Origin of the sequence: Streptomyces telluris, assembly GCF_024519335.1 — a bacterium.
GTDB classification, from domain to species: domain Bacteria; phylum Actinomycetota; class Actinomycetes; order Streptomycetales; family Streptomycetaceae; genus Streptomyces; species Streptomyces telluris.
The window spans coordinates 1-57671 of record NZ_JANIID010000039.1 but is presented as its reverse complement, the minus strand read 5'-3'; the positions used below and the strand labels follow the sequence as shown (position 1 = coordinate 57671).

General features: G+C 74.7%; 46 protein-coding genes (1 of these 46 running past the window's edge). 19 read left to right on the top strand and 27 right to left on the bottom strand.

The genetic code is table 11. The features are described 5' to 3' along the window. A protein-coding gene (locus tag NQU55_RS31135) for a cryptochrome/photolyase family protein (protein ID WP_256791566.1) crosses the window boundary here: on the top strand, positions 1-1218 show its 3' portion. The gene continues 183 nt to the left of window position 1, outside the view; the window shows 1218 of its 1401 coding nt (coding positions 184-1401); its start codon lies off the left edge, out of view; the stop codon is at positions 1216-1218. A gap of 34 nt (positions 1219-1252) precedes the next feature. Here NQU55_RS31135 and NQU55_RS31130 read toward each other — a convergent pair whose 3' ends face one another. Further along, the gene (locus tag NQU55_RS31130; protein ID WP_168093213.1) at positions 1253-1558 is read right to left on the bottom strand and encodes a 4a-hydroxytetrahydrobiopterin dehydratase; all 306 of its coding nucleotides are present in this window, start codon (positions 1556-1558) and stop codon (positions 1253-1255) included. Between the two features lie 305 nt (positions 1559-1863). On the opposite strand from NQU55_RS31130, the gene NQU55_RS31125 reads away from it, so the two are divergent. Both NQU55_RS31125 and NQU55_RS31120 read left to right on the top strand, forming a co-directional pair. Next, positions 1864-3663 carry a hydroxysqualene dehydroxylase gene (locus NQU55_RS31125; RefSeq protein WP_168093214.1) on the top strand — a complete coding sequence of 600 codons (1800 nt, stop codon included), beginning with the start codon at positions 1864-1866 and terminating at the stop codon, positions 3661-3663. A gap of 59 nt (positions 3664-3722) precedes the next feature. Continuing rightward, a complete protein-coding gene (locus NQU55_RS31120; protein ID WP_168093215.1) occupies positions 3723-4523 on the top strand; it encodes a helix-turn-helix transcriptional regulator in 801 nt (266 codons plus the stop codon). Between the two features lie 171 nt (positions 4524-4694). On the opposite strand, the gene NQU55_RS31115 is transcribed toward NQU55_RS31120, so the two are convergent. From NQU55_RS31115 to NQU55_RS31100, 4 genes are all read right to left on the bottom strand, one after another. Beyond that, entirely contained in the window at positions 4695-5225 is a 531-nt protein-coding gene (locus NQU55_RS31115) for a hypothetical protein (RefSeq protein WP_168093216.1), read from the bottom strand. Positions 5226-5363: 138 nt separating this feature from the next. Next, a complete protein-coding gene (locus NQU55_RS31110; RefSeq protein ID WP_168093217.1) occupies positions 5364-5714 on the bottom strand; it encodes a VOC family protein in 351 nt (116 codons plus the stop codon). 42 nt (positions 5715-5756) lie between these two features. Then, positions 5757-6569, bottom strand: a complete 813-nt coding sequence (locus NQU55_RS31105; protein WP_168093218.1) for a methyltransferase domain-containing protein — start codon at positions 6567-6569, stop codon at positions 5757-5759. A 50-nt stretch (positions 6570-6619) separates the two neighbouring features. Then, entirely contained in the window at positions 6620-8137 is a 1518-nt protein-coding gene (locus NQU55_RS31100; protein WP_168093219.1) for a bifunctional phosphatase PAP2/diacylglycerol kinase family protein, read from the bottom strand. Between the two features lie 138 nt (positions 8138-8275). On the opposite strand from NQU55_RS31100, the gene NQU55_RS31095 reads away from it, so the two are divergent. Both NQU55_RS31095 and NQU55_RS31090 read left to right on the top strand, forming a co-directional pair. Further along, the gene (locus NQU55_RS31095) at positions 8276-8848 is read left to right on the top strand and encodes a TIGR03086 family metal-binding protein (protein ID WP_168093220.1); all 573 of its coding nucleotides are present in this window, start codon (positions 8276-8278) and stop codon (positions 8846-8848) included. 97 nt (positions 8849-8945) lie between these two features. After that, on the top strand, positions 8946-9479 hold the full coding sequence (locus NQU55_RS31090) for a GNAT family N-acetyltransferase (protein ID WP_168093221.1): 534 nt from the start codon (positions 8946-8948) through the stop codon (positions 9477-9479). Here the strand turns inward: NQU55_RS31090 and NQU55_RS31085 are convergent. Together NQU55_RS31085 and NQU55_RS31080 are read right to left on the bottom strand one after the other, a co-directional pair. After that, positions 9460-10581 carry an MBL fold metallo-hydrolase gene (locus tag NQU55_RS31085; protein ID WP_168093222.1) on the bottom strand — a complete coding sequence of 374 codons (1122 nt, stop codon included), beginning with the start codon at positions 10579-10581 and terminating at the stop codon, positions 9460-9462. The genes NQU55_RS31090 and NQU55_RS31085 overlap by 20 nt on opposite strands. A gap of 88 nt (positions 10582-10669) precedes the next feature. Continuing rightward, positions 10670-11878, bottom strand: coding sequence for an aminotransferase class I/II-fold pyridoxal phosphate-dependent enzyme (locus NQU55_RS31080; RefSeq protein ID WP_168093223.1), 1209 nt, complete (start codon positions 11876-11878; stop codon positions 10670-10672). A gap of 370 nt (positions 11879-12248) precedes the next feature. On the opposite strand from NQU55_RS31080, the gene NQU55_RS31075 reads away from it, so the two are divergent. Next, a complete protein-coding gene (locus tag NQU55_RS31075; RefSeq protein WP_256791565.1) occupies positions 12249-13664 on the top strand; it encodes an amino acid permease in 1416 nt (471 codons plus the stop codon). Here NQU55_RS31075 and NQU55_RS31070 read toward each other — a convergent pair. From NQU55_RS31070 to NQU55_RS31050, 5 genes are all read right to left on the bottom strand, one after another. After that, positions 13654-14415 carry an SDR family NAD(P)-dependent oxidoreductase gene (locus NQU55_RS31070; RefSeq protein ID WP_168091072.1) on the bottom strand — a complete coding sequence of 254 codons (762 nt, stop codon included), beginning with the start codon at positions 14413-14415 and terminating at the stop codon, positions 13654-13656. The two genes, NQU55_RS31075 and NQU55_RS31070, sit on opposite strands and share 11 nt — an antisense overlap. Positions 14416-14539: 124 nt before the next feature. After that, on the bottom strand, positions 14540-15121 hold the full coding sequence (locus NQU55_RS31065) for a TetR/AcrR family transcriptional regulator (RefSeq protein WP_168091071.1): 582 nt from the start codon (positions 15119-15121) through the stop codon (positions 14540-14542). Between the two features lie 106 nt (positions 15122-15227). Further along, a complete protein-coding gene (locus NQU55_RS31060; protein ID WP_168091070.1) occupies positions 15228-17243 on the bottom strand; it encodes a DUF5107 domain-containing protein in 2016 nt (671 codons plus the stop codon). 51 nt (positions 17244-17294) lie between these two features. Further along, entirely contained in the window at positions 17295-17864 is a 570-nt protein-coding gene (locus NQU55_RS31055; RefSeq protein WP_168091069.1) for a GNAT family N-acetyltransferase, read from the bottom strand. 45 nt (positions 17865-17909) lie between these two features. After that, the gene (locus NQU55_RS31050; protein WP_168091068.1) at positions 17910-19439 is read right to left on the bottom strand and encodes a hypothetical protein; all 1530 of its coding nucleotides are present in this window, start codon (positions 19437-19439) and stop codon (positions 17910-17912) included. A gap of 361 nt (positions 19440-19800) precedes the next feature. Between NQU55_RS31050 and NQU55_RS31045 the strand changes: the two genes are divergently transcribed. Continuing rightward, entirely contained in the window at positions 19801-20199 is a 399-nt protein-coding gene (locus NQU55_RS31045; RefSeq protein ID WP_168091067.1) for a hypothetical protein, read from the top strand. Between the two features lie 63 nt (positions 20200-20262). Here the strand turns inward: NQU55_RS31045 and NQU55_RS31040 are convergent, their stop codons facing one another. The 12 genes from NQU55_RS31040 to NQU55_RS30985 form a co-directional block, all read right to left on the bottom strand. Then, positions 20263-22410, bottom strand: coding sequence for a CHAT domain-containing WD40 repeat protein (locus NQU55_RS31040; protein WP_168091066.1), 2148 nt, complete (start codon positions 22408-22410; stop codon positions 20263-20265). A gap of 52 nt (positions 22411-22462) precedes the next feature. Continuing rightward, the gene (locus NQU55_RS31035; RefSeq protein WP_168091065.1) at positions 22463-23188 is read right to left on the bottom strand and encodes a hypothetical protein; all 726 of its coding nucleotides are present in this window, start codon (positions 23186-23188) and stop codon (positions 22463-22465) included. Between the two features lie 264 nt (positions 23189-23452). Then, positions 23453-24214: a 4'-phosphopantetheinyl transferase family protein gene (locus NQU55_RS31030; RefSeq protein WP_168091064.1), complete on the bottom strand. Its 762-nt coding sequence runs from the start codon at positions 24212-24214 to the stop codon at positions 23453-23455. Next, positions 24214-28311, bottom strand: coding sequence for a non-ribosomal peptide synthetase (locus NQU55_RS31025; RefSeq protein WP_372504850.1), 4098 nt, complete (start codon positions 28309-28311; stop codon positions 24214-24216). The genes NQU55_RS31030 and NQU55_RS31025 overlap by 1 nt, the downstream gene beginning before the upstream one ends. Further along, complete coding sequence (locus tag NQU55_RS31020; RefSeq protein WP_058042512.1) at positions 28308-28538, bottom strand: phosphopantetheine-binding protein; 231 nt, start codon at positions 28536-28538, stop codon at positions 28308-28310. Before NQU55_RS31020 ends, NQU55_RS31025 begins: the two co-directional genes overlap by 4 nt. 5 nt (positions 28539-28543) lie before the next feature. Then, positions 28544-29176, bottom strand: coding sequence for an isochorismatase family protein (locus NQU55_RS31015; RefSeq protein WP_168091063.1), 633 nt, complete (start codon positions 29174-29176; stop codon positions 28544-28546). Between the two features lie 26 nt (positions 29177-29202). Beyond that, positions 29203-30873, bottom strand: coding sequence for a (2,3-dihydroxybenzoyl)adenylate synthase (locus NQU55_RS31010; RefSeq protein WP_168091062.1), 1671 nt, complete (start codon positions 30871-30873; stop codon positions 29203-29205). After that, complete coding sequence (gene dhbC, locus NQU55_RS31005; RefSeq protein WP_168091061.1) at positions 30870-32090, bottom strand: isochorismate synthase DhbC; 1221 nt, start codon at positions 32088-32090, stop codon at positions 30870-30872. The genes NQU55_RS31010 and dhbC overlap by 4 nt, the downstream gene beginning before the upstream one ends. 251 nt (positions 32091-32341) lie before the next feature. Further along, entirely contained in the window at positions 32342-33121 is a 780-nt protein-coding gene (locus tag NQU55_RS31000; protein WP_168091060.1) for a 2,3-dihydro-2,3-dihydroxybenzoate dehydrogenase, read from the bottom strand. 224 nt (positions 33122-33345) lie between these two features. Next, positions 33346-35334: a S9 family peptidase gene (locus NQU55_RS30995; protein ID WP_168091059.1), complete on the bottom strand. Its 1989-nt coding sequence runs from the start codon at positions 35332-35334 to the stop codon at positions 33346-33348. 125 nt (positions 35335-35459) lie between these two features. Continuing rightward, entirely contained in the window at positions 35460-36875 is a 1416-nt protein-coding gene (locus NQU55_RS30990; protein ID WP_168091058.1) for a M20/M25/M40 family metallo-hydrolase, read from the bottom strand. Beyond that, complete coding sequence (locus NQU55_RS30985) at positions 36868-37704, bottom strand: M55 family metallopeptidase (RefSeq protein ID WP_168091075.1); 837 nt, start codon at positions 37702-37704, stop codon at positions 36868-36870. The genes NQU55_RS30990 and NQU55_RS30985 overlap by 8 nt, the downstream gene beginning before the upstream one ends. Before the next feature lie 427 nt (positions 37705-38131). Between NQU55_RS30985 and NQU55_RS30980 the strand changes: the two genes are divergently transcribed. The 7 genes from NQU55_RS30980 to NQU55_RS30945 are packed head-to-tail and all read left to right on the top strand — an operon-like array spanning position 38132 to position 45040. Then, on the top strand, positions 38132-38926 hold the full coding sequence (locus NQU55_RS30980) for an alpha/beta fold hydrolase (protein WP_168091057.1): 795 nt from the start codon (positions 38132-38134) through the stop codon (positions 38924-38926). Further along, positions 38923-40596, top strand: coding sequence for an amino acid adenylation domain-containing protein (locus tag NQU55_RS30975; RefSeq protein WP_168091056.1), 1674 nt, complete (start codon positions 38923-38925; stop codon positions 40594-40596). Before NQU55_RS30980 ends, NQU55_RS30975 begins: the two co-directional genes overlap by 4 nt. Further along, positions 40593-40856 carry an acyl carrier protein gene (locus tag NQU55_RS30965; RefSeq protein WP_168091055.1) on the top strand — a complete coding sequence of 88 codons (264 nt, stop codon included), beginning with the start codon at positions 40593-40595 and terminating at the stop codon, positions 40854-40856. The genes NQU55_RS30975 and NQU55_RS30965 overlap by 4 nt, the downstream gene beginning before the upstream one ends. After that, positions 40853-42040, top strand: a complete 1188-nt coding sequence (locus tag NQU55_RS30960; RefSeq protein ID WP_256791562.1) for an acyl-CoA dehydrogenase family protein — start codon at positions 40853-40855, stop codon at positions 42038-42040. Before NQU55_RS30965 ends, NQU55_RS30960 begins: the two co-directional genes overlap by 4 nt. A gap of 53 nt (positions 42041-42093) precedes the next feature. Beyond that, on the top strand, positions 42094-43299 hold the full coding sequence (locus NQU55_RS30955; protein ID WP_168091054.1) for an acyl-CoA dehydrogenase family protein: 1206 nt from the start codon (positions 42094-42096) through the stop codon (positions 43297-43299). Next, positions 43296-44534 (top strand): MFS transporter, encoded by a 1239-nt coding sequence (locus tag NQU55_RS30950; RefSeq protein WP_168091053.1) that lies wholly within the window; start codon positions 43296-43298, stop codon positions 44532-44534. The genes NQU55_RS30955 and NQU55_RS30950 overlap by 4 nt, the downstream gene beginning before the upstream one ends. Further along, entirely contained in the window at positions 44531-45040 is a 510-nt protein-coding gene (locus tag NQU55_RS30945; protein WP_168091052.1) for a flavin reductase family protein, read from the top strand. Before NQU55_RS30950 ends, NQU55_RS30945 begins: the two co-directional genes overlap by 4 nt. 829 nt (positions 45041-45869) lie before the next feature. On the opposite strand, the gene NQU55_RS30940 is transcribed toward NQU55_RS30945, so the two are convergent. Both NQU55_RS30940 and NQU55_RS30935 read right to left on the bottom strand, forming a co-directional pair. Continuing rightward, positions 45870-48185 (bottom strand): MFS transporter, encoded by a 2316-nt coding sequence (locus NQU55_RS30940; RefSeq protein ID WP_168091051.1) that lies wholly within the window; start codon positions 48183-48185, stop codon positions 45870-45872. 223 nt (positions 48186-48408) lie between these two features. Continuing rightward, positions 48409-48852 (bottom strand): SRPBCC family protein, encoded by a 444-nt coding sequence (locus tag NQU55_RS30935; protein WP_168091050.1) that lies wholly within the window; start codon positions 48850-48852, stop codon positions 48409-48411. Between the two features lie 174 nt (positions 48853-49026). Between NQU55_RS30935 and NQU55_RS30930 the strand changes: the two genes are divergently transcribed. Beyond that, positions 49027-50061, top strand: coding sequence for an Rv2578c family radical SAM protein (locus NQU55_RS30930; RefSeq protein WP_168091049.1), 1035 nt, complete (start codon positions 49027-49029; stop codon positions 50059-50061). Between the two features lie 40 nt (positions 50062-50101). Here the strand turns inward: NQU55_RS30930 and NQU55_RS30925 are convergent, their stop codons facing one another. Continuing rightward, positions 50102-50731: a HEAT repeat domain-containing protein gene (locus tag NQU55_RS30925; protein WP_256791561.1), complete on the bottom strand. Its 630-nt coding sequence runs from the start codon at positions 50729-50731 to the stop codon at positions 50102-50104. 369 nt (positions 50732-51100) lie between these two features. On the opposite strand from NQU55_RS30925, the gene NQU55_RS30920 reads away from it, so the two are divergent. From NQU55_RS30920 to NQU55_RS30905, 4 genes are all read left to right on the top strand, one after another. Further along, positions 51101-52921 (top strand): 3-hydroxyacyl-CoA dehydrogenase family protein, encoded by a 1821-nt coding sequence (locus tag NQU55_RS30920; protein ID WP_256791560.1) that lies wholly within the window; start codon positions 51101-51103, stop codon positions 52919-52921. Between the two features lie 100 nt (positions 52922-53021). Beyond that, on the top strand, positions 53022-53861 hold the full coding sequence (locus NQU55_RS30915; protein ID WP_168091139.1) for a TetR family transcriptional regulator: 840 nt from the start codon (positions 53022-53024) through the stop codon (positions 53859-53861). 387 nt (positions 53862-54248) lie between these two features. Continuing rightward, entirely contained in the window at positions 54249-55586 is a 1338-nt protein-coding gene (gene ccrA / locus NQU55_RS30910; RefSeq protein WP_168091140.1) for a crotonyl-CoA carboxylase/reductase, read from the top strand. Positions 55587-55596: 10 nt separating this feature from the next. After that, entirely contained in the window at positions 55597-57609 is a 2013-nt protein-coding gene (locus NQU55_RS30905; RefSeq protein ID WP_168091141.1) for an ethylmalonyl-CoA mutase, read from the top strand. Positions 57610-57671 lie beyond the last annotated feature (62 nt).

Below are 57671 nucleotides of genomic sequence, written 5' to 3'. Positions count from 1 at the left end.
GGACTGCGGGCCCGCGGCGGGCGGCTCGTGGTGCGCAGCGGCGAGGTCGTGGCGGAGACCTGCGCGCTGGCCGCCGCCACCGGCGCGGGCGAGGTGCACGTCGCCGCGGGCGTGAGCGCGTACGCCCTGCGCCGCGAGGAGCGGCTGCGATCGGCTCTGGAGGCGGACGGGCGGCAGCTGCGGGTGCACGACGCGGTGGTCACGGCGGTGCCGCCCGGTGCCGTTCTGCCCGCCGGCAAGGACCACTACGCGGTGTTCACCCCGTACTTCCGCCGCTGGTCGGCCGAGCCGCTGCGGCCGGTGCTGCCCGCCCCGCGCTCGGTCCGCCTTCCCGGGACGGAGTCGGAGCCGGAGTCGGAGCCGGAACCGGAGTCGGAGCCGCTGCCCGCGGCGGCCGCCCTGGCCCGGGGCACGGCGTCGCCCGGGCTGGCCCGCGGCGGAGAGGCCGAGGGGCGCCGCCGGCTCGCCGCCTGGCGGCGCGGCGGGCTCGCGCGCTACGCCGACCGCCACGACGACCTCGCGGGGGACGCGACCTCACGCCTGTCCCCCCATCTCCACTTCGGCAGCCTCTCGCCGGTGGAGCTCGTCGCGTCGGCCCGGGAGCGCGCCGCCGGGGGCTGCGCGGGCGCCGAGGCGTTCGTACGGCAGCTGGCCTGGCGGGATTTCCACCATCAGATGCTGGCCGCCCGGCCGGAGGCGGCCCGCCGCGACTACCGGTCCCGGCACGACCGCTGGCGCGAGGCGCCCGCGGAGCTCGCCGCGTGGCGGTCGGGCCTGACCGGCTATCCGCTCGTCGACGCGGCGATGCGGCAGCTCGCCCACGAGGGCTGGATGCACAACCGGGCCCGGCTGATCGCCGCGAGCTTCCTGACGAAGACCCTCTACCTGGACTGGCGCGACGGCGCCCGGCACTTCCTGGACCTGCTCGTGGACGGCGACGTGGCCGACAACCAGCTCAACTGGCAGTGGGTGGCGGGCACCGGCAGCGACACCCGCCCCCACCGGGTCCTCAACCCGCTGGCCCAGGCCGACCGCTTCGATCCCGACGGCGCCTACGTGCGGCGCTGGGTGCCCGAGCTGGCCGGCGTGCCCGGCCGGGCCGTCCACCGGCCGTGGCGGCTGCCGGCCCGGGAGCGGGAGCGCCTGGACTACCCGGAGCCGGTCGTCTCCCTGGAGGAGGGCCTGGCCCGGTTCCGGCGGGCGCGCGGGCTCACCTGAACGGGGGTCGGCGCACGCCGGGGCCGGGGCGCGGTCAGCGCCCGCCGTGTCCCGGGGCGACGGCCTCGATACGGCGGGCCAGCTCGACGTCCAGGCCGGTGACCTTGCCGCCCGCGCTGTGCGTGTTCACGCTCAGCGACACGGTGTTGTAGCCCAGGGTCGCATCCGAGTGGTGTCCCAGCTCCTCCTGGATCTGCGCGATGTGGATCACCATGGCGGCGGCCTGGAAGTGCCCGTCGAAGCGGTAGGTGCGGCTGATGCGTTCGCCGTCCGTGGTCCAGCCGGGCAGCTCCTGGAGGCGCTCCTCGACGTCCTTCTGCGAGAGCGGTTCGACGGCCATGACTGTCCCTTCGTGGGGGTGGGTGCCGTGGGGTGTGCCGTGGCGGGTTCAGGTGCGGGTTCAGGTGCGGGCTCAGTGGCGGGTTCCGTGGCGGGCTCAGTGGCGGGTTCCGTAGTGGTTGCCGTGGTTGCCCGGGGTGTGCCCGCGCCGGGGGCCGGTGACTCAAGCGTCCCACGGGGCAGGGGTGCTTTCGCGCCAATGTGCGCCGCGGCGCACGGTGAGTCGGACGCGTACTACCGGGTACGACGTGCCGCTCCTATGCTCCTGCGCCGGACGTGACGCGCCACCGGCGGCAGGAGCTGGGCATGGACGGTACGGGCAGCACACGCAGGAACTTCATCGGCGGAGCGGCGGCCGTCGCGGCGACGGCCGGCACGGCCGCGCTCGGCGGGCGGGCGGAAGCGGCCCCGCGCGCCAGACCGGCCGGGGCGGGCGGCGGCAGATCCGGCGCCGGCCCGAGCGTCGCGGTCCTCGGCGGCGGCGTCGCGGGGCTCACGGCCGCGCACGAACTCGCCGAGCGCGGCTTCCAGGTGACCGTGTACGAGAAGAAGGCGCCCGGCGGCAAGGCCCGCAGCATGGACGTGCCCGGCAGCGCGCGGGGCGGCCGCAAGGCCCTGCCCGGCGAGCACGGCTTCCGCTTCTTCCCCGGCTTCTACCAGAACCTGCCGGACACCATGCGCCGCATCCCCTTCCCCGGCAACCCCAACGGCTGCCACGACAACATCGTGGCCTCGACCGAGGTGATGCTGGCCCGCACCGGCCACGAGGACATCCGGCTGCCGTTCCGCACGGTCGGCAAGCCGCCGCCGCTGCTCACCCCGGACGCCCTGCGCCGCGCGCTGGCCGGCTTCCTCGACGCCTTCGGCAACATCCCCGTCCACGAGACGGTCTACTTCGCGAGCAGGCTGCTCGTCTGGCTCACCAGCTGCGACGCGCGGCGGACGGGTGCGTGGGAGCGGGTGCCGTGGTGGGAGTTCATCCGCGCCGCGAAGATGTCCCCGAACTACCAGCGGCTGCTGGCCATCGGCATCACCCGCAACATCGTGGCCACCAAGGCCGAGGTGGCCAGCACCAAGACGGTGTCGACGTGCATCGAGGCGTTCCTCTTCAACGCCCTGGGGCGGGGCGCGGACGGCGAGCCGGACCGGGTGCTCAACGCCCCGACCAACGAGGCGTGGATCGACCCGTGGGTCGCCCACCTCCGCTCCCTGGGCGTGACGTTCCGGATCGGCTGGGCCGTACGGGACCTGCGGATCGCGCGCGGCCGGATCACCGAGGCGGTCGTACAGGACGCCTCCGGCGCCAAGCAGTCCGTGACCGCCGACCACTTCGTCTCGGCGATGCCCGTCGAGCACGCCCGCACCACCTGGAACGCCCAGGTGCGGGCGGCCGACCCGCAGCTCGCGCGCTGCGACAAGCTGCAGACGGACTGGATGACGGGCATCCAGTTCTATCTGACGGAGCCCACGCCCGTCCTGCACGGCCACGTCAACCACATCGACTCCCCCTGGTCGATCACCTCCGTCGGGCAGGCGCAGTACTGGTCGGGGCGTGACTTCCGCGCCGACTACGGGGACGGTGCGGTCGCGGACTGCCTGTCGGTGGACGTCTCCGAGTGGGACAAGCCCGGCATCCTCTACGGCAAGACCGCCAAGCAGTGCACGCGCGAGGAGGTCGCGCGCGAGGTGTGGGCGCAGATGAAGGCCGGGCTCAACGACACCGGGCGCACGGTCCTGAGCGACGCGAAGATCCACTCCTGGTTCCTGGACCCGGCCGTGGAGATCGGCGGCCCCCGCCCGGTCAACGACGAACAGCTCCTCGTCCACCCCGCCGGCACCTGGTACAACCGCCCCTCGGCGCGCACGGCGATCCCCAACCTCTTCCTGTGCGGGGACTACGTGGCCACCGACATCGACCTCGCGACCATGGAGGGCGCGAACGCCGCGGCGCGGGCCGCGGTCAACGCCCTGCTGGACGAGACGGGTTCGCGGGCGGCGCGGTGCACCATCACCCCGCTCTACCGGGCCCCGGAGCTCGAACTGTTCAAGACCGAGGACGCGATCCGCTACCGGATGGGGCTGCCCAACGCGCTCGACCTGGGGTGACCGGCCGGGTGACCCCACCGGGGTGAAACGCCCCGGGGACGGCGCGTTACGGTCGGGGCATGACGACTGTCGTGGACGTCCCCGGGGTGGGTCCGCTGCTGCGGGAGTGGCGGGAGCGGCGCCGGATCAGCCAGCTGGAGCTCGCCCTGCGCGCCGACTCCTCCGCCCGGCACATCAGCTTCATCGAGACCGGCCGCTCCCGGCCCAGCCAGGAGATGGTCCTGCGCCTCGCGGACCACCTCGACGTGCCCGTCCGGGAGCGCAACACCCTTCTCGTCGCCGCGGGTTACGCCCCGGCCTATCCGGAGCGGCCGCTGGACGACCCGGCCATGGGCGGGCTGCGCGAGGGCCTGGAACGGCTGCTGACGAGCTACGAGCCGTTCCCGGCGCTCGTGGTCAACGGCACGTACGAGGTACTGGCCGCCAACCGGGGCATCGCGGCGCTCCTGGACGGCGTCGCCCCCTCCCTCCTCGTGCCCCCGCTGAACGCCATGCGCCTGACCATGCACCCCGCGGGCCTGGCGCCCCGCATCCGCAACTACCACGAGTGGCGCGCGCACCTGCTGCACCAGATGGAGCGCCGGCTGGCCCTGATGCGCTCCCCCGCCCTGCGCGCCCTCCACGACGAGGTCAGCGCCTACCCCGTCCCCGACTCCGGCCGGGAGCGGGCCCGGCAGGAGGGCGAAGTCCCCTTCGCCCTCCCCATGGTGCTCGACCACGCGGGCCGCACCCTGTCCTTCGTGTCGACCATCGCGACGTTCAACACGCCGATGGACGTGACGGTCTCGGAACTGGCGGTAGAAACGTTCCTGCCGGCAGACCCGGAGACCGCGCGCCTCCTGACCACCCTGCTGCCGTGACCGGCCGCGGCTCGAACCCGGAAAACCGCTCCCGGGCCGCCGCGATCGGGCGTCGAGAGGACCCCCGCCCCTCCCGGACCGGAGTGCGCCGGCCCGGGAGGACGTGCCCCTCACGATGCCGGGTGCGGCGGGGGAAGCGCGATTACTTGCGAGGTAAGGGGGCGCTCCCGCCTACTCCTCTTTAAGGCCCAGCGACTCCTCGATCATCAAGGCGACAGCCGCGTGCCATCGGATGGGATCGGGCCACGCCGGATCCGTCATCGCGCGCAGGTACCCTTCGGCTTCGTTCGTTTCGAGCTCGCTCAACGAGAGGATCGCTTTCTGGCAGAGCCAGTAAGCCGGGGCGTCCGAGCCGATCGAACGCTCCACCAGCCTGAAGATGCTGCCGGCTGCACCGGCCGCTCGGATCTCTCCGAGGATGTCCACCACGTCCTCGTTGTTCAGTTCGGCGATCTCCGCATCGAGGAGGTCGCACAGGACATCGCCGAGGCCGGGCGCCTGCAGCGGAGCGGCCAAGTTGGCGAGCCTCTCCACTCTGCGCCAATCCTGAGCAGCCGCCGACTCCCGGATCCAGCCGGCGATCGCGTCGCCGACACCGGGAACCTCGGCTTCGATGCCTCTGGCGCGCTCCACCGTGATGAAGCCCTTGATCATGGAATCCACCAGATCGACGAGGCGTTCACCCCCGCCGGGTCGCATCACCGATCCGCCACCCTTCGGGACTCGACACTTCTCGGAATTCCGCCCTTCGTCGCGGCTCTGTGCGCAAGGGGCCGGCCACTGTACTGCGGGTGGCTCCGTGGATGCCACCCGCAAGAGCACAGCCGCGAGGCGTCCCGTTCAGCCCTGTTTGCGGTCGACGTATTCGAAGACCGAGCCGTCCGGGTGGCGGGCCACCAGGTTGCGGCCGATCGGGGTGGGTACCGGGCCGGCGATGATCTGGGCGCCTACCGACTCCAGGTCGCCCAGGGCCTCCTCGACGTCCGTCACCGCGATCGTGGCGGTGATCTTGCGCAGGATGGACAGCTCCTTCTCCGGTCCGCTCATGAGGAAGAAGCAGCCGACCGCGGCCACCGCGACGCCGCCGCGGTGGAAGCGCAGCGCTTCGGCACCGGTCAGGCGTTCGTAGACACCGATTGCGTGGTCCAGATCATCGACGCACACCCGTAGCGAGGTCCCCAGAATGTTCATGGGAGCAAGGCTAGTTGGCCGCACGGCACGGTGCGGGGCGGTTCAGGCGCGGCACAGGAGTTCGCTGTTCAGTACGGCGAACCAGGCGTCCTCGTGGCGGCCCCATTCCCGCCAGGCGGCGGCCGTGCGGTCGAGGCGGGCCCGGTCGGCGTGTCCGCCGTCGACGGCGAGCCGGGCGTACGCGGAGGCGGTCGTGCGGTCCGCCCACAGTTCGCTCCACCAGGAGCGTTCCTCTTCGGTGGCGTAGCACCAGGCGCTCGCCGTGGCCGTCACGTCGGTGAAGCCCGCCTGCCGGGCCCAGGACAGCAGGCGGCGCCCGGCGTCGGGCTCGCCGCCGGCGGCGCGGGCGACGCGCCGGTAGAGGTCCCGCCAGTCGTCCAGGCCGGGGACGGCGGGGTACCAGGTCATGGCGGAGTAGTCCGCGTCGCGGACGGCGACGAGCCCGCCGGGGCGGCAGACGCGGCGCATCTCGCGCAGCGCGCGCACGGGGTCGCCGACGTGCTGGAGCACCTGGTGGGCGTGGACGACGTCGAAGGACCCGTCGGGGAAGTCCAGGGCCAGGACGTCGCCGGTCGTGAAGGCGGCGTTGGTCAGCCCGCGGGCGGCGGCCGTCGCGCGGGCCGCGCCGAGCACCTCCTCGGCGGCGTCCAGGCCGGTGACCCGGCCCTGCGGGACCAGGGCGGCCAGGTCGGCGGTGATGGTGCCCGGTCCGCAGCCGACGTCGAGGATCTCCAGGTGCGGTTCCAGCTCCGGCAGCAGGTACGCGGCGGAGTTGGCGGCCGTGCGCCAGGTGTGCGAGCGCAGGACCGACTCGTGGTGGCCATGGGTGTACACGGTGGTTTCGTCATCAGCCATGACGGCACCGTAGACAGTCGTCTCGGATTGCGAGAGTGGCGTCTCATATTTCAGACGCCGCGTCCCCTGAGGTCCCATTCCGTCGGCAGGCGGTACACCACCAGCGCCTCGTTCTCCTTCCGCAACGTCAACTCCGCCGGCGCGGGCGCGATTTCACCGTCGTACGCCAGGTGCGTCCCCCGCCGGATGCCGCTGATCCGCAGGCTGCGCACCCGGGCCGTCCTGAGCACCGGCGAGTGCTTCAGGCTGCCGCCCAGCGCCGCGGCGAGCAGGCGCGTACGGGCCAGGGGGCCGCCCGAGACCGTGCGGACGTCCAGCACGCCGTCCGCCAGGTCGTGCCGCCGCACCGGCGCCAGACCCAGCCCGCGGTAGGTGCAGTTGCCCGCGAACAGCATCCACAGCCGGCGCCGCCTGCCGTCCACCTCCAGCCGGAGCGGCCGCGCCGTGCGCAGCACGTGCACCGCCGCCAGCACGCCCGCGGGCCAGGCCCCGGTGCGCGGCGCCCAGCGCTCGCGCACGCGCACCAGCTCCGGGTACGCGCCGATGCTGAAGGTGTTGAGGAACCAGCCCGCCTCCTCGCCGTCGCCCGCGCACATCCGCACCATGTCGACCGCGACGGCCTCCCCGGCCTCCACGGCCCGGCAGGCGTCGGCGAGGGACTCGATGCCCAGGTCGTAGGCGAAGTGGTTGTACGTGCCGCCGGGCAGGACCGCGAGCGGCAGCCGGTGGCGCCGGGCCACGGCCGCCGCCGCGTTGACGGTGCCGTCGCCGCCGAACACGCCGAGGGCGCCGTCCAGTTCCCGGGCCCGGAGCGCCGCCGACTCCAGCGCCTTCCCGAGGTCCCCTTCCCCGTCCCCGCCGTCCTGGCCATACCCGGTGACCTCCGCGAGCGGCAGCGCCGAGCGCACCTCCTGCACCGGATCCGTGCGCACCCCCGCCGCCCGCTGCCCGGACCCGGCGTTGACGACCACCACCAGCCCCTCGCCGCGCGGCAGGGCCGGGGCGTCCGCCCGCGGCCGGGCCGGGGGTGCCAGCTGGGCGCGGGTGGGCGCGATGCCGCGCACGGCGAACGCGGCACCCGCGCCCAGCGCCGCCCCCGCCAGCACGTCACCCGGATAGTGGACACCGGTGTAGACGCGGGAGAAGCACACCGAGGCCGCCACCGGCGCGAGGGCCAGCCCCCACGCCGGGTTCTCCAGCGCGACGCCCGTCGTGAAGGCGACCGCCGACGCCGAGTGCCCCGAGGGGAACGACGTCGTGAAGGGCTGCCGGGACAGCTGCCGGACGAGCGGCACCGCGTCCAGCACCGGGCGCAGCCGCCGCACCGACCGCTTGCCCACCGTGTTCACGGTCGCCGAGGCGACGGCCAGCGACGCCACCCCGCGCAGGGCGGCGCGGCGCGCGGGCCGCCCGCCTGCCAGGGCCGCGCCCGCCGCCACGCCGAACCACAGCAGCCCGTGGTCGGCGCTGCGCGACAGGCGGGGCAGGACGCGGTCGCCGCCGGGCCAGTGCCGGGCCGCCACCGCGAGGAACGCCGCCCGGTCCCAGGAACTCACGATCTTCCGCATGGCCCACGTGTACCCCGCCGGCGGGGTCCGACGCCGCCGGACCCACCGCTCGGGCCCACCGCTCGGACCCGCCACCCGGACGCACGGTCCGGCCCCGCCGGGCGGGCGCCCGGGGCGCCGCGCGCCGACAATGGGCCCATGACCGATGCGACGCTGCTCAAGCGGCACCACGAAGCGCTCGCGCTGTTCACCGAGCGCGTGCACGCCGTCCGCCCCGGCCAGTGGGACGAACCGACGCCCTGCACCGAGTGGTCCGTGCGCGACCTCGTCAACCATCTGGCCGTGGAGCAGCTGTGGGTGCCGCCGCTGCTGGAGGGCCGGTCCATCGACGATGTCGGTGACGCGCTGGACGGCGATCAGCTGGGGGACGACCCGGTGGCCGTCTGGGACGCGGCCGCGGACGCCGCGCGCGAGGCGTTCGCGGCGCCCGGGGCCCTGGAGCGGACGGTGGAGCTGTCCTCCGGGCCGTCCGACACCCGCGGGTACTGCTCGCAGATGACGGCGGACGCGGTCGTGCACGCGTGGGACCTGGCCCGGGCGATCGGCGCGGACGAGCATCTGCCCGGGCCGCTGGTGGAGCTCACGCGGCGCGAAGTGGAGCCGTACATCGACAGCCTGGCGGGTACGGGCCTGTTCGCCGAGCCGGTGGAGCCGCCGGCCGGCGCCGACGCGCAGACCGTGCTGCTCGCGCAGCTCGGGCGCCGGGTCTGAGGACGTCCCCTCTCCCGGGCCGCCGGCGGCTCTTCGGACCCGGACGGCCGACCGGCAGGGTCCGGGTAATCGGCACCGCGCTGGGCAGGATGCCGCCATGGCCTCCCCACTCACGCTCCTCACGCCCCGCCTCACCCTGCGCCGCTGGCGCACGGACGACATCGAGCCGATGGCCGCCGTCAACGCCGACCCCGAAGTGATGCGCTGGACGGGCGACGGCTCGGTGCACGACCGGGAACGGACCGCGGCCGCCGTCGCGGCGTGGGAACAGGGGTGGGAGGAGCACGGCGTGGGCCTCTTCGCCGTCGAAGTGCGCCGGTCGCGGCGGCTGGCCGGCTTCGCGGGCCTGTCCGTGCCCGCCGAACTGCCCGAGCTGCGCCCGGCCGTGGAGATCGGCTGGCGGCTCGGCCGCCCGTTCTGGGACGACGGCCTGGCGACCGAGGCGGCGCGCGCCGTCCTGGACTTCGCGTTCCGCGACCGCGGGCTCGCCCGGGTCGTCGGCGTGCACCGCACCGGCCACGAGGCCCCCGCGGCGGTCATGCGCAAGCTGGGGATGCGCCACGACCGGGAGACGACGCACCCGCAGTACGGCGTGCCGGTCTGCGTCCACGTCATCGAGGCGCGGCCGTAGGACCTCCGTGCGCGCCTCCGGCCGGGTCGCTGCCGGGCAGGGTCAGGGGCAGGGCGCTCCGGGAGGAGGGCGCCGGGCCCGGCCACCCGGGAAGGGTGCGGGCCCCGGGAAGGACGCGGGACCCGCCGACGGGCAGGTCCCACAGGTCCTCGCGCGGGCGGCCCGTCGCCTCCCAGGCGGCGCGGACGCGGCGCAGGGGCTCCAGCGGCGGCTCGGCCGAGAGGATGAAGGTCGACCAGTGCATGGGGGCCATGGCCCGGGCGCCCAGGTCCTGGCAGGCGGTGACGGCCTCCTCGGGGTCGGTGTGGACCGTGCCCAGCATCCAGCGCGGGTCGTACGCGCCGATCGGCAGCAGGGCGAGGTCGATGCCGTCGTAGCGGCGGCCGATGCGCTCGAACCAGTGGCCGTAGCCGGTGTCGCCCGCGAAGTAGACGCGCTGCCCGCTGGGGGCGGTCATCACCCAGCCGCCCCACAGCGAGCGGCAGGTGTCGGTCAGGGTGCGCTTGCTCCAGTGGTGGGCCGGGACGAAGTCGAAGCGGACGGGGCCGGCCGGGCCGGGCAGTTCGACGGCCTCCCACCAGTCGAGCTCGGTGACGTGCGTGAAGCGGCGCCGCCGGGCCCAGCGGGCCAGCCCGGCCGGCAGGAGCAGCGGGGTGTGGCGGGGCAGCCGTTTGAGGGTGGGCGCGTCGAGGTGGTCGTAGTGGTTGTGGCTGATGACGACCGCGTCGATCCGCGGCAGGTCCTGCCAGCGGACCCCGACCGGGGTGAGCCGGGGCGGCGTGCCGAGGATCCTGCGCGACCAGACGGGGTCGGTGAGCACGGTCAGACCGCCGGTGCGCACGACCCAGCTGGCGTGCCCGGCCCAGGTGACCGCGGTGGTGTAGGCGTCGGTGACCGGCAGCGGACCGGGCTCGACCGGCAGCGCGGCGATCTCCCGCAGGGCCTCGGCGCCGGGCCGCAGCCGCCCCTCGCGGGCCAGCCGGGCGAGGGCGCGCACGCCGGGCAGGGGCGCGGTGAGGCGGTCGGCGAACGACCTGGGCCAGATGCGGATCTCACCGAGCGGGCGCGGCTCGGCGAGAGGGCGCTCGGTCTGTTCGGTCATCGAGGGGGCTCCAATCGCTGGGGAACCGGGGCGGTGCGGCGTGTCCGGCGCGGCGTGCGCCGGGTCCCGCACGACCGGCCACGGTAGGTCAGCCGCCGGCGAGCCGGCCGAAGGCCGATCCGAAACTGGTCAGTGCGGCGGCGACCCCCGGCGCGGCCAGCGGGTCCGGAGCCTCCAGGGCGCGCCGGCGCTCCTCGTCGGTGTCGCCGAGGAGGGGCGGGGTGGAGATGCGGACCCGCAGGGCGTCGGGGGCGTCGCCGAAGCGGTGGCCGCCGGGCACGGGGCGGCCGAGCGCGGTGCTCAGGTGCGCTTCGAGCTCGACGGAGTCGGTGATGGCGCGGTCGGCGAGGGCGGCGCGCAGCTCGCCGAGGTCGGCGTAGAGGTAGGGACCGGCCTGCGAGGGGCGGCTGAGGACGCCGGCCGCGGTGAGGTGCTCGCGCGCGGCGTCGGCGAGGGCGCCGTAGATCCGGACGGCGGCGGCGGCCCGGGCCCGGACGGGCCCGGGCTCGTCGAGGGCGTAGGCGGCGGCCGCGGCGACGGGCGGCGCCAGCTCGGCCCGGACGGCGGCGAGCGCGGAGGTGACCCGGGCGCGCAGGGCGGGGCCGCGCCCGGCGGTGGGGAAGCGGGCGACGGCGGCGGGCCAGGCCGTGGGGAAGAGGCCGCCGGCCAGGTCGGTGAGGACGACGACGTGGTCGGGCCACATCTCGGCGGGGCCGAAGAAGACCGTTCCGCCGGGGTCGTGGCGCATGTCGCGCCAGGTCTCGTCGCTGACGACGGTCAGCTCCTCGCCGACGGCGGCCTCGCACACCTCGTGCAGGAGCTCGGGCGGGGTGACCGAGCCGGTGGGGTCGTCGGCGACCGACAGGACGAGCACGCGCGGTCTGCCGCCCTCGGCGCGGATCCGGCGCACGGTCTCCAGCAGCGCGAAGGGGTCGGGGACGCCGCCGCACTCGGCGGGCACCGGCACGTGGTAGGTGGGGCGGCCGGCGAGCCGGGCGAGCGGCGGGTACCAGGCGGCGCACGGGCGCGTGAGCAGGACGTCGCCGCCGGCCCCCGCGAGGACCGCGAGCAGCAGGGGCTGGGCCCCGGGCGCGGCGACGACGTGCTCGGGCGCGGTGGGCAGGCCGCGGCGCGCCCAGTAGCCGCAGGCGGCCTCGCGCAGGGCGTCCCCGCCGCCGACCGGTTCGGGTGCGCTGTCCCGGGCGGCCTGCGCGAGGCGCGCGGCGAGCTCCGGCAGCACGGGCAGCCCGCGCTCGGGCGCCGTGCCGGCCGGGAGCGCGGGAAAGCTGACCTGCATCCGTCCGTACCTCCGACCGCCGCGCCGTCCGCACCGGGCGGCAGCGCCTGTACGGCACCGGGGCCGCCTGCTGCCGCCCCCGTCCACCTTCGCAGATCAGGGGGTGCGGAGCGGGCCGACACGGGCGGGCGGGTGACGTCGTTCGGCCGGGGCCGGGCGGGTGCGGCCCGCGCGGGGCGGGGGCGGCGGCCGGTCCGGGGGCGGCTGGACGAATCACGGCCCGGGGCCCGTATCGCAGCACCATTTGCGGCCGCCGGGCGGGGGCGGCGGGACAAAAACAAAGGATTTTGCGGACTGCCCAGCTCCGGTCACCATGTCGTGTCGCACATCCTGGCGAACCTGCCCGCTGGACCGAGAGGCACACCCCCTCATGCACGACACCGACGGCACGCACACCCGCCGTTTCGGCCTCCCGACCGCCACTGCCCTGGTCATGGGCAACATCATCGGCGGCGGCATCTTCCTGCTGCCCGCGTCCGTCGCCCCGTTCGGCACGGTCAGCCTGCTCGCGTTCGGCGTCCTCACCGTCGGCGCCATCGCCCTGGCCCTGGTCTTCGGGCGCCTCGCGGAGCGCCATCCGAGGACCGGCGGCCCGTACGTCTACGCGCGCGAGGCCTTCGGCGACTTCGCCGGCTTCCTGTCCGCCTGGTCGTTCTGGACCATGACGTGGGTGAGCAACGCGGCCCTCGCCGTGGCCGGCGTCGGCTACCTGCACGTCATGACCGGCAAGGGCTCCATGGCCGGGGACCTCGCGATGGCGCTGGCGATGCTGTGGCTGCCCACGCTCGCGAACCTGGCCGGCACGCGCTGGGTCGGCGCGGTCCAGATGATCTCCACGGTGATGAAGTTCGTGCCGCTGCTGTTCGTCGCGGTCGTCGGCCTGTTCTTCTTCGACCCGGACAAGCTGGGCTCGTTCACCACCTCCGACGGCAACTGGACCGGCGGGCTGACGGCGTCGGCCGCGATCCTGCTCTACTCCTACGTGGGCGTGGAGTCCGCCGCGATGAGCGCGGGCGAGGTCCGCGACCCGGAGCGCAACGTGGGGCGCGCGAGCGTCCTGGGCACCGTGGGCGCGGCGCTGGTCTACCTCCTGGGCACGGTCTCGGTCTTCGGCACCGTCGAGCACGACAAGCTGGTGGAGTCCACGGCGCCCTTCTCGGACGCGGTCGACGTGATGTTCGGCGGCCACTGGGGCGGCACGCTGATCGCCCTCTGCGCCGTGATCTCCATCGTGGGCGCCCTCAACGGCTGGACGCTGATGAGCGCCCAGGCCCCCTACGCCGCCGCGAAGGACGGGCTGTTCCCGGCCGCGTTCGGGAAGAAGAAGCGCGGCGTGCCGACGTTCGGCGTGCTCGCCGCCGCGGTCCTCGCCTCGCTGCTGACCGTCGTCAACTACACCTCGGGCGTGGGCGGGGTCTTCGAGATCCTCGTCCTCATCACGACGTTCTCCGCGACGGTCCCGTACCTGCTGGCCGCCGCCGCGCAGGTGTACTTCCTGCTCACGGGGCAGCGGGACAAGGTCCGCACCGGGCGCTTCGTCCGTGACATGGCGCTCGCGCTGGGCGCGTTCGCCTTCTCCTTCTGGCTGGTGGCGGGCGCCGGGTACGCGGCCGTCTACCAGGGCGTGCTGTTCCTCTTCGCCGGCATCCTCGTCTACGTGTGGCTGACGGCCCGCCGCTCCACGGAGCAGGCCGCGGCGCAGGACGGGGCCGGCGCGCAGTCCGCCGCCCCGGAGCGGGCCGGGACGGCGGAGCGAGCGGAGCAGGCGGAGGCCGTCAGGCCGTGACGCCGCCGTCGAGGACGAGGTCGGCACCCACGGTGTAGCCGGCCTCGTCCGAGGCGAGGTGGAGCACGGCGGAGGCGATCTCGTCGGGGGTGCCCGCGCGGCCGGCCGGCACCTCGCGGCTCATGCGCTCGGCCTTGTCGAGCGAGGACTCGCCGGGGCGCGAGGACATCGGCGTCTCGACGGGCCCGGGGCTCACGGCGTTGATCCGCACGCCCTCGCCGATGTGGTCCAGCGCGGCGTTGCGCGTCAGGGCGGAGACGGCCGCCTTCGTGGCCGTGTACGCGCCGAATCCCGGCTTCCTGCGGTGGGCGCCGACGTTGGACGCGATGTTCACGATGGCGCCGCCGCCGTTGGCGCGCATGTGCCCGATCTCGTACTTCATGGACAGCCAGACGCCCTTGAGGTTGGTCTCGACGATCCGGTCGAAGTCCTCCTCGGGCACGTCCGCCACCTTGGCCGGGGGAACGGCCAGACCCACGTTGTTGACGGCGACGTCGAGGCTGCCGAAGCGCGCGACGGTCTGCTCCACCAGGGCCCGCACGTCCTCGGCCCGGGTCACGTCCGCGGTGACGGCGACCGCCTCGCCGCCCTCCGCCTCCACGAAGGCCACGGTCTCCTTCAGCGGCTCCTCCCTGCGGCCCGCGACCACCACCCGGGCGCCCTCCCGGGCGAAGGCAAGGGCGATGGCCTGGCCGATTCCCGTACCGCCGCCGGTGACGAGGACGGTCCGGCCGGTGAAACGTGCGGTCATGTCGACACTCCTAAGCAATGGGTCGCATAAAGGCGGGTGTGTTGCATGAGATGCCGTGACGGCGGCAGCGGTCCGGAAAAGCAGCAGGAGTCCGTCACCTTGGCTTCGGTTCACTCGCTCCGGTTCACTCCAGCAGGGTGAGGGCCTGTGCGGCCGCGTCCCGCAGCCGGGCCCGGCCGGGCACCGCCTTGCCGACCACCCGCATGCCCTGCATCAGCACGAGCAGCATCCGGGCGAGGGCCGCGGGGTCGCGGCCGGCCGGCAGTTCACCCTGCTCCTGAGCCCGCGTCAGTGCGGCGGTGAGCGCCGCCTCCAGGGCGAGCCAGCTCTCCTCGACGCCGCGGGCCGCGGCGGGGTCGTGCGGCGCCAGTTCGACGGCGGTGTTGGTGACGAAACAGCCGCGCCGCAGTTCGTCGTCGGCCGCCTCGTCGGCGAAGCGGGTCACCAGCCCCCGCACGGCCGGCAGGGCCGGGCCGGGGCGCGAGAGCTCCTCGGCCACGCGCGGGCTGTGCTGCTCGCTGTAGCGCTGCAGCGCCTTGAGGTAGAGCTCGTGCTTGCTGCCGAACGTCGCGTACAGGCTGGCCCGTGCGATGCCCAGGTGACCGACGAGGTCGGCCATCGACGTCGCTTCGTAGCCGCGCCGCCAGAACAGCTCGACGGCCGACTGGAGCGCGGCATCCGGATCGAATTCCTTGGTCCTGGCCATGAGTTGACCGTAGCGGATTCGAGAACGTTCGGTCAAGAATGAACGGTCCAGAAAGCCCGGCCGCCGGGGACGGCCGGGCAGGAGGACCCGGAAGACGGCCGGAGGCCTACGGGGCCGGCCGCATCCTGAAGTCGTACGGCCGGGGCAGCGCCCGGGCCCGCGCCCGCGCGCGGATCTCCTCGGTGACGGGCCCCTCGCCCGCCAGCAGCCGCGCCCGGATCGCGTACCAGGTCTCGCCGAGGCACTCGTCGCCCTCACGCAGGTCCTCCACCTCGAAGCCGCGCTCGAAGACCTCCTGCGCGGCCGCGGCGTCCCCCTGCGCGAGCAGCACCCGGGCGCGCAGCAGCCGGAAGCGGCCGTGCTCGCGGAGCTCCGGGCGCAGGCCGTCCAGCACGGCCGAGGCGTCGTCCGCCCGGCCCGCGGCCAGCAGCGCCTCCACCGCCTCACGGCCGAGCGCGGCCATGGCGGCGGTCCACGGGGCGTTCTCGCGCCGCTCCCCGCAGGCTTCGCCGAACGCCTCCAGATAGCGGTCGGCGGCGCGCTCGGGATGGCCGTCCTCGGCGTCGGCGAAGGCCAGGCAGCGCTTCGCCCACCACAGGGCGTCCGCGGCCTCCCAGGCGCGGACGGCCTGCGAGCGGTCGCCGGTGTGCCAGCGGGCGACCCCCAGGTGGTAGGCGCCGCAGAGGTCGCCGTCGCCGATCGTCTCCAGCAGCTCGCGCCAGCGGGGCGACACGAGCGAGGGGCCGGGCGGCAGGCTCCGGTCCGGCCGCGGGAACTCCCCCCGGTGCAGGAACTCCAGCCAGGGCTCCTGCTCCTCCCCCAGCGTCTCCGGGGCGAAGGGCGTGCCGGGCAGGTCGTAGTGCCCGCGCTCGGCCTCCAGGGCGCCCCAGCCGGAGCCGGTGTGCAGGCTCTCCTTCGGCTCGGCGTCGGCGTACGGGCGCCACGCCGCGTACGCCGCGTCCACGGCGGCACGGGGCAGGGCCGCCTCCAGCCGGGCCGCCGCCTCGCCGCGGGCCGCCGCCCAGTCGCCGCCGTGCACGGCGGCGGGGTCCGCGGCCAGCGGTCCGTAGGCCTCCAGCCAGGCGAACGCGCCGCCCGCCTCCAGCGGCACGTGCTCCAGCTGGGTGCGGGCGAGCCCGGCCTGGATCTCGGCGTAGCCGCCGGTGCCCGGCTCGGTGAGCCACTCCTGCCAGCGCCGGCCGCCGCGGCCCGAGCCCCAGACGAAGAGCTTGCGGCCGCGCAGCAGGTCCGTCGAGGTCTGCACGAGGCCGTGGCCGTCCGCGTCGAGGGAGGCGATCCAGCGGCGCTCCCCGCCGGGCACGTCGTAGAAGAAGTCGGAGGCGTGCGTGCTGTTCAGCGGGTACGTGCGGTCGGCGCCGTCCCACTCGGGCACCGGGACCCGGCGCAGGCTGCGCTCGTAGCCGAACCGCCAGGCCGCCTCCGCGGGCGCGAGCACGCGCGTGCCCGCCTCCTCGGGGACGGCGATGTTCGACCACCAGTAGACGGGCGCGGGCCGGTCGTGGGGGTTGCGGATGCGCACGCCGACGTAGAGGAAGTCCGAGCCGTCGGGCAGCCACAGGTCGACCTGGAAGGGCAGGTCGCGCAGGCGCTCCCACTCCCACAGGCGCAGCATCTCCCCGCCGTCGGGGGCGGGCACGCGGGCCGCGTGCAGCGGGGCCACGGACAGCGTCGTGTGGCCGGTCGCACCGATGTTCCATTCGATGCCGCCGGAAAACCAGGCGCCGTTCAGGGCGAACGAGGCGGGCTGCAGGACGGGGTTGCGGTAGAGCAGCTGCCGGCCCGTCGGCTTGTGCTCCAGGGAGTGCACGCGCCCGCCGAGGCCGGGCAGGACGGTGGCGCGCAGCCGGTCGTTCTCGATGACGATCGCCTCGAGATCGGCGGGGGTGCGCCTGCGGGAGTAGCCGTCGCGGCGGCGCACCGGCAGCAGGGACCGCAGGGGCGCGTGGCCTGCCTGGCGGGCCATGTCGGCGGGCAGGGCCCTGCGCTGCTCGGCGTCGATGCGGTGGACGTCGGCGGCCGTGCGCAGGGACGGCAGCGGATCCTCCGCGCCGAGCGGGGCGGCGGGCAGGGACAGCACGGCGCGTCGGATGGTCGTGGGCACGGCAACCTCTCTCAACCCTGGCGGTCCGGGGTCAGCCCCGGCGGTCCGGTCTCAATCCTGGTGCTCCCGCGGCATGTCCGCGGTGATCGCCCAGCGTTCGTGGTCGCGCCACGCCCCGCCGATGAAGAGGAAATCCGGGGAGAAGCCCTCCAGCCGGAAGCCGTGCCGCTTCACCAGTGCGAGTGACGCCGTGTTGCCCGGCTGGATGTTCGCCTCCAGGCGGTGCAGCCCCAGCGGGCCGAAGGCGTGGCGCAGGACGAGCCCGAACCCCTCGCTCATGAGGCCGCGCCCGACGGACGGCACGAACGCGCCGTAGCCGAGCGCGCCGCACCGGAAGGCTCCGCGCACGATGTTGTTGATGTTGACGAAGCCGGCCGGGCGCCCGGAGTCGCGCAGGCACACGAGGAAGCCCGCCCGCTGCTCCCCGTCGAAGCGGGCGGCGTACTGCGCGAAGCCCTCCTCGGTGGTGGGCATGGACAGCCACGGGTGGTGCAGGTCCGCGCTGTCCCGGACCAGGCGGGTGAACTCCGGGCCGTCCTCCGGCGTGACGGCCCGGACGGCCACCCGCGGCCCCTCGGCGAGGACGCGGGCGCGGGCGTCGGCGGTCTGGTGGTCGGGCACCGCATCATCGTACGGTCCGGCCGCCGCCCCGGGGAGGAGCCGCGATCACACCACGACCGGGCGGAGGTCCGGGCCGACGACGTGCGACGGGGGCGGCGGACCGGCCTCGTCGTGGAAGAAGTGGGCCCCGTACCAGACCACGAGGTCCTGTCCGTCCACGGATTCGCCGTTGACGAAATCGCCGATGTGGGCGCGCGTGTCGGAGGGCCGTCCGTCGTCGGTCTCCGTGCCGCGGTAGCGCAGGACCCACAGGTCGGCCACGCCGTAGGCGTCCGCCGTGCCGTCGTTCGCGCCCGGCACGAGGACGTAGCCGCGGCCGGTCGCCGGGGCGACGACGCGCCATTGCCGGTGGCTCGCGGGGTTGCGGGTGCGCTGGGTCTCCAGGCGGACGGGCGTCCAGCCGGTGGCGTCGTTGAACTCGTCCACCCGGTTGGCGGTCGAGCCTCCGACGTCCAGGTCCAGCCGCCAGTACACGTGGTGGGTGTGGGCCAGGCAGGTGCACGGGTTGGTGACGGCGGAGAAGCCGAAGCGCGGCAGGATCGTCCCGTCGTCGGCGAGCCGCCACTCGGTGACGTAGCGGTACCAGCCGGCGGCGAGTTCGCTGACGATGCGGAGCGCGGAGCCGTCGTGGAAGAACGCGACGCCGCGGAAGTTGCCCTGGTCGCTGTGGGTGTCGAGGATCGTGCGCGGCGCCGAGGTGCACAGGCGGTAGCCCGGGCCGACCGGGTCGGAGCCCGTCGCGTCGAAGCACACCTCTTCGTTCGCCCAGTCGCGGAAGGGTCCGCACCGGTCGTTCGTGTAGCGCACGTTGAGGATCGGCGCGTGGGCCTGGTAGAGGACGCGCTCGCCCTTGTAGTCGACGAATCGCAGCTCCGCGCCGGAGCCGTTGACGCCGGAGGAGGTCCTGGGCCGGTTGACGACCAGGTTCCACAGCTCGGTGGTCCCGCGGCGCACCCGGACGCGGACGGCCCGCGGACCGCCGGACGGGTCGGGGCAGTTGTCGGCGGGCGGGATGGTCACGCAGTCCAGGGCGGAGGGGGCGGAGACCCCCTCGGGGGCGGGGATCACCGTGCCGTCCTTGGTGCGCACGCCGACGATGCGGTGCTTGACGTCACTGCCGGGGGTGCGCAGGCCGACGGTGACGACGCGGTCCACGGTGCCGTCGGCGTGGGTGACGTCGGCGAGCGGCGGCATGGGCCGGTACGCGAGCGCGCCGTCGGCCGCCAGCTGTGGCCCGAACTCGGCGTGGGCGCGCACCGCTTCGACCGCCCGGTCGAACTCCTCGCGGCCGGGCAGCGGCTGGAACCGCACCGAGCGCACGGCCGCTCCGGCCAGGTCGCCCAGCCGGCCGGTGACCTCGACCGAGCGGTAGGCGTCCGGGTCGTGGACGACGGCGCGGAACGGCGCGTCGGCGCCGGCGTCCTTCTCCAGGAGCCGGAAGTCGGCGACGGCCGGCCGGGGTCCGGAGATGCGCTCGCGGACGGCGGGGAGGCCGATGAGGTCACCGGCGAGGGACGAGGCCGTCGCCGTGCCCTCCTGGTACGGTTCGATGCTGATCGTGATGGGGTCGGGCACGGGAGCCCCCTTTGCCTGGTGCCGCCTGACGGGCGCGCGCTGGAGGGTTCAGAGTGCCCGCGAACGGGACAAGCGGGGCATCCACCACACGAGGGGCGCGGGGGTTACCTGCAGGGCGCATCGATGCGGGAGCGGCGCCCCGGAAACAGCCCTCCGCCAGCAGCAGTTGGCCCATGTGCACCGGGTGCCCCACCGCCCCCGGACGTCAGCCATTCCACGGATGCGGCTTCACTTCCGCGCGCCCCCGCGGTACCCACCATCGCTCCCTGCACTCGATCACTCCTTCCTCCGTAGCTTGTGGATCCGGAGCTTCCGCATCCCTCGGGAAGCCGTCCACAGCTTCACGACACAGGAGGTCGGCATGAAGCGCACCATCATCCTCGCCATGGCGGCGGTCGCGGCCCTCACCGGCGGACTGGTCACCACGGCCTCGGCGGAGAACGCCGGCGACGACAAGCCCGTCGTCGCCGCGGACAAGGCCGAGGAGTTCGCCGAGGACGGTCCGGAGGTCGGCGGATTCGACCAGGTCGAGGGCCCGACCGTGAACGTGGCGCCGCAGGGCAACGGCCGCGCCTTCGTCTCCTGCCCGGCGGGCCGGGTGCCCAGCGGCGGCGGAGGGAAGACCAGCGCCTTCCGCGTCCTGTTCACCGACTCCTTCCAGGAGGGCAACGGCTGGGTGGTGCGCGGGACGAACATCAACCCCGCGGGCGGAGCCACCGAAACGATCAGAGCGGTCGCGATCTGCACCGCACCGCGCTGATCCCCCGGACCGGTCCCCTGCGCCGGTCCCCCTGTGATGGGCCCGGCGGCCTCCCCGCCGGGCTCATCCGCATTCCCCCGGCACCGGCGTCAGCTTCACCGTCTTGTCCTCGCTGCCGCTGGCCAGCCAGCCGCCGTCCGGGCCGAACGCCACGCAGAAGACGGTGTGGTGGTGCTGCACGCGCAGCGCGCGGGTGCCGTCCGCGACGGCCCACACGCCCGCCGTGCGGTCCGCGGAGGCCGTGGCGAGCCAGTGCCCGCCGGGGCTGAACGCCACGTCCTTCACGGCGTCCCCGTGCCGCACGAGCAGCAGCCGGTGGCCGCTTCCGGCGTCCCACACGCGGACGCAGCCGTCGTCACCGGCCGTCGCCAGCCGGCCGCCGTCGGGGCTGAACGCGACGGCCTTGACCGCGTGGTCGTGGCGCAGGCGCAGCAGCGCGTCGCCGCCGAGCGACCACAGCCGGACGGAGCGGTCGGCCGAGGCGGAGGCGAGGCGCGTGCCGTCCGGGCTGAAGGCGACGTCCGTCACGACCTGGTCGTGGGTGATGCGCAGCATCGGGTCGCCGCTGGTGGAGTCCCACAGCCGGACGGTGCGGTCGGCGGAGGCGGAGGCGACGCGGAAGCCGTCGGGGCTGAAGGCCACGCCGAAGACGACGTGGTCGTGGCGCAGGCGCAGCAGCTCCTCGCCGTTGGAGGAGGCCCAGATGCGGACGGTGTTGTCGGCGCCCCCGGTGACCAGGCGGCGGCCGCCGGGGCTGAACGCCGCGGCGAAGACGGACGAGAGCCAGCCGCCCACCGGCTGCTCCCATATGCGGTTGCCGGTCAGGGCGTCCCAGACCCTGACCCGGTTGCGGGACCCGGTGGCCAGCCGTCTGCCGTCGGGGTGGAAGGCGAGGGCGTGCACCCACTGGCGGGTGTCGAGGACGCGCGAGGTGATCGCCGCGCCGGGCGCCATGGGCGGGGCGCCGGGCGGTGCCAGTGCGCCGCCGGGCGCCGCGGGCGGGCCGGCCGCCGCCGCGGGCCGTCCGTTCGCCGTCGCCGGGGGCGTGGGCGGCTTCGGCGGTACGGGGTCCGTACCGGGCAGCGGTACGGCCGGTCCGGCCTGCGCCCAGGCGGCGGGCATGTCGAAGAGGCGGGCGTCCCCGCCGCGCAGGTAGAGCACCGGGGTCGCCCACTCCAGGCTGTCGTCCTTGTCGACGACCAGGGCGATCCGGCCGACCCGTACGGCCTCGTCGACGGTGCGGCCCTGGGCCAGCGCCTGGTAGAAGGAGGCGGCGAAGCGGGTGGCCGCCTTGTCGGTGACGGCGAACTGCATGGCGACGACGGCCGGTACGGTGCGCACGAGCACGGCGGCCGTGCTGGAGAAGAGGTCCTCGGCGTTGCCCATGCCGCTCTGGCAGCTGTTGAGGACCACCAGCTGGGGCCGGGGCCGGGCCACGCTGAGGAGCGAGGCGAGGGCGGAGGCGTGCAGGTGGTGCTCGCGCCCGTCCGCGCCGGCCAGGGTGATCATGCCCTCGTGGCGCTGCGGGTCGTACGCGCCGTGCCCGATGAAGTGCAGGACGTGGCAGCCCCGGAGCAGTCTGCGGGAGAGGTCGTCCGCGGTCTGGCCGGGCACCCAGTCGAGGTCGGCCAGGCCGCGCTCGGTCAGCGGGCCCAGCGCGACGGACAGGGCGGCCCGCTCGCTCTCCGCGCCCAGGGGCGCGCGGGAGCGGGGCAGCGAGGTCATGCCGAGGATCTTCAGGGGCGGTTCGGAGCGCAGCGGGGCGAGGGGCTCGGGCAGGTCGACGTAGCGGACGAGGGGCCGGCGCAGGCACAGGTACTCCGCGGACTCCTCGTCGTAGAGCAGCTCCCAGGGCAGGGCGGCGAGTTCGGGGGCACGGATGCGCAGGACCACGCGCAGCGCCTGGTCGCGCTCGCCGGCGTGCTGACGGCTGGCGAGGTACAGCCCGCGCAGGTGTCCGTCGAACACGGCGCGGAAGAGCCGCTCCCCGACCTCCCGCACGGGCCGCTCCAGGCCGAGCGCCGCCGCGCGCGGTGTCACGGAGGAGGCGAGGACGGCCCGCTGGAGGTCGGCGAGGCGGGCGCCGATGGCGACGGGGTCCAGGTCGACGGCGAGGCTCCCTTCGCCGGCCGGTGAGGAGACGGCCACCGTGTACCGCCCGCCGGGACCGCCGCCGCTGACCTCCAGGACGAAATCGGCGGCTCCGCGCATCACGGCTCCCGGAATTCCCGGAAAGAATTCACCATTCCCGTTTCCCGCTTTCTCAGGCGGCCGTGCCGGCGCCGCTGCCGTGCAGCGGTCCCGCCGTCATCCACCAGGCGCACAGCCGCCCGTAGGAGGCGAGGGGGGCGTGGGCTTCCGCGATGATGTTCAGGTCCTCGCTGGACCAGGTGAGATAGGCGTCGCCGTCGGAAGTCCCGTAGCAGGTGAGGTCGCCCACGGTCTTTCCACCGGATTTGTACCTCTGCCGTCCGTCGAGCGGGACCGAGGGGCCGCACGCGTCCTGCGTGACCGTGGCCTTGCCGGTCAGCCTGTCGTAGGCGCCGCTCATGCTGATGCCGTCCACGAACTGGGCGTAGATCACCGGGAATCCGCCGGGCGGCGTGCAGGCGACCACGGCGACCACGGACGGCGGGAACTTGGACGCGTCGCCGTCCGAGCAGCTGGGACGGATGGCGTCGGGAACGTGCGCGAGCAGGGACGCCGCCGCGGAGCGGGTGGAGCCCGGGGCCGGCGTCGTGGGCGGCGCGGCCGACGGCTGTGGTGCCGGCGTGCCGGGCGGCCTGGCGGCGGACGGCGGCACGGAGGACGGGACGGGCGGCGGGACGGACGGCGGCGAGGGCTGCGGCGCGGACGGCGGCATGGACGGCGGCGTGGTGGTCCCCACCGCGGTCCCGGGCGGGCTCCCGCGGGAATTCCCGTTCGCCATCAGGACAATGCTCGTCACCACGAGCCCGGCCCCCAGGAGGGCCGCGGTGGACCGGATCACGGGACTGATCCGGGGAAAGGAGATTTCCCTGACGGAAAATCCGCTGCCGAGCAGGGAGATGAGGACCATGAGGCCCCCGAAGACACATAAGATGATCGAAGCAGAGGTCGGCATGGTTCCCCCCGACGCGCGTCATGACCCTCCGCGGAACAGTCAGGCTATAGGCAATTCAGATGAATACCCTCGGGCCGTGCGCCGCTTATTCAGCCGTTCACCACTGCACGCCCCCGGAATGCGCCCCGCGCCCCGTTCAGAGCGCGGGGTTCAGCGCGGGGCGTTCGTCTCCGCGCCCGAGCCCGTGACCGCGCCCGTGACCGCGTCCGTGACGGCGACCGCGATGGCCGCCGCGTAACCGGGCGCCGCGGGAACGTCCTCCAGCGCCCACCCGGCGGGCGAGGCCGGGACGGGGCCCGCGCCGACGTACGTCACCGACGGGTTCTCCGACAGGCCCGTGCCGGTGCCCTTCAGGTAGGCCTCCTTGCGCGTCCAGCAGCGCGCGAAGGCCTCCGGGAGCCGCGGCGCGGGCAGCGCGGTCAGCTCCGCGGTCTCGGCCGGGTGCAGGACGCCCGCCAGCTCCCGGGCCGTCGCGGCGGGCTGCACCTCCTCCACGTCCGCGCCGACCGGCGTGTCCGCGAAGGCGATCAGCGCGAGGTCACCCGCGTGCGAGAGGTTGAAGTGCAGGGGGGCGCCGGCGGCGGCCGGGCGGCCGTGCGGGCCGCCGCAGCCGGGGCAGGGCTCGCGCACGAGCGTGACCGCGGCCGGGTCGGTGCCCAGGTAGGCGCCCAGGAGCAGCCGCAGCCCGGTGTGCGAGGCGACGTAGCGCTCGCGGTGCAGGTCGCGCACGAACGCCGCGGCGCGCGCCCGCTCCCCGGCGTCCAGGATGCGCTCCGGGTCCTGCCCGGGGACGGGCAGGGGCCGGTCGGTGCGCAGGAGCCACACGTGCGGCGGGCCGGGCGTCCACACCCCCGGGAGGGGGTCCTCGCCGAGGATCCGGGGCGCGGTGCCCGGCCCGTCGCTCACGCGCATCAGCTCTCCCCCAGGTGGCGGGTCACCGCCTCGGCGACCTCCGCGGCCGGCCCCGGCTGCGTCATGTGCGCGTGCGGGCAGGCGATATCGCGGTTGATCACCCTACCCGTGACGTAGGGCCGCCACGCCTCCCGCGTCACCGCTCCCGCGGCCCCGTCCGTCCCCGTGGCCGTGAAGAACAGCACGTCGCCGTCGAAGACGCGGTGCGGGTGCCGCCCGGCGAGGTCCGTCGTGCCGAGCGCGACGTCGACCACCGCCTGCAGGGTGCGCGGGGTCAGCGCGGCGAAGGCGCCGCCGTCGGCGCGCAGGGCGGCGAGGACGCCGTCCCGGGTGAGCGGGGCGCCGTCGCGGTGCGCGCGGCCCGCCATGTCCAGCAGGGCGCCGAGGACGGCCTGTTCCTCGAAGGCGGCGGCCGCGGGGTAGGCGTCGAGCATCGCGAGGAGCTCGACCTTCTCCCCGGCCTCCTGCAGCCGTACGGCGACGGCGTGCGCGAGGACGCCGCCCGCCGACCAGCCCAGCAGCCGGTACGGGCCTTGCGGCCGGATCGCCCGGACGCGCTCCGCGTGGTCCGCGGCCATCTCCTCCAGCGTCGCGGGCAGCGGCTCACCGGGCGTCAGCCCGCGGGCCTGGAGGGCGTGGAGGGGCTGGTCGGGGCCGAGACCGGGGAGCAGCGACGCGTAGCACCAGCCGAGGCCCGCCGCCGGGGGCAGGGCGAACAGCGGCGTACGGCTGCCGGTGGCGCGCAGCGGCAGTACGGGCTCCAGCGGGGCACCGGCCGCATCGTCCGGGCCGTCCGTGCCATCCATGGCGTCCGCGCCGCCCAGCCTGCGGGCGAGGGCGGCCGGGGTCGGGGCCCGGAAGAGGGTGCCCATGGCGAACGGGCCGTCCTCCCCGGCGTCCGCGCCTCCGTCCGCACCTCCGCCGGCGCCTTCGCCGAAGACGTCCCGGACGCGGGCGACGAGCCGGACCGCGAGCAGCGACGTGCCGCCGAGGGCGAAGAAGCTGTCGTCGACGCCGACGTGGGGCAGCCCGAGGACCTCCGCGAACAGACGCGTCAGGGTCTCCTCGCGGGGCCCCGCCGGGGCCCGTCCCCCGGCGTGGGCCTGCGGGCCGGGCGCGGGGAGCGCCGCGCGGTCCAGCTTGCCGTGGGGGCCCGTGGGGAAGGCGTCCAGGACCACGACGGCGCTCGGCACCATGCCCTCGGGCAGCTGCGCGGCCAGCGACTCGCGCAGGGCGTCCGGGGCGGGCCGCGGGAAGGTGCCGGTCTCGGCGGCGGCATCCGCCGAGACCGGAGTCACGTAGGCGACCAGGCGGCGGTCGCCGGGCCGGTCCTCGCGGACGACGGCGCAGGCCGCCTGCACGCGGGGGTCGGCCAGCAGGACGGCCTCGACGCCGTCGGGTTCGATGCGGCGCCCGTGCAGCTTGACCTGCCGGTCGGTGCGGCCGAGGTACTCGGCCTCGCCGTCCTCCCGCCAGCGGGCGAGGTCGCCCGTGCGGTACATGCGTGCGCCGGGCCCCGCGAAGGGGTCGTCCACGAACCGTTCGGCCGTCAGGTCCGGCCGGCCGAGGTAGCCGGTGGCGAGCTGGGCGCCCGCCAGGTAGAGCTCGCCGGGGACGCCGGGCGGGCAGGGCTGCAGGGCCGCGTCGAGGATGTAGAGGCGGGTGTTCCAGGCGGGCCGCCCGATGGGGACGGGACCGGTCGCGCCCGGCCGGCAGGTGTGGTGGGTGACGTCGACGGCCGCCTCGGTCGGGCCGTAGAGGTTGTGCAGGGCCGCGCCTGGCAGCAGCCGGTGGAAGTCCTCGGCCGTGGCGCGCGGCAGGACCTCGCCGCTGCTGAAGACGTGCCGCAGGCCGGTGCACGCCGCCGCGCCGGGCGCGGCGAGGAAGAGCTGGAGCACCGAGGGCACGAAGTGGGTGACGGTGACGCCCTGTTCGCGGATGGTGCGGGCGAGTTCCGCGGGGTCGCGGTGGGCGCCGGGCCCGGCCAGGACGAGGGTGGCGCCCTCGCGCAGCGGCCAGAACAGCTCCCACACCGAGACGTCGAAGCCCACGGGGGTCTTGTGCAGGACGCGGTCGCCGGGGGCGAGCGGGTACTGCGCCTGCATCCAGCGCAGCCGGTTGTCGGCGGCCGAGTGCGGGACGACGACGCCCTTGGGGGTTCCGGTGGTGCCGGAGGTGTGCAGGACGTACGCGGGGTGCTGCGGGGTCAGGGCCCGGCCGGGGTCGGTGGGCAGGTGCGCGGCCAGCGCCTCGCCGAGCGCGGGGTCGTCGAGCACGACGACGGGCGCGGCGCCGGCGGGCAGGGCGGCGGCCCCGGCGCGGTCGGTCAGGACACACACCGGTGCGGCGGTGTCCAGCGTCTCGCGCAGGCGCACGGCCGGGTCCGCGGTGTCGAGCGGCACGTACGCGCCGCCCGCCTTGAGGACGGCGAGCAGGGCCACGACGAGCTCGGTGGAGCGCGGCAGGGCGACGGCGGCGAGGGTGCCCGGGGCGACGCCCAGCGTGCGCAGGTGGCGGGCGAGCCGGTTGGCGCGGGCGTTGAGCGCGGCGTAGGTGAGGGACCGGTCGCCGTCGACGAGCGCGGTGGCGTGCGGGGTGCGGGCGGCGCGGGCCTCCACGGGGCCGATGAGGGTCGTGGGCGGCACCTCGGTCGCGGTGTCGTTGAACTCCGTGAGGACCTGCTCGCGCTCGGCGTCGGTGGCCAGCGGGAGGCCGCCCAGCGGCAGGTGCGGGTCGCGCTCGGCGAGGCGGGTCAGCAGGTCCAGGAAGCGGGCCTGGTGCGCGGCGAGTTCGTCCTGGCCGTAGCGGGCGGGGTTGGCGTCGTAGTCGATGCGCAGGCCGCTGCCGTCGGCCCGGTCGTAGATGCCGACGGTGAGGTCGTCGACGGGGCCGGGGGCGAGGTTGTGCGCGTCGGAGCGGGCGCCGGCGAAGGTGAGCCCGTAGTCGAACGGCATGACGTTGACGAGCGGGCCGGTGAGCGGCCGGCCCTCGCCGAGGAGGCCGAGGTCGCGGCGGATGTCCTCGTAGCGGTAGCGCTGGTGGCGGCGGGCGGCCCGGATGCCGAGGACGGCCTGGTGGACGAGTTCGGCGAAGGTCGTGCCGGGGGTGACGGTCATGCGCAGCGGCAGCACGTTCATGACCATGCCGGGGACGCGCAGGGCGACGGAGCCCATGCGGCCCATCATCGGCAGGCCGAGGACGACGTCCTCGCTGCGCGTGGCACGGGCGACGTAGAGGGCCTGGGCGGCGAAGAGGACGTCGGTCCAGGTGGCCCGGACGGACGCGGCCAGCCGGCGCAGCCTGGCGGTCGCCTCGGGGGCGAGGTGCGCGGTGGCGCGCAGGTGGCTGCGGGAGGGCAGGGCCGGGCGCGCGGCGGGGCCCGCGGAGGCGAGGGACGGCGCCTCGGGGCGGTCGGCGAAGACCGTCAGCCAGTGGGCGCGGTCGCGGGTGCGCGTGGCGGACTCGCGGTAGGCGGCGTCCTCGGCGACGAGGTCGGCGAGCCGGCCGAAGGGGCTCGGGGCGGGGTCCTCGCCGGTGGCCAGGGCCGTGTAGAGCTCGGCGACGCGGCGGGCGACGAGGGAGTAGCCGTAGCCGTCGAGGACGGCGTGGTGGACGCGCTGGTACCACAGCCAGCGCTCGTCGCCGACGCGGAAGAGGGCGTGGGAGAAGAGGGGGCCGCGGGCCAGGTCGAAGGGCTCGGCGAGGCCGGCGCGCATCCGGGCGAGGGCGCTCGCGTCCGGGTCGCGCTCGTCGCGCAGGTCGGCGGTCTCCAGCGGGAAGCCGTGGCCGGGGGCCTCGACGGCGATGGGCAGCTGGCGCGGGCCGCCGGGGGCGTCGGCGATGCGCACGCGCAGGGCGTCGGCCTCGCCGACGGTGCGGTGCAGGGCCTCGGCGAAGCGCGCGGGGTCGATGTCGCCGTGGATCTCGAGGTATTCGGCGGTGCCGAGGGCGGGGCTGCCGGGGTCGAGGGCCTGGGCGAACCACATGCCCGACTGGGCGGCGGTCAGGGGGAGGCCCTCCGGCGCGGGGGACCGTCCCGCGCCGGAGGTGCCGGTCAGGGGGTGCGCCCCCGCCCGGTCGAGGGTGCGGGCGTTCACGTCCCCGCCCCCAGCAGCGGTGCCCACTGCTCTATGGCCGGCTGCTCGGCGAGGGCCACGAAGGTGACCTCGGTGCCGTGGTCGCGGCGCCAGCGCTCGACGAGGGTCATGATGCGGACGGAGTCGAGCCCGTAGTCGACGAGGTTCTCGTCGTCGGGGATGTCGGCGGGGTCCTCGCCGAGCACGTCGGCGACGTCGGCCCGGATCTGTTCGAGGGTGAGTGCCATGGGTGTTACGCCCCTTCGAAGAGCCGGTCGGTGGTGGTCACCACGGCGCACTTGGCGGCCGCCCAGCGCAGCGCCATGGCGTGGTCCTCGGCCGAGAAGTCGGCGACGGCGTCGGCGACGAGGAAGGGCTGGATGTCGCGCATCCAGGCGTCGCAGGCGCTCATCATGACGCCGATGTGCGCGTACACGCCGACGATGACCAGCTGGTCGCGGCCCTGGGCGGCCATCCGCTCGGCGAGGTCGGTCCGCACGAAGGCGCTGTACTTCCACTTGGTCAGGACCGTGTCGGCGGCCGTCGGCGCGACGGCGTCGGCGATGGCCTTGGCGCGCTCGTCGTCCGGCAGGCCCGGGCCCCAGAAGTCCTGCTGCAGGCCGCGCTCGGCGGGGCTCTGGCCGCCGGGCTGGGCGGAGTAGACGACGGGGACGCCGAGGCGGTCGCAGTCCTTCTTCACGGCGGCGACGTTGGCGAGCAGCTCGGTGACGGGCGACGCCCCGGCCTCGAACGCGTCGAGGAAGTAGTTCTGCAGGTCGTGCACGAGCAGCACCGCGCGGCTCGGGTCGACGGTCCAGCCGACCTTGTTCGCGGGGAGGTCGGCCTCCCGCGGCATGGGATACGGGGCGATGGCAGGCAGTGCCATGGTGGTCGGTGAGCCTTTCTCGGTTCTCAGTGCTGTGCTGATGCTGCTGCTGCGGCGGCGACCTGTGCGGCGATGGCCGCGCGGAGGTCCTTCTTCGACACCTTGCCGATGCCCGTCTGCGGGAACTCCGTCACGAACTCCACCCGGTCGGGGACCTTGAAGGCGGCGAGGCCGCGCTCGCGGACGAACTTCTTCACGGCGATCGACTTGACGGGTCCGGCCCCTTCGCGCAGGACGACGTAGGCGCAGGTGCGCTCGCCCAGGTAGGCGTCGGGCATGGAGACGACGGCGACGTCGTGTACGGCCGGGTGGGCGAGGATGTGGTTCTCGATCTCCTCGGCGGCGACCTTCTCGCCGCCGCGGTTGATCTGGTCCTTGGCCCGGCCCTCGACGACGAGGTGGCCCGTCTCCGTCATCCGGACGACGTCGCCGGTGCGGTAGAAGCCGTCGGCGGTGAAGGCCGTCGCGTTGTGCTCGGGCGCCCGCCAGTAGCCGCGGATCGTGTACGGGCCGCGGGTCAGCAGGTGGCCGGTCTCCCCCACGGGCAGCTCGTTGTCCTCGTCGTCGACGATGCGGATCTCGTCGTCGGGCGAGATGGGGCGGCCCTGGGTGGTGACGATCGTGGCCTCGGGGTCGTCCAGCCGGGTGTAGTTCACCAGGCCCTCCGCCATGCCGAAGACCTGCTGGAGGGTGCAGCCGAGGGCCGGGCGCACCCGGCGGGCCGCCTCCTCGCTGAACTTCGCGCCGCCCACCAGCAGGACCTGAAGACTGCTCAGGTCGTGCGGGGTCTCCGCCGCGGCCTCGGTCCACACGAGGGCGAGCGGGGGCACCAGGCCGGTGATCGTGACGCCCTCGGCGGCGATCAGCGGGAAGGCCACGTCGGGGCTGGGGCGGGGGGCGAGGACGACGCGGGCGCCGGCGTAGAGCGCGCCGAGGGTGCCCGGGGAGCTCAGGGGGAAGTTGTGGGCCGCGGGCAGCGCGCAGAGGTAGACGCTGTTCTCGTCCACGCCGCAGATCTCGTTGGAGCCCCACAGCGAGTAGATGTAGTCGTCGTGGGTGCGCGGGATGAGCTTGGGCACGCCCGTGGAGCCGCCGGAGAGCTGGAGGAAGGCCAGCTCGTGCGGGGCCGGGGCGTTCTCGACGGCCACCGGCTCGGTGGGGACGTCGGCCAGCGCGGTGTGCTCGCCGGGCTCGCCGGCGACGAAGACGTGCTTGAGGCCGGGGACCTCGGCGCGGACCTTGGTGGCCAGCTCGCGGTAGTCGTAGCCCTCGCTGACGTCGGCGATGACGTAGGCGGCGGCCTCGGTGAAGGCGCAGAAGTGGCGGATCTCGGTCTCGCGGTGGGCGGGCAGCGCGAAGACGGGGAGGGCGCCGATGCGGAAGAGCGCGAAGACGACCTCGAAGAACTCGGCGACGTTCGGCAGCTGGACGACGACGCGGTCGCCCTTGCCGATACCGCGGGCCAGGAGGCCGGCGGCCAGCCGGTCGGCGCGCAGGTCGAGCTCGCCGTACGTCCAGCGCCGCGCCTCCTCCCCGCGCAGCGTCCCTGCGGGGTCCACGATCGCGATCCGGTCCGGGTGCGCCCGCGCGCGGTCGCGCAGCATCTGCCCGAACGTTTCTCCACGCCAGTAGCCCGCCGCGCGGTAGCGCTCGGCGAACGCGGCCGGATAGCCCGGAGCGTCGGTCGTCTCGGTCACTGGTCAACCCCCACAGCCTGCAGGAACGTCTGGAACTTGGCGCCGGTCTCGGCCGTCTCGGCCTCCGGCGAGGACTGCGCGACGACGCCCGCGCCCGCGTACAGCCGCAGGGTGCGCTCCTCGGCCTCGGCGCAGCGGATGGTGACGACCCATTCGCCGTCGCCGTTCGCGTCGCCCCAGCCGACCATGCCCGTGAAGAAGCCCCGGTCGAAGGGCTCCAGCTCGCCGATGACGTCGCGCGCGGTGGTGGTCGGGGTGCCGCAGACGGCGGGCGTGGGGTGCAGCGCGGAGGCCAGCTCCAGCGCGGACACCGCGGGGTCGGCCGGCTCGCCGGTGACGGTCGTCGACAGGTGCCACATGGCGGCGGTGCGCACCAGCGTGGGGCGCTCGGGCACGTGCAGGGTGCGGCAGTACGGGGCGAGGGCCTCGCGGACGGCGTCGACGACGACGGCGTGCTCGTGCAGGTCCTTCTCCGACTGCAGGAGGGCGGCCGCGCGGCGGACGTCCTCGGCGAGGTCGGCGCTGCGCGGCGTGGAGCCGGCCAGCGGGTTGGCGACGAGGGTGCCGCCGCGCCGGGAGACCAGCAGTTCGGGGCTCGCGCCGAGCAGGGTGCGGCCGGGGCCGGTGGGCAGGGCGAAGGTGTAGCCGGCCGGGTCGCGGCGGGCCAGGCGCTGCAGCAGGGCCGGCAGATCGAGGTCGCGGTCGGAGGAGAGCTCCAGGGTGCGGGCGAGGACGACCTTGGCGAAGTCGCCGCGCTGCATGCGGGCGACGGCCTCGGCGACCGCGGCGCCGTAGCCGGCGGGCTCGGGCACGGGCCGGACGTCCCAGCGGGCGGCGCCGGGCGCGGCGGCGGGCAGGGCGATCAGCGGGTCCTCGGCGAGCGGCGGCGCCCAGCGGACGGCCTCGGGCACGGCCAGCGCGGCGGGCGCGCCCTGGTCGAAGGGGACCGCGCCCACGACGACCGGCGCCTCGTCGCCGGCCAGCACCCGGGCGGCGAGCGTCTCGGCGACGCGCTGCGCCACGGGGGCGCTGCCGTGCGGCACTTCGGTGCGCACGCCGTGGGCGAGGAGCGTACGGGTGGGTGAGGCGAAGAACCGGGCGCGGCCGGGTTCGTAGGCGTCGAGGAGCGAGGTCGCGGCGCCGACGGTGTCACCCCCGACGGGGGCGCCGGGCTCGCTGCCGCCCGGCCGATCCGCGACGTGGTGAGCGGTGGTCACCTTTACTGCTCCGTTCCTCCGGTGGGTCGCACCGGGTGGGTGTTTCGTGAAGTGTCCGGGCGGGGGCCGGCCTTGTGGGCCATCCGTGCCCCTGACCCGCCCTTTCGCCGTTTCCTGGGGGCGAGCGAGCCCCCGGCCCCCCGCACCGCGCTGCGCGCGGTGTCCTCGGTGCGCCTGACGGCTCAAAACTTTTTGGGCCGTCAGGCGACCGAGGTCCGGGGCCCGGGGCGGAGCCCCGGAAAGCAGTGCGCTCAGGCGCGCAGCGTCGCGCCGCCGTCGACGTACAGGTCGTGCATCGTGATGTGCCGCGCGCGGTCGGAGACGAGGAAGGCGACGGCGTCGGCGATGTCGGCGGGTTCGGCGATCCGGCCGAGGGGGATGCCGACGCGGTACGACTCGGGGTCGCCGTCGATGACGCGCTGGGGCGCCTGCTCGTCGGCCCACAGCCCGCGCTGCATGGCGGTGTCGGTGGAGCCGGGCGAAACGACGTTGCAGCGGATGCCGCTGCGGGCGAGTTCGAGGCCGAGGCACTTGGTGAACATGGTGGCGGCGGCCTTGGAGGCGGCGTACGCGGCCATGCTGGTGCGCGGCACGCCGGCGGCGTTGGAGCCGACGGTGACGATGCAGCCGGAGCGGCGCTCGGTCATGCGGCGGGCGGCGGCGCGCGAGGCGTTGAAGACGCCGGTGGAGTTCACGGCGAAGGTGCGGTGCCAGGTGTCGTCGGTGATGTCGACGACGGGCGAGGTGCGCAGCACCCCGGCGACGTTGACGAGGATCGCGAGGGGGCCGAGGGTGTCCTCGACCTCTTCGACGACGGCCTCGACGGCGGCGCTGTCGGCGACGTCGGCGGTGTGGGCGGTGACCTTGTCGCGGCCGAATTCGGCCTCCAGGTCCTTGATGCCGTCCGGGGTCCAGTCGAGGGCCGCGACGCGCGCTCCCCGGGCGACGAGGGCGCGGGTCACGGCCTCGCCTATGCCCTGGCCGGCGCCGGTGACCAGCGCGATGCGGCCGGAGAGTTCTGACTGCTGCACTTGACGGTTCCCCCGATTCCCAATTCGAACTAAGGTAAGCCTTACCTTACATGACCCGCCCGGCCGGATCGAACGGCCGCACGGAGGGGGCGCCTTGCTCCATCCGCACGCGGGGGGCGCACGAGCAAGGCTTAGGTTAGGCTAACCTCACGCTCTTGCCTATAGGGGGGTGGCCCCCGGCTGCCCGGCGGCCACCCCCCTGCGGGGGAGCAGGTTCCGGACCGTCAGGTCACGAGCTCCAGGGCCGCCATGCCCGGCGCGGTGACCCCGAAGGTCTGTGCGTACAGGGACAGTTCCGCCTCCAGCGCGCGCACGACCGTGGCGGCCCGGCGGAAGCCGTGGCCCTCGCCCTCGAAGGCGATGTAGGTGTGCGGCACCCCGCGGCCGGCCATGGCCGCCAGCAGCCGCTCGCTCTGCGCGGGCGGGCAGACGGGGTCGGCCAGCCCCTGCAGCAGCAGGAAGGGCGCGGAGATCCGGCCCGCCCGGTGCAGCGGCGAGCGCTCCCGGTAGCGCTCGGGCACCTCCTCGCGGGGGCCGATCAGCGACTCCAGGTAATGCGACTCGAAGTCGTGCGTGCCGCCCTCCGCCGTCCAGGCCTCCGGATCCAGCACCGGGTAGAGGATGGTGCCGCAGGCGTAGAGCGAGGTGGCGGCGAGCGAGGCCGCCGCCGTCCAGCCGCCCGCGCTGCCGCCGCGGATCGCGATCCGGGCGGGGTCGGCGATGCCCTCGCGGGCCAGCGCCCCGGCCACCGCCGCGCAGTCCTCGACGTCCACCACGCCCCACTGGCCGCGCAGCCGCTCGCGGTACGCGCGCCCGTAGCCCGTCGAGCCGCCGTAGTTCACCTCGGCGACGCCGATGCCGCGGGAGGTGAAGAAGGCGGTGGCCAGGTCGAGGACGAGGGGCGAGCGGGCGGTGGGGCCGCCGTGCGCCCACACCACGTACGGCGGCAGCTCCCCCTCCGGGGCCACGTGGCCGGGGTTGCGCGGCGGGTGGAGGTGGGCGTGCACCTCGCGCCCGTCCGGCCCGCCGAACGTCCGCGTCAGCGGCTCGGGGTAGTAGGCGGGGTCCACGCGGTCGGCGTGCCGGGCGCCGACGGGCCGGGCCCGGCCCGTGCAGACGTCGAGCTCGACGACCTCGTACGCGCTGTGCGGGCTCGCGGCGACCCCCACGGCGCGGGTGCCGTGCACCGCCAGGGTCGGCGCCCATTCGGTCCACGGCCCGGCGACGTCCGCGATCTCCCCGCTGCGGGGGTCGAGGACGCCGAGGACGGCGGCGCCGCGGCCGTGGAGCGCGGCGACGAGCCCTCCCGGCAGCGGCGCGAACCAGCGCATCCCCACGCGCCACAGCGGCCCCGCGAACTCCTCCTCGCGGCGGCACAGAGCCGCGCTCTCCCCCGTCGCCGGGTCGACGCGGTACAGGTTCCACCAGCCGGTGCGGTCGCTCGCCGCGACCAGCGAGCCGTCCTCGGCCCACTCCACCTGGGCCACGGACTCCGCCGGACCGCCCATGACCGTACGGGCGTCCGGCAGCCGGCCGTCCGCGGAGACCTGAGCGGTCTTCAGTTCGGTGCCCTCCCAGGGCATCCGGGGGTGGTCCCAGGCGATCCAGGCCGCCTGCCGGCCGTCGGGGGAGAGCCGCGGCCCGGTGACGAAGCGGTTCCCGCCGTCGGTCAGCTCCCGGACGGCCCCGCGGTCCCGTGCCGCGGAGCCGTCCAGCGGAACGGCCGCGAGCAGCCGGCGCACGTCGTACGGCCCCTCGCCGGTGAACTCCTCCAGCACGCACCACACCTCGCCGCGGCCGGGCAGCAGCACCGGATCGGCCCAGCGCAGCCCGCCGCCCACCGGCGACAGCGGGGTCAGGGGTTGCGGGACGGCGCCGGGGACGTCGGGCTCGAAGGCGTAGAGCCGCTGGTCGGCGAAGTGGGTGAAGACCACCAGCGGGCCGCCGGAGGCGCGGGCCACCGCCGCCCACGGCAGGCCGCCGTACTCCAGCACCCGGTTGCGCACGTTCCAGGGGGCGGGCAGCACGGTCTCCTCCGCCCCGCCGGCCCGCCGCCGCACGAGGGTGAAGCGGCCCTCCTCCGCCGGGCGCGGTGCGGCCCACCACAGCTCGTCGCCGACCGTGCCCACGAAGTCGGGTCCACCGCCGGCCGACGCGGCGAGCTCCGCACCGACCGGGGACTGCCAGGCTCCGTAGGACGCCGTGGACACCATGATCTGTTACGCCTCCTCGAACGGCCCGCCGGGCCGTGGTCATCACACTGTGTTCGTCAAGCCGTGTGCGGCGAGCCGCGTTCAGCAGGCCGTGGTCATCGAACCCCGTTCACAGGCCGCGTTCATCAAGCCGCGTTCATCAGAAAGTGGTCGAGCACCCGCACGCCGAAGTGCAGCGCGTCGCAGGGCACCCGCTCGTCGACGCCGTGGAACAGCGCCTGGTAGTCGAAGCCCGGGGGCAGCTTCAGCGGGGCGAACCCGTAGCAGTCGATGCCCAGCCGCGAGAACTGGTTGGCGTCGGTGCCGCCGGACATGCAGAACGGCACCGCGTGCCCGTCGGGGTCGAAGCGCTCGACCGCCTCCCGCATCAGGGCGAACAGCGGCGTGGCGAGCGGCGCCTGCAGCGCCGTGCCCTTCTGGTAGTACTCCCACTCCACGTGCGGCCCGGTGAGCCGGTCCAGCGCGGTGCGGAACTCCTCCTCGCCACCCGGTACGACGCGCCCGTCCACGTGCCCGACGGCGGCCCCCGGGATCACGTTGACCTTGTACCCGGCGTCCAGCATCGTCGGGTTGGAGCTGTTGCGGACCGTCGGGGCCAGGAGCCGGGCCGCGGAACCCAGCTCCTCCAGCAGCGCGTCGGCGTCGAAGCCCGGCGCGCCGGGGTCGGCCTCGATGCCGTGCAGGGCGGCGATCTCCACGAGCGCGGCGCGCACGACCGGGGACAGCCGCACCGGCCAGCGGTGTCTGCCGATCCGGGCCAGCGCCTCGGCCAGCCGGGTGACGGCGTTGGCCTGATTGGGTTTCGAGCCGTGGCCCGCCCTGCCGCGCGCCGTGAGCTTGAGCCAGGCCGTGCCCCGCTCCCCCGCCGCCACCGGGTACAGCCGCAGCCCGCCGTCCGCGTGGAAGGTGTAGGCGCCCGACTCGCCGATCGCGTACCGGCAGCCCTCGAACAGGCCCGGGTGCTCCTCGGCCAGGAAGGCGGCGCCCGTCCAGGCGCGGTCCTCCTCGTCGGCGGTGAAGGCGAGGACGACGTCGCACGGGGGCCGGGCGCCGGTGCGCGCCCAGGCCCGTACGACCGACAGGACCATGGCGTCCGTGTTCTTCATGTCGACGGCGCCGCGGCCCCACACCACGCCGTCGCGGACCTCGCCGGAGAAGGGGTGGACGCTCCACTCGGCGGGGTCGGCGGGGACCACGTCGAGGTGGCCGTGGACGAGCAGCGCGGGGGCGCCCGGATCGGCGCCCGGGACGCGGGCGACCACGTTCGTCCGGCCGGGCTCCTTCTCCAGCAGCACCGGTTCGATGCCGGCCTCGCTCAGGGCCGCGGCCACGTACTCGGCGGCGGGCCGCTCCCGGCAGTCGCCCGCGCCCCGGTTGGTCGTGTCGATGCGGATCAGGTCGGAGGTGAAGCGCACCGCCTCGTCGAGGGCGCGCTCGTCCACCCGGACGGCCGTCCCCTCCGCCCCTGCCGTCCCCGCCTTCTCCTTCGTCTCTACCGTCTCTTCCGTCGTGACCGTCTCTTCCGTCGTGATCTCAGCCATACTGCTCCTCCACCGCGGCCGACACGACGGTCGTGACCGCCTTGAAGCAGCGGATGCCGTCGTACATGGTCGCCGTGGTGTACGAGACCCGGCGCTCCCCGCTGGGCACGACGCCCGGGATCACCGTCGCCGCCCCGGCCAGGTGGTCGGCGTCGAACTCGATCTCGACGGTGAAGGGCCCGCCGCCGGTGACGGGCTCGTACCGCACGGCGAGGGCCGCCGCCTCCCGGGCCGCGGCGCGGATGTCCGCGGCCGTGCGCGCGGGGGTGCGGCAGACGGCCGCATAGCGGGAGACGCAGTCCTTGACGGCCACCGAACGGGCCAGCGGGGCATATCCCTTGGCGTCTGCACAGGTCAGGTCGTCGCCCGTCACCAACACCACGGGAACACCGTATTCCGCGACGACGAGGGAGTTGAGCAACCCCTCGCTCGCCCGCGCGCCGTCCACCCAGACGCCGGTGATGGTGTTGGCGAGGTAGGTGTGGGCGAGGACGCCCGGGGTGCCGGCCCCCGTGTGATAGCCCACGAAGGCGATGCCGTCGACATCGCCGTGCTGCACGCCCTCGACCATGCTCAGGCTCTTGTGCCTGCCGGTGAGCATCTGCGCCCGGTCGTCCAGCTTCTCCAGCAGCAGATTGCGCATCCCCCAGTGCGCTTCATTGATGACGACCTCGTCCGCACCGCCGTCGAAGAAGCCCGCGACGGCCGCATTCACGTCCGAGGTGAACAGATGGCGGCACCGTTCCCACTGCGAGGCGCCGGGCAGCACGTCGGCCGGCCAGGTGACACCGGTGGCGCCCTCCATGTCCGCGGAGATCAGGATCTTCACCATGCCTCAGTCCTACCGCAGGTGACAGGCGGCCGCACGGGTCCTGGCACAGTCGCCGCAACGGGTTTGCGGCGGGACTCGGCCGTCCGGCGGACGGGCGCGGGACACGTGCGGCACGGAGGACGCGCCGCACACCGTGCTCGATCAGGCGTTCGGCGGGCCGTGGAAAAGGCGGCGGCATTCCCACCCGGCCCCGCCCCGCGATGGCGGAGGACACCGGCACGTCATGGAGGCAAACCTCCATATCCATGCGGGGGAATTGCATATTCCAAGTTTTGCCGCATTTTACCACGCCCGTCGGGACGGTTGCTTCAACCCCATGAAAAACTAAAGCAGTTGACGTCGCCATTGACCTTCGCAAGTATCGGTTCCCGGCGACGGCCGGCGCTTCCTTTCGGACAACCGGCCCTCACACCAAGGACACTTCATGCCCACCATCGAGATATCCCGAGGGCCTGTCGAATACACCGTCCTCGAAGGAGACTCCGAAGCCGCCCCCCTCGTCCTCCTCCACGAAGGCCTGGGCTGCATCGCCATGTGGCGGCGCTTCCCGGCCCGCCTGGCGGCGGCCACCGGCCGCCGGGCCCTGGTCTTCTCCCGCCACGGGCACGGCGGTTCGGGCCCGGCCCCGCAGGAGCGCACCCCGCGCTCCCTGCACGAGGAGGCGCACGAGGTCCTCCCCGAGCTGCTCGACCGGCTCGGCTTCCGCCGTCCCGTGCTCGTCGGCCACAGCGAAGGCGCCTCGATCGCGCTGCTGCACGCCGCCGGACACCCCGTGGAGGCTGTCGTCGCCCTCGCCCCGCACCTGTTCGCCGAGCCGCGGACGCTCCACGGCGTCGCCGCGGCCCGCGAGGCCCACGCGTCCGGGCCGCTCGCCAAGGAGCTGGCCTTCTACCACCAGGACCCGCTCACCGTGTTCCGGCGCTGGAGCGGGCTGTGGCTCTCCGAGGCCTTCCGCGACTGGGACATCGAGGGCGATCTGGCCGGCGCCACCGCCCCCGTCCTCCTCGTCCAGGGCGACAGCGACCCGTACGGCACCTTCGCCCACCTCGACGCCGCCGAGCGCGCCCTCGGCGGGCCCGTGCAGCGCCTGGAGCTGGCCGGCTGCGGCCACGCCCCGCACCTCGAACGGCCCGACGACGTCGTCGACGCCGTCCAGACCTTCCTCTCCACCGCCTCCGCCCCCGCCGGGCAGCCCTCGCGCCAGGAGATCCGACCATGAGCGACCCCGACGACGTCCGCCTGGACGGCCTGCTCGCCGCGTCCGCGCGCCGCCACCCCGCCCGCCCCGCCCTCACCGCCCAGGGCCGCACCTGGACCTACGCCGAAATCGACCGCGCGGTCGACGGGCTGGCCCGGCAGCTGCGCGCGGCCGGCCTGGAGACCGGGGACCGGGTGGGCGTCCTGGCCCCCAAGGGCACCGAGGCGGTCCTCGGCATCTACGCCGCGCTGCGCGCCGGGGCCGTCGTGGCCCCGCTCGACGTCGCCGACCCGCCCGTCCGCACGGCCCACATGGTGCGCGGCGCCGGGATCTCCCTGCTGCTCGCCCCGGACCGCTCCCTGGAGGGCGCCCGCCGCGCCGCCGCCGAAGCGGGCGCGGGCCCCGGGCCGGACGAGGGCGCCCTGGACCACGGCCTGAACCTGGTCCGCACGCTCGCGGGCGCGGACAAGCCCGCCCCGCTGCCCGCGCCCGCCGGCAGCGGCGGCTACGTCCTGTTCACCTCCGGCAGCACCGGCCGCCCCAAAGGGGTGCTCCTCTCGCACGCCAACGTCGCCCACTTCGCGCTGTGGGCCGCCGCCGAACTCGGGCTGACGGAGACCGACCGCGTCGGCTCCCAGGCCGCGCTGACCTTCGACCTCACGACCTTCGACCTGTTCAGCACGGCCGCGGCGGGCGCCTGCGCCGTCCTCATGCCCGACGTCCTGCGGACCTTCCCGCGCGACGTCGTCGGCTGGCTCCACGAACAGCGGATCACCGCCTTCTACGCGGTGCCCTCCCTCTACCAGGGCATGCTCGAACGGGGCGGCATCGCCGAGGACTTCCCGCCCTCCCTGCGCGTGGCGGCCTTCGCGGGCGAGCCCTTCGCCCCGCGCCCCCTGGAGCGCTACCTGCGGCTCCTGGGCGACGTGCCGCTGTACAACCTCTACGGGCCGACGGAGACCAACGTCTGCACGTACAGCCGGGTGCCCGCCGGCTGGACCGCCGGCCAGGAGGTCACCATCGGCCGGGCCGTCGACGGCGACGTCGTCGACGTCCTCGGCGAGGACGGCCTGCCCACCGACGGCACCGGCGAGATCCACGTCGCCGGCGCCACCGTCTTCCAGGGCTACCTGCACGACGGGACCCTCACCGATCCCACCCGCACGGTGCGCTTCCGCGACGGCGTCGCCCGCCGCGCCTACGCCACCGGCGACATCGGCCGCATCACCGCCGACGGCCGCGTGTTCCTGCGCGGCCGCGGCGACACGCAGGTCAAGCGGCGCGGGCACCGCATCGACCTGCTCGACGTCGAGAGCGCCGTGCTCGCGCTGCCCGGCGTCACCGCCGCCGCGGTCGTCGCCAAGGACGGCGCGCACCACGGCGAGATCTGGGCGTACGTCCAGAGCGACGGGGGCGGGAGGGACACCGCCGCAGCCGCTGCGGAGACCTCCCCCGGGAAGGTCGCCGAGGAGGTCCTCGCCGGCCTGCGCGGGCTCCTGCCGCTGCGCATGCTGCCCGACCGCGTCGTCCCCGCCGCCTCCCTGCCCGTCAACGCCCGCGGCAAGGTCGACCGCCGCGCGCTCGCCGCCCGCACCGACGAGCTGCCCCGTAGCGCCGAGCCGCCCCGCACCGCCGAGCCGCCCCGTACCGCCGACCAGTCCACCACTCCCACCGAAGGAGCCCGCGCGTGAACACCGTAGAGGACCTCTGCACCCTGATCAGCAGCAAGATCATCTGGGGGCGCGGCGAGGAGCCCCGGCAGCTGCAGCCCGACACCCCGCTGCTCGAACAGGGCCTGCTGGACTCGCTGTCCATCATGCAGATCGTCGCCGCGCTCGACGCGCAGGCCGGCATCGTGCTGCCGGACACCGAGATCGTCGCGGCCAACTTCCGCAGCCCGCAGGCGCTGTGGGGCGTGCTGGAAGGACTCCGGGCGGAGGTCGCCCGGTGAGTGCCGCCGACCGGCTGCTGCGCTCCGGTCCCCCGGGGACCGAGGCCGTGGTGGACGAGTACCGCGACCGGGCGCTGCCCCTGGTGGAGCAGCTGACCGGCAAGGGCTTCCGCGACCAGTGGGAGGCCCTGGCCGGGCTCGGCGTGCTCCGTCTGGACCCCCCGGAGCCCGGCCCCGGGGCGTCCGCGGACGACGCCGCCCCCGGGCCCGTCACCCGCTCGCTGGCCATGATCGAGGGCATCGGCCTGGCCGGCGCCGACCCCGGCGTCGTCTACGCCATGGCCTCCCAGGTGTTCGGCATGGAGTACCCGCTGCGCGCCGTGCTCCCGGCCGGCGCGTGGCGGTCCGTCGCCCGCATCCAGGACGGGCGGGAGCTGCTGTGCCACGCCCTCACCGAACGCAAGGGCGGCAGCGACCCGCTGTCGATGGACACCCGCGCCACCCGCGACGGCGACGGCGACGGCTACGTGCTGGAGGGCGCCAAGACCTTCATCACCGCCGCCCCCGTGGCCGACCTGGCCCTCGTCTTCGCCCGCACCGAGCAGGGCCGCTCGCCGTTCTCCCTGTCCGCCTTCCTGTTCCCCGTCGCCACCCCTGGCGTGACCCGCGCCGACGCCTTCGCCAAGACCGCGCTGCCCGGCGTGCCGATGGGCGAGCTCGTCTTCGACGGCGTACGGCTGGGCGCGGGCGCCCTGGTGGGCGGCGAGGGTTCGGGCCTGGCGATCCTCTCCTCCACCACCACCTGGGAGCGGGCCCTGCTGCTCGGTTACGCCCTCGGCCCGATGCGCCGCACCCTGCAGCGCCTGACGGACTGGGCGTCCGGGCGCGGGCACTTCGGCCGCCGGATGGGCTCCAGCCACCAAGTGGCCGCGCGCGTCAGCGACATGGCGCTCGTCCTGCACCGCTCCCGCACGCTGCTGTACTCCATGGCGGCGCGGCTGGACGCGGGAACGCCCACCCGCCGGCTGTCGGCCGAGGCCGCCCTGACCAAGATCTCCGTCTCCGAGGACTACGTACGGCTGACCGAGCACGCCACCGCACTGTCGGGCGTACGGGCCTTCATCGCCGATTCCGAACTCCCCGCCGATCTGCACAGCCCCATGGCGGCGCTCACTTATGCAGGCCCCAACGACCTGCTGCGCATCGGGGTCGCCCGTGAATTCGGGCTCCCCGTCGAAAACTGATTCGCGAACCGATTCCCGAGCAAGCCGGGAACCCGATTTCGGAAAGGCCCCTCATGGCCCTGTCCCTGCCCACCGAGCTGCCACCCGCCGAATTCGACGAACTGCTCGACGTCGCCGAGGCGACCGGGGCGGCCCTCGCCCCGTTCGCCGCCGAGGTCGACGCGGGCCGCTCCACCGGCCACGAGACCTACCGCATCCTGCGCGAGGCCGGGCTGCTCGGCCTGCTCGTGCCACGCGAGGCCGGCGGGGCCGGGCTCGGCTTCGCCGCGTATTCCCGGGTGCTCGCCGTGCTGGGCGCCCACAACGGCGCCGCCGCCCTCGGCTTCAACATGCACAACGTCGCGATCGGCTCCCTGTGCGAGTCCGCCGGCACGCCCCTGCCGCCCGCGGCGGAGGCCTTCCGGACCTGGCTCTTCGGCGAGGTGGTCCACGGGCGCAAGCTGTTCGCCTCCGCCACCTCCGAGGCCGGCAGCGGCGCCAAGCTCCGCGGCGTGCGCACCTCCTACCGCCGCACCGAGGATGGCGGCTACGTCATCACCGGCGAGAAGTCCTTCGTCTCCCTGGCGGGCGTCGCCGACTACTACGTGGTCGCCGCCCGCGCCGAGGGCACCGAAGGCAGCGGCGAGGTCTCGCACTTCGTCGTCGCGGCGGACGACCCCGGCGTGGGCTTCGGAGAGGTGCACAGCCTGTCCGCCATGTACGGCACCAGCACCGCGGGCATGACCCTGGACGCGGTGACCGTGCCGCGCTCCCGGCTCTTCCTCGGCGTCGAGGGGATGTCCCTGTACAAGCTGGTGCGCGAACCCCACTGGATGATCGCCGGGTACACGGGCGCCTACCTGGGCATCGCCGAGGCGATCCTCCGCTTCACCACCGGCCACGTGGCCGCCTCGCCCGGGCGCGCCGGGTCGCCGGTGCTGCAGCGCGAGCTCGGCCGGATGTCCGCGCGGCTGAGCGCCGCCCGGGCCCTGGTCGCCGAGGCCGGTGCGCGCGTGGACGCCGCGCGCGGCAGCGCCGAGGCCAACGCCGCGGTGCACGCCGCGAAGTACGTCGTCGGCGAGACCGGGCCCGCCCTCGCGCAGGACGCCGTCCGCATCTGCGGCTCGGTGGCCGTGAGCCGGTCGCAGCCGCTCGAACGGCTGCTGCGGGAGGCGTCCTTCGCCTCCGTGATGCCCGCCAAACCGGAGGAGTGCCTGGAGTACCTGGGCAAGGCCGCGCTCGGTGTGAACCTGTACGACGCGACGGCGTTCGACTGGTGAGGGCCAATGGACAGCGGCGGCTCGCCGCGGCGGGGGCCCCGGCCCCCGCCCTGCCCGCCGCACCGCGCGCCGCCGTCCCCACCGTCACGTACGTGCTGTTCGTGGTGATGGCCGGCGGCACCCTGCCCACGCCCGTCTACGCCCTGTACGCGCAGCGGCTGCACCTGTCCCCGCCGGTCGTCGCCCTGGTCTTCGCGGCCTACGCGGTGGGCATCGTGGCCGCCCTGCTGCTGTTCGGAGGGCTGTCGGACAAGATCGGGCGGCGCGCCACGCTCGTCCCGGCGCTGGTCGTGGCCGCGGCGAGCAGCGTCGTCTTCATCGCCCTGCCCACCCTGCCGGGGCTGTTCGCCGGGCGGCTGCTCTCCGGCGTCTCGGTGGGCCTGACGACCGGCGCCGCCACCGCGTACCTGAGAGAACTGCACCCCTCGCCGCCGCGGGCCGCCCTCGTCGCCTCGGTCACCAACATGGCCGGGCTCGGCAGCGGGGCGCTGCTCTCGGGCGTCCTCGTGGAGTACGCGCCCTCGCCCGAGGTGCTGCCGTACACCGTCCTGATCGCCCTGCTGCTGCCGGGCGCGGCGCTCGCGCTGCTGCCGGAGCGGGTCGTCGCGCGCGGGGGCGGGATCCGCCCGCAGCGGATCGGCGTGCCGCCCGCCGTGCGGCGGCCGTTCACCGCCGCGGCGGTCGCCGTCTTCGCCTCGTTCGCGCTGCTGGGCCTGCTGGCCGCGCTGGCGGGCAACTTCCTCGTGGAAGGGCTGCACAACCACAGCCGGCTCGCCGTCGGCCTGGTGGCCTTCAGCGCCTTCGGCTCCGCGGGGGCGGCCCAGCTCCTCGCGGTGCGCGTCACGCCGCGCGCCGGGCTGGTCGCGGGCATGACCGCCGTCCCGGTCGGGCTCGCCCTCATCGTCGCGGGCCTGTCCGCCGCCTCCCTGCCCGCCTTCCTGTGCGGCTCCGTGCTGGGCGGGGCGGGGGCGGGCACGTCCTTCAAGTCCGGCCTGGCCCTGGTGACGTCCCAGGCCGCGCCGGACCGCGTCTCGGAGCTGGTCTCCGGCTACTTCGTCGCCGCGTACCTGGGCCTGACCGTGCCGGTCGTCGGCGTGGCCGTGCTGCTGGCCGAAGGCACGCTCATGACCGCGGCCGGCGTCTTCGCCGGGGTGGTGACGGTGCTGTGCCTGGGCAGCATCGGCGTCACCGCGGCCCTCGGCAACCGCACACCCACCCGAAGGACCCCGCCATGACCACCGCGCTCTCACCCGTCGATCCCGACAGCTACCGCGCCCTGATGGCCGCCCACCCCGGCGGGGTGGCCGTGGTCACCACGGACGACGGCCTCGGCACCCCCTACGGCTTCGCCTGCACCGCGTGGTGCGGGGTGTCCCTCGACCCGCCGCTGCTGCTGGTGTGCGCCTCCACCAAGGGCAGCACCCTGCCGGTGCTCGCCGGGCGCGGCTGGTTCGCCGTCAACCTCCTGCACGGGGCGGGGCGCCGCGCCGCGGAGGCCTTCGCCCACCGCGACGCGGGCCGCTTCTCGGCCGTCCCCTGGCAGCCCTCCGCGGCCACGGCCCTGCCCCTCCTCCCGGAGGACGCCCACACGATCGCCGAATGCCGCGTCCACCGCCTGACCCCCGCCGGGGACCACACCGTCATCCTCGGCGAGGTGGTCCGCACCACCACGACCCGGGGCGCGGACGAGCCCCCACTGCTGTACGGATTGCGGCGGTACGCGACGTGGCCGACGCCGTAGGGGGCTCCGCGGGGCCGGCGAAGCCGGGTCGCCCTCCCGCCGCGGCGGGAGGATGACCGCCGTCACGAACAGGCCCAGGGGCCCGAGCCCGGGCCCTGCCCCCGTTCCCCCGGCGAAGCCGGGAAATCCTCCCACCATGACGGCGGAGGGGCGACCGCCGTCACACACAAGGGCCTGGGACCGAGCCCGGGCCCATTCCCCTCCGGCGAAGCCGGAAAAACCTCCCGCCGCAACGGCGAAACGCCGCCGCGGCGAGAGTCCGGCGGAATCCGCGCCCACCGGCACCGGCGGGGGTCCCGCTAGGACTCTGTGCCGCCGGACCCTCACCATCGTGGCCGAACACCGCGGCGGCGGAAGGGGGGGGGACGACTGCCGGCCTGCACAGGTCCTGAGTCCGAGCCCGAGGCGGTGGCCCCTCCTCCCCCGGCGAAGCCGGAAAACCTCCCGCCGCAACGGCGAATCACCCCCGCGGCGAGAGTCCGGCGAAATCCACGGCCACCGGCACCGGCGGGGGTTCCCGCGGGGCCGATGCCGCCGGGACCCTCGCCATCGAGGCCGAACGCGCGGCCCCCTTTCTCCCCCGGCGAAGCCGGAAAAACCTCCCGCCGCAACGGCGAAGCGCCCCCGCGGCGAGAGCCCGGCGGAATCCGCGCCCACCGGCACCGACGACGGCCCCGGTAGGACCGGATACCGCTGAACGCCGCGGCGGCGCAAGGCCGTTCCTGCCGGCTCAGGAGTTCTCGTGGCGGCGAGGCGCCACCCCGCCATGGGCCCGGCGCAAACCGGACCCGCGGCGGAGGCGCCCCGCGCCCCGGACCCAGCCGGACGGCTAGTCCGCGTGGCCGAGTTGGAGGTCGCGCTCCGTGCGCCCTCCACCCGCGACCTGGAGCACCGTGGCCACCGGCGGGTACCCCGCGGCGATGACGGTGTACTCGCCCGCCGAGAGGTCCACGAACCGGAAGGCCCCGTCGGGCCCGGTGGTGGCGGTGTCGACGACGTTGCCCGCGGCGTCCAGGAGGGTGACGCGGGCGTCCTCGACCAGCCGGCCGCCCCCCGCCCGGACGACGCCGCGCAGCACGGCCCCGCCGGCGAGCTCGATGTCCTGCCGGGTCTCGCGGCAGGACTGGACGGTCACCGGCAGCGCGGCGGGCCGGAAGACGGGGGCGCTGCCGGCCAGCGTGTATTCGCCGGCGACGAGTTCGGTGATGTCGTAGCCGCCGTCGCGCCCGGTGCGGGTGGAGGCGACGACCTCGCCGTGCACGTTGGTGAGGGTGACGAGCGCGTCCCGCACGGGCGAGCCGTCGGCGGTGAGCACGGTCCCGGCGAGGCGCCCGGCGCCGCCGAGCACGACGTCGAGCTCGACGGGGCGTTCGCCGACGGTGACGGTGACGGCCTGGGGCTGGTGGCCGCCCGCGGCCGCGATGAGGACGTAGGAGCCGGTGCCGGGCGTGCTGAGGGCGTACCGCCCGTCCTCGCCGGTGGCCCCGCGCCCGATCTGCCGTCCGCTGCTGTCGATCAGGGTGAGGGCGGCGCGGGGCACGGTGGTGCCGTCGTGGTGCTGGACGACTCCGGTGACGGGGATGCCCGGGACGAAGGGGGGTTCCTCCTCCGGCGGCGCGGTCCGCGCGGAGGGGATGACGGGGGCTTCGGCGAGGTTTTGGGACACCGGCGGTTTCTCCTTCAGCAGGAAGGCGAGTAAAAGGCCCAGGACGAGGACGGGGACGAGGTACAGGAAGGTCCGCGGCGCGGCGTCCGCGTAGGCGCGCGCGTAGCCGCCGCGGTCCGGCCCGCCGGCGAGGCGGTGGGCGAGGAGGGCGCCGAGGGAGGCCACGGCGAGCGCGCCGCCCAGCTGCCGGAGGTACGTGCCGGCGCTGCCGGCGGCGGCGAGGTCCGCGGCGGGCACGGCGTTGCGTACGGCGCGGGCGAGGGCGGGCAGGGCGAGCCCGGTGCCGGCGCCGAGGGCCGCCGTCGCGAGGGCGTAGGCGGGCCAGGTGGTGCCGGTGCCGAGGCGGGAGAGCGCGTACGCGCCGGCGGCGGCCGCTGCGCAGCCGGCGGCGGCGTAGAGCCGGCAGTGGCGGGTGCGCCGGGCGAACCGCCCGCTGAGGAGGGAGCCGAGGACGGCGCCGGCCGTCAGGGGCAGGAGCAGCAGCCCCGCCCGGACGGCGCCTGCGCCGTCGGCCGTCTGCAGGAAGGTGGGCAGACAGCCGACGGCGCCGAAGAGGGCCGCGCCGGTGCCCGCGCCGAGGGCGGCGCAGACGAGGAAGGTGCGGTCGCGGAGGAGGCGGGGCGGGACGAGAGGGTCGGCCGCGAGGTGCTCGACGACGATGAAGAGCAGGGCGGTGCCGAGGGTGGCGGCGGCGAGGCCGAGGACGACGCGCGCGTGCCAGGCGGGGGCGGTCCCGGCCCGGTCGGCCAGCAGGACCGCGCTGACGGAGAAGGCGACGAGGAGCAGGGCGCCGAGGGTGTCGAAGCGCGCCCGGCGCGCGGGCCGGGGGAGCCGCAGCCCGGAGGTGACGGCGAGGAGGGCGATCAGGCCGAGGGGGACGTTGAGGTGGAAGCACCAGCGCCAGGAGGCGTGGTCGGTGAGGAGGCCGCCGAGCGGAGGCCCGGCGAGGGAGGCGAGTGCGAGGACGGCGGCGGCCGCGCCGGTCCGGCGGCGGCGCTCGCGGGCGGGGGTCAGGTCGGCGATGATCGCGTGGACGGCGGCCAGCACGCCGCCGCCGCCGATGCCTTGGAGGGTACGGAAGGCGAGGAGCTGGTCCATGGTCTGCGCGCGGGCCGCGAGGGCGGAGCCGGCGACGAGCAGGACGAGGGCGAAGGCGAAGACGCCCTTGCGGCCTGCGATTTCGCCGAGCCGGCCGTGCACGGGAACGGCGACGGCGGAGCCGAGCAGGTAGGCCGTGATGATCCAGGCGGCCCGGCCGGCGCCGTGCAGGTCGCCGGCGATGGCCGGGAGGGCGGTGGCGACGACGGTCTGGTCGAGCGCGGCGAGGAACAGCGCGAGCAGCAGGCCGGCGAGGGCGACGCCCAACCGCCCCCGGGCGGCGGGGGGTTCGGGGGGCGCCGGAGGTGCGGGGGCGGCCTGGGGTGCGAGCAGTAGGACGGGCACCGGCCCGTCGCTCTCTACCAAAGTGGTCCCACCCACGTGCCGCTCCCCTCGTAGCACCTGCTATCGCCGCCCTTTTCTCGCATTTCGCGACAACGGCGGGCAACCGAGGGGATTGACCCGAGAGGCCGTCGGTGGGGCTTTTGCGCCGGTCGGAGGCATACGGCGGCCCCCTGCGGCGCCGGGGAAACCACCCGAAACGGTGAAGCCCGGACCGCGACCGGTCCGGGCTTCCACCGACTGCCTCTCGGCCGTGCGCCGCCTACTTCTCGGTCTCCGCGGCCAGCTTGTCGAGGACGGCGTCGTAGATGCGGCCGAGACCCTTGGGGGCGAAGGTGCGCTCGAAGAAGCCGCCGACGCCGCCGGCGCCGTTCCACACGCTGCTGACGACGACCCGGGCCTTGCCCTCGCCGGCCGGGGTGACGGTCCAGGTGGTGACCATGGAGGAGTTGCGGTCCTTCTCGACCAGCTGCCCGGTGGTGGGCTCGGCGACCTCCAGCAGGCAGTCGCGGACGCGCTTGCTGGTGGCCTGGAGCTTCCAGTGCACGAGGGTGCCCTCGCCGTCCCCGCCCTCGCGCACCTCGTACTCGCTGAAGTGCTCGGGCAGCAGCTTGGCCCGGGTGCCGGTGTAGTCCGCCAGCGCGTCGAACACCTCCTCCGGGTCCGCCGCGATGATCCGCTCCGTCGTGGCCTCGACCTGGCCCATGCTGCCCTCCGGGACATGTGAAAAAGCTGTGCTTTGCCGTACCTGCTTCGCGGCACAGCCAACCACCAACGCCACACCCGCCCAAATCCGGGCCCCCTCGCCACACGCGAACATGTGTTCTAATCTCGATCGGGAGGGATCGACCATTCGAACGAATGATGCGAAGGAGGTGCCATGCGCTGGTCCAACCTCGGCGGCGACGGCGCCGACGACGGCCCGGGCGCGCTCTTCGGCACGGACGTGGTGACGCGCACCCTCGACACCCCCGAGTTCCGCGGGATCACCTTCCACGAGGTCCGGGCGAGGACGATCGTCAACCGGGTGCCGGGCGCCTCCCGGATGCCCTTCGAGTGGACCGTGAACCCCTACCGCGGCTGCACGCACGCGTGCGTGTACTGCTTCGCCCGCAAGACGCACGGCTACCTCGACCTGGACACCGGCCTCGGCTTCGACACCCAGATCGTCGTCAAGGTCAACGCCCCCGAGGCGCTCCGCCGCGAGCTGGCCGCCCCGCGCTGGCGCGGCGAGCACATCGCCATGGGCACCAACGTCGACTGCTACCAGCGCGCCGAGGGCCGCTACCGCCTGATGCCCGGCATCATCGACGCCCTGCGCGAGCGCGCTAACCCGTTCTCGGTCCTCACCAAGGGGACGCTGATCCTGCGCGACCTGGAGCTGCTGCGGGAGGCCGCCGCCGTCACCGACGTCGGGGTGTCGATGTCCGTCGGCTTCCTCGACGAGGAGCTGTGGCGCACGGTCGAGCCCGGCACCCCTTCGCCCGCGCGCCGGCTCGACGCCGTCCGGACGCTCACCGGGCACGGCATCCCCTGCGGGGTGCTGATGGCGCCGGTCATCCCCTTCCTCGGCGACTCCCCCGAGCAGCTGCGGGCGACGGTGCGCGCCGTCGCCGCCTCCGGCGCCACGTCGGTCACCCCGCTCGTGCTGCACCTGCGGCCCGGCGCCCGCGAGTGGTTCACGGCCTGGCTGGCCCGTCACCACCCGCACCTGGTGCGGCGCTACGAGACGATGTACGCGGACGGCGCCTACGCCCCGAAGTGGTACCAGCGGCGCATCACCCGGCAAGTCCACGAATACGCGGCTGAGTTCGGCATAGGCCCCACGGGCCCCGGAAACCACCGCCGCATCCCCACCCCGCCACCGCCCCCGGCCCCGGCCTCTCCGCAGGCGACCCAGCTGACCCTCCTGTGAGGCCCGATACCGGAGGTGCGCTACGCGATGACCCTCCCCGTCACGTGAGCCGCTCCAGCGCCTCGTGCGCCGCCGCCCGGAGGCGGTCGTGCTCGCGGGCCGCGACCAGGGCGTCCTCCGCGCGGCGGTCCCCCAGGACGCCCAGGCCCTCCACGCAGGCGCGGGCTATCGGCCAGCAGTGGTCGCGGGCCGCCAGCAGCCGTTCGAGCGTGGCCAGCAGGGCGGGGACGGACTCGGGGGCGCGCAGCTCGGTCAGCAGGCGGACGGGGTGCAGGGCGTAGGCGGTGCGCAGCGGGTTGGTGGCGAGGGCCGCGGCCGCGCGGGCGGTGCGGGGGTCGCCGAGGCGGGCGAGGACGAAGGCGGCGGTGGCGCAGCGCACCGGTTCGCGGTAGTTGAGGAGCAGGATCAGGGTCTCGAAGGCCCGGCGGTCGCCCTCCGCCCCCAGGACGAAGGCGGCGATCTCCCGGGCCCACAGCGGTTGTTCGGGGGCGACCAGCATCCCGGCGAGCTCGTCGCGCCGCGCGCGCCGGGCGGGGGGCCCGCCCTCGCGCGAGCGGACGAGCGCGAGGAGCCGCTCGAACTCCGAGAACTCGGCCGACGTGCCCAGTTCGGCCCGCACGCGTTTCACCAGCGCACGGAATTCCTCTTCTGCCCTCTCGGCTCCTGTCACTGCCCGCTTCTCCTCCCCGAGTGGCCTGCGCCACATCGTAAGTCGCCGGCCCCGCCCCTGGCGCTCTTGGTTACCCGTGAGTTAATCTCCCGGCAGGAGCGGCACCCCCGCTCGGGCGGCCTGGTGACGCAGCCGCCCGCTGCTTTCGACGTCGGTTCGTCGGTTCGGCCCGTCGAGTACGGCACGGCCCCGGGACAGGGCCTGCCGGTCGCACAACTCCCTTTCCGTGGTCGCCCCTTACCCGTACGTACCCGGAAATCCCGCACCCGGAAAATCCCGCAGCCGCCGCGGCCCGCCGGGGCCGCCCGCCTGCACCGGCAACCGACCGATGCATCCCCGCGCCCGGGGAACACCTTCTGGAGTCTCGCGATGGACCGTACGTCCACCCCTGAGCCGTCCCTCTCCTCCCCCTCCCCCCTGCGGACCGTCGCCGTCGTCGGCCTCGGCACCATGGGCACCGGCATCGCCGAAGTCCTCGTCCGGGCCGGCCGCGAGGTCACCGGCATCGACGTCTCCGAGGCCGCGGCGGCGCACGCCGTCCGCGCGCTGGAGAACGCCACCGCCCGCGCGGTGCGCCGCGAGCGCATCACGGAGGACGAGCGGCGGGCCGCGCTCGCCCGCTTCCGCACCGCCACGGACCTGCGGGCCGCGGCGGGCGCCGACCTGGTGATCGAGGTCGTGCCCGAGGACTACGCCGTCAAGCACGAGGTGTTCACCGCCCTGGATGCGATCGTGCGCCCGGAGGCGATCCTGGCGACGGGCACCAACGCCCTGTCCGTGACCCGGCTGGCCGCCGACTCGGCCCGCCCGGAGCGCGTCCTCGGGATGCACTTCTTCAACCCGGCGCCGGCGATGAAGCTGGTGGAGGTGGTCTCGTCGGTGCTCACGGCGCCCGCAGCCGTCGCGGCCGTCACCGCGCTGGCGCGGGAGCTGGGCAAGGAGCCCGTCGCGGTCGGCGACCGGCCCGGCTTCGTCGCCGACGGGCTGCTGTTCGGCTACCTGAACCAGGCCGCCGCGATGTACGAGGCGCGCTACGCCACCCGCGAGGACATCGACGCCGCGATGCGGCTGGGCTGCGGGCTGCCGATGGGCCCGCTCGCCCTGCTGGACCTGATCGGCATCGACACCGCGCGCACGGTCCTGGAGGCGATGTACGCGGCCTCCCACGACCGTCTGCACGCTCCCGCGCCGGTCCTCGGCCAGCTCGCGGAGGCGGGCCTGACCGGCCGCAAGACGGGCCGCGGCTTCTACACCTACGACGGGCCGGACTCGGCCGTGGTGGTGCCCGACGCGGAGACGCCGGGCGCCGGCGGCGGGTCCGCGGCGCGGGCGCGGGAGGTGCGCGCGGTCGGCGTGGCCGGGTCGGGCACGATGGCGAGCGGCATCGCCGAGGTCTTCGCCAAGGCCGGCTACCGCGTCGTGCTCGCGGCGCGCTCGCAGGAGAAGGCCGAGGCCGCCCGGGCGCGGGTGGCGAAGTCGCTCGCGCGCTCGGTGGAGAAGGGCCGCATCACGGCGGCGGAGCGGGAGGCCGCGCTGGAGGCCGTCGAGCCGGCGGGGTCGCTGGACGCCTTCGCCGACGTCGACCTGGCGATCGAGGCGGTCGCGGAGGACCTGGCGGTCAAGCAGCAGCTGTTCGCCACGCTGGACAAGGTCTGCAAGCCGGGCGCGGTGCTGGCCACGACCACCTCTTCGCTGCCGGTCGTCGCCTGCGCCCGCGCCACCTCGCGCCCGCAGGACGTCGTCGGGATGCACTTCTTCAACCCGGCGCCGGCGATGAAGCTGGTGGAGGTGGTCCGCACGGTCCTGACCGCGGACGACGTGCACGCCACGGTCCGTGCGGTCTGCAAGAAGGTGCGCAAGCACGCCGTGGACTGCGGCGACCGGGCCGGTTTCATCGTCAACGCCCTGCTGTTCCCGTACCTGAACAACGCGGTGAAGATGGTGCAGGAGCACTACGCGAGCCCGGACGACATCGACGCGGCGATGAAGCTCGGCGGCGGCTATCCGATGGGGCCCTTCGAGCTGCTGGACGTCGTGGGGCTGGACGTGTCCCTGGCCATCGAGAAGGTCCTGCACCGCGAGTTCCGCGACCCCGGGCTCGCTCCCGCGCCCCTGCTGGAGCACCTGGTGGCGGCGGGCTGCCTGGGGCGCAAGACGGGCCGCGGCTTCCGCGAGTATGCGAAGGCCTGACCGGACCGCGCGCGAGCGCGACGTGGGCTGGGGCGGACTGCTCGAACCCGGGGACGGTCCGCCCCGGCACGCCCGTGCGGACGCGTGTTACGTTCCCCACATGCCCCAGCCCGCCAAGGCCGTCCGCACCCCGCGCACGGCCGGAGAAGTACCCCGCGAGACCAGAGACCCGCACCCCGACACCGAGAGCGCCGGCAGCCGCCGCGCCGCAGCCCAGCGGCTCACCATGCGCCGCAAACTCGCCGCGGCCGCGATGGAGTTGTTCGCGACGAAGGGCTACGAGGCGACGACCGTCGACGAGATCGCGGCCGCGGCCGGCGTCGCCCGCCGGACGTTCTTCCGCCACTTCCGCTCCAAGGAAGAGGCCATCTTCCCCGACCACGACGACACCCTGGTGCGGGCCGCGGGGGTGCTGGACGCGGCCCCGCCGCACGAGAACCCCCTCGACACCGTCTGCCGGGGCATCAAGGAGGTCATGCGGATGTACGCGGCCTCCCCCGCCGTCTCGGTGGAGCGCTACCGCCTGACCCGTGAGGTGCCGGCCCTGCGCGAGCGCGAGATCGCCTCCGTGGCCCGCTACGAGCGGCTCTTCACCCGCTACCTCCTCGGCCACTTCGACGAGAGCGCCCACCACGTCGGCGACGACGACCCGCTGCTCGCCGAGGTCGCCGCCTCGGCCGTCGTCACCGCGCACAACCACGTGCTGCGGCGCTGGCTGCGCGGCGGCGGCCAGGGCGACGTGGAGACCCAGCTCGACCACGCGTTCGCCATCGTGCGGGAGACCTTCGGCACCGGCATCGGGGCCGGGCGCGCCCGGACGGAGGACGGCCCGGCCGCCTCGGCGCGGACCGAGGGCGAGGTGCTGGTGACCGTGGCCCGGACGGACGCGCCGCTGGGCGAGGTCATGCGGGCCATCGAGAAGGCACTCAAGACGAAGTAGACAAAAACCCTCTTTTACCAACGAAGGCCGCCCCCTCGGGGCGGCCTTCGTTGCTCATACGTGCCATCGGGATGACATCTGAGAGAAATTGTTGGCACCGAGTGTCTTGTCGTGTGGCACGCCGTGCCATACGTTTGGGGGCGCCCCCGGACGGAGTCTGGGGGAGTGTCCGGGCGGGCGGCCTACAAGCCGGACTGTCCCCACAATGTGCGCCCGGACGCCTGCGTCACAGGCATCTCCCAGCGCGCCCACCGGCGCCGCATCACCCGCACCAGGCACCGCCCCGCACCACCGCCGAACCGACGGCACCGCCTCTGCTCCACCCTCTGCACCACCCCCGACGTTCCCTCAAGCCGTTTCCCGACGTGCTTCGCCGGAGGCAATACCGTGAACCAGATACTCGACGCGATCCTCGCGCCGGACACCACGTCCGAGGACTTCGCAGCCCTGACCGTCCCCGAGTCCTACCGCGCGGTCACCGTGCACAAGGACGAGGCCGGCATGTTCGAGGGCCTGACCACCCGCGAGAAGGACCCGCGCAAGTCGCTGCACGTCGAGGAGGTGCCGGTGCCCGAACTCGGGCCCGGCGAGGCGCTCGTGGCCGTCATGGCCAGCTCGGTGAACTACAACTCCGTCTGGACCTCGATCTTCGAGCCGCTGTCCACCTTCGCCTTCCTGGAGCGCTACGGCAAACTCTCCCCGCTCGCCAAGCGGCACGACCTGCCGTACCACGTCATCGGCTCCGACCTCGCGGGCGTCGTGCTGCGCACCGGCCCCGGCGTCAACGCCTGGAAGCCCGGCGACGAGGTCGTCGCCCACTGCCTGTCCGTGGAGCTGGAGTCCGCCGACGGCCACGACGACACGATGCTCGACCCCGAGCAGCGCATCTGGGGCTTCGAGACCAACTTCGGCGGCCTCGCGGAGATCGCGCTGGTGAAGTCCAACCAGCTGATGCCCAAGCCGCGCCACCTGAGCTGGGAGGAGGCCGCGTCCCCGGGCCTGGTCAACTCCACCGCCTACCGCCAGCTCGTCTCCCGCAACGGCGCCGGCATGAAGCAGGGCGACAACGTCCTGATCTGGGGCGCGAGCGGCGGACTCGGCTCGTACGCCACCCAGTTCGCGCTCGCCGGCGGCGCCAACCCCATCTGCGTGGTCTCCAGCGACAAGAAGGCGGAGATCTGCCGGCGGATGGGCGCCGAGGCGATCATCGACCGCACCGCCGAGGACTACAGGTTCTGGAAGAACGAGCACGAGCAGGATCCGCGGGAGTGGAAGCGCTTCGGCAAGCGCATCCGCGAACTGACCGGCGGCGAGGACGTCGACATCGTCTTCGAACACCCCGGCCGCGAGACCTTCGGCGCCTCGGTCTACGTCACCCGCAAGGGCGGCACGATCGTCACCTGCGCCTCCACCTCCGGCTACAACCACGAGTACGACAACCGCTACCTGTGGATGTCGCTGAAGCGGATCGTCGGCTCTCACTTCGCCAACTACCGCGAGGCGTGGGAGGCCAACCGCCTGATCGCCAAGGGAAAGATCCACCCCACGCTGTCGAAGACGTACCGCCTGGAGGACACCGGGCAGGCCGCGTACGACGTGCACCGCAACCTCCACCAGGGCAAGGTCGGCGTGCTCGCGCTGGCCCCCGAGGAGGGGATGGGGGTCCGCGACGAGGAGATGCGGGCACGGCACATCGACGCCATCAACCGCTTCCGGAACGTGTGAGAGCACAGGGATGACTGAGCGCCAGAAGGACCGGCCCTGGCTCATGCGGACCTACGCCGGGCACTCCACCGCCGAGGCGTCCAACGAGCTCTACCGGCGCAACCTCGCCAAGGGCCAGACCGGTCTCTCGGTCGCCTTCGACCTGCCGACGCAGACCGGCTACGACTCCGACCACATCCTCGCCCGCGGCGAGGTCGGCCGGGTCGGCGTGCCGGTCGCGCACCTCGGCGACATGCGGCGGCTGTTCCGGGAGATCCCGCTGGAGCAGATGAACACCTCCATGACCATCAACGCCACCGCCATGTGGCTGCTGGCCATGTACCAGGTGGTCGCGGAGGAGCAGGGTGCCGACATCGCCCGGCTGCAGGGGACGACGCAGAACGACATCGTCAAGGAGTACCTCTCGCGCGGGACGCACGTCTTCCCGCCGGGCCCGTCGCTGCGGCTGACCACCGACATGATCACGTACACGGTCAACAACATCCCGAAGTGGAACCCGATCAACATCTGCAGCTACCACCTGCAGGAGGCGGGGGCCACTCCGGTCCAGGAGATCTCGTACGCGATGTCCACCGCGATCGCCGTGCTCGACGCGGTGTTCGCCTCCGGCCAGGTCCCCGAGGACCGCAAGGGCGAGGTCGTCGCCCGCATCTCCTTCTTCGTCAACGCGGGCGTCCGGTTCGTCGAGGAGATGTGCAAGATGCGGGCGTTCGGCCGCATCTGGGACCGGATCACCCGTGAGCGCTACGGCATCGAGAACCCCAAGCAGCGCCGCTTCCGCTACGGCGTCCAGGTCAACTCCCTCGGCCTGACCGAGGCCCAGCCGGAGAACAACGTCCAGCGCATCGTCCTGGAGATGCTGGCCGTCACCCTCTCCAAGGACGCCCGCGCCCGCGCCGTGCAGCTGCCCGCCTGGAACGAGGCGCTGGGCCTGCCCCGCCCCTGGGACCAGCAGTGGAGCCTGCGGATCCAGCAGGTCCTCGCACACGAGAGCGACCTGCTGGAGTACGACGACATCTTCGCCGGCTCGCACGTGATCGAGGCCAAGGTCTCCGGCCTGGTCGCCGAGTGCCTGGAGGAGATCGAGCGGATCCAGGGCATGGGCGGCGCGATGGCGGCCGTCGAGTCCGGCTACCTGAAGTCGCAGCTGGTCTCCTCGCACGCCGAGCGCCGGGCCCGGATCGAGGCCGGCGAGGAGAAGATCGTCGGCGTCAACTGCTACGAGTCGACCGAGCCCAACCCGCTCACCGCGGACCTCGACACCGCGATCATGACGGTGGACCCGGCCAACGAGGCCCGCGTCGTCGCCTCGCTGCACGCCTGGCGCGACGACCGCGACGAGGCCCGCGCCCAGGAGTCGCTGTCCGCGCTGAAGAAGGCGGCCGCCGGCTCGGACAACCTCATGGCGGCCACCCTGGAGTGCGTCCGCGCGGGCGTGACGACCGGCGAGTGGTCCTGGGCCCTGCGCGACGTCTTCGGGGAGTTCCGGGCCCCCACGGGCGTGAGCAGCGCCCCCGTGGCGGTCACCGCGGAGGCCGGCACCCCGCTGGCCGCCGTCCGCGCCAAGGTGACCCGCACCGCCGACGAGCTGGGCAGCGGCAAGCTGCGCCTGCTCGTCGGCAAACCCGGCCTGGACGGCCACTCCAACGGCGCCGAGCAGATCGCCGTCCGCGCGCGCGACGCCGGCTTCGAAGTGGTCTACCAGGGCATCCGGCTGACCCCGGAGCAGATCGTCTCGGCGGCCGTCGCCGAGGACGTGCACTGCGTCGGCCTGTCGATCCTCTCCGGATCGCACGCCGAGCTCGTGCCCGACGTGCTGGCGCGGCTGCGCGCCACGGGCGCCGACGACGTCCCCGTCATCGTCGGTGGCATCATCCCGTCCGCGGACGCCACCGCCCTGCGGGCGGTCGGCGTCGCCGCGGTCTTCACCCCCAAGGACTTCGGCATCACGGAGATCATCGGCCGTATCGTCGACGAGATCCGGAAAGCGAACCACCTCGACCCGTTGGAGGTCCCCGCATGATTACGCCCGCCCCGGTGAACCGGCTGCGCCCGCGCCGCTCGTGCCTCGCGGTCCCCGGCAGC

What these genes read in the sequence shown, in the direction of transcription:
- NQU55_RS31130 (WP_168093213.1), bottom strand. Translation starts at nt 1,558, where the DNA reads ATGGCCGTCGAACCGCTCTCGCAGAAGGACGTCGAGGAGCGCCTCCAG.
- NQU55_RS31125 (WP_168093214.1), top strand. Translation starts at nt 1,864, where the DNA reads ATGGACGGTACGGGCAGCACACGCAGGAACTTCATCGGCGGAGCGGCG.
- NQU55_RS31120 (WP_168093215.1), top strand. Translation starts at nt 3,723, where the DNA reads ATGACGACTGTCGTGGACGTCCCCGGGGTGGGTCCGCTGCTGCGGGAG.
- NQU55_RS31110 (WP_168093217.1), bottom strand. Translation starts at nt 5,714, where the DNA reads ATGAACATTCTGGGGACCTCGCTACGGGTGTGCGTCGATGATCTGGAC.
- NQU55_RS31105 (WP_168093218.1), bottom strand. Translation starts at nt 6,569, where the DNA reads ATGGCTGATGACGAAACCACCGTGTACACCCATGGCCACCACGAGTCG.
- NQU55_RS31100 (WP_168093219.1), bottom strand. Translation starts at nt 8,137, where the DNA reads ATGCGGAAGATCGTGAGTTCCTGGGACCGGGCGGCGTTCCTCGCGGTG.
- NQU55_RS31095 (WP_168093220.1), top strand. Translation starts at nt 8,276, where the DNA reads ATGACCGATGCGACGCTGCTCAAGCGGCACCACGAAGCGCTCGCGCTG.
- NQU55_RS31090 (WP_168093221.1), top strand. Translation starts at nt 8,946, where the DNA reads ATGGCCTCCCCACTCACGCTCCTCACGCCCCGCCTCACCCTGCGCCGC.
- NQU55_RS31085 (WP_168093222.1), bottom strand. Translation starts at nt 10,581, where the DNA reads ATGACCGAACAGACCGAGCGCCCTCTCGCCGAGCCGCGCCCGCTCGGT.
- NQU55_RS31080 (WP_168093223.1), bottom strand. Translation starts at nt 11,878, where the DNA reads ATGCAGGTCAGCTTTCCCGCGCTCCCGGCCGGCACGGCGCCCGAGCGC.
- NQU55_RS31075 (WP_256791565.1), top strand. Translation starts at nt 12,249, where the DNA reads ATGCACGACACCGACGGCACGCACACCCGCCGTTTCGGCCTCCCGACC.
- NQU55_RS31070 (WP_168091072.1), bottom strand. Translation starts at nt 14,415, where the DNA reads ATGACCGCACGTTTCACCGGCCGGACCGTCCTCGTCACCGGCGGCGGT.
- NQU55_RS31065 (WP_168091071.1), bottom strand. Translation starts at nt 15,121, where the DNA reads ATGGCCAGGACCAAGGAATTCGATCCGGATGCCGCGCTCCAGTCGGCC.
- NQU55_RS31045 (WP_168091067.1), top strand. Translation starts at nt 19,801, where the DNA reads ATGAAGCGCACCATCATCCTCGCCATGGCGGCGGTCGCGGCCCTCACC.
- NQU55_RS31040 (WP_168091066.1), bottom strand. Translation starts at nt 22,410, where the DNA reads ATGCGCGGAGCCGCCGATTTCGTCCTGGAGGTCAGCGGCGGCGGTCCC.
- NQU55_RS31030 (WP_168091064.1), bottom strand. Translation starts at nt 24,214, where the DNA reads ATGCGCGTGAGCGACGGGCCGGGCACCGCGCCCCGGATCCTCGGCGAG.
- NQU55_RS31020 (WP_058042512.1), bottom strand. Translation starts at nt 28,538, where the DNA reads ATGGCACTCACCCTCGAACAGATCCGGGCCGACGTCGCCGACGTGCTC.
- NQU55_RS31015 (WP_168091063.1), bottom strand. Translation starts at nt 29,176, where the DNA reads ATGGCACTGCCTGCCATCGCCCCGTATCCCATGCCGCGGGAGGCCGAC.
- NQU55_RS30995 (WP_168091059.1), bottom strand. Translation starts at nt 35,334, where the DNA reads ATGGTGTCCACGGCGTCCTACGGAGCCTGGCAGTCCCCGGTCGGTGCG.
- NQU55_RS30990 (WP_168091058.1), bottom strand. Translation starts at nt 36,875, where the DNA reads ATGGCTGAGATCACGACGGAAGAGACGGTCACGACGGAAGAGACGGTA.
- NQU55_RS30980 (WP_168091057.1), top strand. Translation starts at nt 38,132, where the DNA reads ATGCCCACCATCGAGATATCCCGAGGGCCTGTCGAATACACCGTCCTC.
- NQU55_RS30975 (WP_168091056.1), top strand. Translation starts at nt 38,923, where the DNA reads ATGAGCGACCCCGACGACGTCCGCCTGGACGGCCTGCTCGCCGCGTCC.
- NQU55_RS30955 (WP_168091054.1), top strand. Translation starts at nt 42,094, where the DNA reads ATGGCCCTGTCCCTGCCCACCGAGCTGCCACCCGCCGAATTCGACGAA.
- NQU55_RS30945 (WP_168091052.1), top strand. Translation starts at nt 44,531, where the DNA reads ATGACCACCGCGCTCTCACCCGTCGATCCCGACAGCTACCGCGCCCTG.
- NQU55_RS30935 (WP_168091050.1), bottom strand. Translation starts at nt 48,852, where the DNA reads ATGGGCCAGGTCGAGGCCACGACGGAGCGGATCATCGCGGCGGACCCG.
- NQU55_RS30930 (WP_168091049.1), top strand. Translation starts at nt 49,027, where the DNA reads ATGCGCTGGTCCAACCTCGGCGGCGACGGCGCCGACGACGGCCCGGGC.
- NQU55_RS30920 (WP_256791560.1), top strand. Translation starts at nt 51,101, where the DNA reads ATGGACCGTACGTCCACCCCTGAGCCGTCCCTCTCCTCCCCCTCCCCC.
- NQU55_RS30915 (WP_168091139.1), top strand. Translation starts at nt 53,022, where the DNA reads ATGCCCCAGCCCGCCAAGGCCGTCCGCACCCCGCGCACGGCCGGAGAA.
- NQU55_RS30905 (WP_168091141.1), top strand. Translation starts at nt 55,597, where the DNA reads ATGACTGAGCGCCAGAAGGACCGGCCCTGGCTCATGCGGACCTACGCC.